This window comes from Kitasatospora sp. SC0581, assembly GCF_048159585.1.
Lineage (GTDB): Bacteria > Actinomycetota > Actinomycetes > Streptomycetales > Streptomycetaceae > Kitasatospora.
Genome location: NZ_JBLRWA010000025.1, coordinates 1 through 57,671, shown reverse-complemented (window position 1 = coordinate 57,671; position 57,671 = coordinate 1). Strand labels below are relative to the sequence as shown.

Annotated in this window: 28 protein-coding genes and 1 pseudogene (1 of these 29 running past the window's edge); 20 read left to right on the top strand and 9 right to left on the bottom strand. The window is 73.8% G+C overall.

Annotated features, from left to right (window positions below; all coding sequences use genetic code 11):
- From ACLWS4_RS28725 to ACLWS4_RS28710, 4 genes are all read left to right on the top strand, one after another.
- On the top strand, positions 1–1,400 hold the 3' portion of the coding sequence (locus ACLWS4_RS28725) for a beta-ketoacyl synthase N-terminal-like domain-containing protein (protein ID WP_416875641.1). 8,020 nt of this gene lie to the left of the window's left edge; 1,400 of the gene's 9,420 nt are visible here — the last part of the coding sequence; its start codon lies off the left edge, out of view; its stop codon occupies positions 1,398–1,400.
- A 21-nt stretch (positions 1,401–1,421) separates the two neighbouring features.
- A complete protein-coding gene (locus ACLWS4_RS28720) occupies positions 1,422–23,516 on the top strand; it encodes an amino acid adenylation domain-containing protein (RefSeq protein WP_416875640.1) in 22,095 nt (7,364 codons plus the stop codon).
- Between the two features lie 170 nt (positions 23,517–23,686).
- The gene (locus ACLWS4_RS28715) at positions 23,687–23,896 is read left to right on the top strand and encodes an MbtH family protein (RefSeq protein WP_416875639.1); all 210 of its coding nucleotides are present in this window, start codon (positions 23,687–23,689) and stop codon (positions 23,894–23,896) included.
- Positions 23,893–24,258, top strand: coding sequence for a nuclear transport factor 2 family protein (locus tag ACLWS4_RS28710; protein ID WP_117490361.1), 366 nt, complete (start codon positions 23,893–23,895; stop codon positions 24,256–24,258). Before ACLWS4_RS28715 ends, ACLWS4_RS28710 begins: the two co-directional genes overlap by 4 nt.
- A 27-nt stretch (positions 24,259–24,285) precedes the next feature.
- Here ACLWS4_RS28710 and ACLWS4_RS28705 read toward each other — a convergent pair whose 3' ends face one another.
- The 4 genes from ACLWS4_RS28705 to ACLWS4_RS28690 form a co-directional block, all read right to left on the bottom strand.
- Positions 24,286–27,195, bottom strand: coding sequence for an amino acid adenylation domain-containing protein (locus tag ACLWS4_RS28705; protein WP_416875638.1), 2,910 nt, complete (start codon positions 27,193–27,195; stop codon positions 24,286–24,288).
- A gap of 37 nt (positions 27,196–27,232) precedes the next feature.
- A complete protein-coding gene (locus tag ACLWS4_RS28700; protein ID WP_049649015.1) occupies positions 27,233–28,057 on the bottom strand; it encodes an SDR family oxidoreductase in 825 nt (274 codons plus the stop codon).
- Complete coding sequence (locus ACLWS4_RS28695) at positions 28,048–28,794, bottom strand: thioesterase II family protein (protein ID WP_416875637.1); 747 nt, start codon at positions 28,792–28,794, stop codon at positions 28,048–28,050. The genes ACLWS4_RS28700 and ACLWS4_RS28695 overlap by 10 nt, the downstream gene beginning before the upstream one ends.
- Before the next feature lie 174 nt (positions 28,795–28,968).
- Complete coding sequence (locus ACLWS4_RS28690; RefSeq protein WP_416875636.1) at positions 28,969–29,655, bottom strand: LuxR C-terminal-related transcriptional regulator; 687 nt, start codon at positions 29,653–29,655, stop codon at positions 28,969–28,971.
- Between the two features lie 537 nt (positions 29,656–30,192).
- Here ACLWS4_RS28690 and ACLWS4_RS28685 point away from each other — a divergent pair.
- The 4 genes from ACLWS4_RS28685 (at position 30,193) to ACLWS4_RS28670 (ending at position 33,950) form a co-directional block, all read left to right on the top strand.
- Entirely contained in the window at positions 30,193–31,326 is a 1,134-nt protein-coding gene (locus ACLWS4_RS28685; protein ID WP_416875635.1) for a sensor histidine kinase, read from the top strand.
- A gap of 121 nt (positions 31,327–31,447) precedes the next feature.
- Positions 31,448–32,350, top strand: coding sequence for an ABC transporter ATP-binding protein (locus tag ACLWS4_RS28680; RefSeq protein ID WP_049649023.1), 903 nt, complete (start codon positions 31,448–31,450; stop codon positions 32,348–32,350).
- Positions 32,343–33,095 (top strand): ABC transporter permease, encoded by a 753-nt coding sequence (locus ACLWS4_RS28675; RefSeq protein ID WP_063780012.1) that lies wholly within the window; start codon positions 32,343–32,345, stop codon positions 33,093–33,095. The genes ACLWS4_RS28680 and ACLWS4_RS28675 overlap by 8 nt, the downstream gene beginning before the upstream one ends.
- Positions 33,096–33,275: 180 nt before the next feature.
- Entirely contained in the window at positions 33,276–33,950 is a 675-nt protein-coding gene (locus ACLWS4_RS28670) for a response regulator (RefSeq protein WP_416875634.1), read from the top strand.
- 171 nt (positions 33,951–34,121) lie between these two features.
- Here ACLWS4_RS28670 and ACLWS4_RS28665 read toward each other — a convergent pair whose 3' ends face one another.
- The gene (locus ACLWS4_RS28665; RefSeq protein WP_416875633.1) at positions 34,122–35,387 is read right to left on the bottom strand and encodes a L,D-transpeptidase; all 1,266 of its coding nucleotides are present in this window, start codon (positions 35,385–35,387) and stop codon (positions 34,122–34,124) included.
- 293 nt (positions 35,388–35,680) lie between these two features.
- On the opposite strand from ACLWS4_RS28665, the gene ACLWS4_RS28660 reads away from it, so the two are divergent.
- The 3 genes from ACLWS4_RS28660 to ACLWS4_RS28650 all read left to right on the top strand — a co-directional run bounded on the left by ACLWS4_RS28660 (position 35,681) and on the right by ACLWS4_RS28650 (position 39,171).
- Entirely contained in the window at positions 35,681–36,922 is a 1,242-nt protein-coding gene (locus ACLWS4_RS28660; RefSeq protein WP_416875632.1) for a helix-turn-helix domain-containing protein, read from the top strand.
- 255 nt (positions 36,923–37,177) lie between these two features.
- Entirely contained in the window at positions 37,178–38,467 is a 1,290-nt protein-coding gene (locus tag ACLWS4_RS28655) for a sensor histidine kinase (protein ID WP_416875631.1), read from the top strand.
- Positions 38,464–39,171: a response regulator gene (locus ACLWS4_RS28650; protein WP_416875630.1), complete on the top strand. Its 708-nt coding sequence runs from the start codon at positions 38,464–38,466 to the stop codon at positions 39,169–39,171. The genes ACLWS4_RS28655 and ACLWS4_RS28650 overlap by 4 nt, the downstream gene beginning before the upstream one ends.
- Positions 39,172–39,284: 113 nt before the next feature.
- Here ACLWS4_RS28650 and ACLWS4_RS28645 read toward each other — a convergent pair whose 3' ends face one another.
- Positions 39,285–40,454, bottom strand: coding sequence for a serine hydrolase domain-containing protein (locus ACLWS4_RS28645; protein ID WP_416875629.1), 1,170 nt, complete (start codon positions 40,452–40,454; stop codon positions 39,285–39,287).
- A 166-nt stretch (positions 40,455–40,620) separates the two neighbouring features.
- Positions 40,621–41,781 (bottom strand): serine hydrolase domain-containing protein, encoded by a 1,161-nt coding sequence (locus ACLWS4_RS28640; protein WP_416875628.1) that lies wholly within the window; start codon positions 41,779–41,781, stop codon positions 40,621–40,623.
- A gap of 333 nt (positions 41,782–42,114) precedes the next feature.
- Between ACLWS4_RS28640 and ACLWS4_RS28635 the strand changes: the two genes are divergently transcribed.
- The 3 genes from ACLWS4_RS28635 (at position 42,115) to ACLWS4_RS28625 (ending at position 44,252) form a co-directional block, all read left to right on the top strand.
- Entirely contained in the window at positions 42,115–42,471 is a 357-nt protein-coding gene (locus ACLWS4_RS28635; protein WP_049657205.1) for a WXG100 family type VII secretion target, read from the top strand.
- A gap of 38 nt (positions 42,472–42,509) precedes the next feature.
- Positions 42,510–42,836, top strand: coding sequence for a WXG100 family type VII secretion target (locus tag ACLWS4_RS28630; RefSeq protein ID WP_049657206.1), 327 nt, complete (start codon positions 42,510–42,512; stop codon positions 42,834–42,836).
- A gap of 78 nt (positions 42,837–42,914) precedes the next feature.
- Positions 42,915–44,252, top strand: coding sequence for an EsaB/YukD family protein (locus ACLWS4_RS28625; protein ID WP_074004743.1), 1,338 nt, complete (start codon positions 42,915–42,917; stop codon positions 44,250–44,252).
- 59 nt (positions 44,253–44,311) lie between these two features.
- Here the strand turns inward: ACLWS4_RS28625 and ACLWS4_RS28620 are convergent, their stop codons facing one another.
- Positions 44,312–45,043 carry a LuxR C-terminal-related transcriptional regulator gene (locus ACLWS4_RS28620; protein WP_375874422.1) on the bottom strand — a complete coding sequence of 244 codons (732 nt, stop codon included), beginning with the start codon at positions 45,041–45,043 and terminating at the stop codon, positions 44,312–44,314.
- Positions 45,044–45,312: 269 nt separating this feature from the next.
- On the opposite strand from ACLWS4_RS28620, the gene ACLWS4_RS28615 reads away from it, so the two are divergent.
- Positions 45,313–46,386 (top strand): hypothetical protein, encoded by a 1,074-nt coding sequence (locus ACLWS4_RS28615; RefSeq protein WP_416875627.1) that lies wholly within the window; start codon positions 45,313–45,315, stop codon positions 46,384–46,386.
- A gap of 43 nt (positions 46,387–46,429) precedes the next feature.
- Positions 46,430–49,168: a right-handed parallel beta-helix repeat-containing protein gene (locus ACLWS4_RS28610; RefSeq protein ID WP_416875626.1), complete on the top strand. Its 2,739-nt coding sequence runs from the start codon at positions 46,430–46,432 to the stop codon at positions 49,166–49,168.
- Between the two features lie 80 nt (positions 49,169–49,248).
- On the opposite strand, the gene ACLWS4_RS28605 is transcribed toward ACLWS4_RS28610, so the two are convergent.
- The gene (locus ACLWS4_RS28605; RefSeq protein ID WP_049655550.1) at positions 49,249–49,884 is read right to left on the bottom strand and encodes a hypothetical protein; all 636 of its coding nucleotides are present in this window, start codon (positions 49,882–49,884) and stop codon (positions 49,249–49,251) included.
- Between the two features lie 240 nt (positions 49,885–50,124).
- Between ACLWS4_RS28605 and ACLWS4_RS28600 the strand changes: the two genes are divergently transcribed.
- The 4 genes and pseudogenes from ACLWS4_RS28600 to ACLWS4_RS28585 all read left to right on the top strand — a co-directional run.
- Positions 50,125–50,427: a WXG100 family type VII secretion target gene (locus ACLWS4_RS28600; protein WP_049655551.1), complete on the top strand. Its 303-nt coding sequence runs from the start codon at positions 50,125–50,127 to the stop codon at positions 50,425–50,427.
- Positions 50,427–50,924, top strand: coding sequence for a WXG100 family type VII secretion target (locus ACLWS4_RS28595; RefSeq protein WP_049655553.1), 498 nt, complete (start codon positions 50,427–50,429; stop codon positions 50,922–50,924). The genes ACLWS4_RS28600 and ACLWS4_RS28595 overlap by 1 nt, the downstream gene beginning before the upstream one ends.
- A 90-nt stretch (positions 50,925–51,014) precedes the next feature.
- Positions 51,015–55,043: a type VII secretion protein EccCa gene (gene eccCa / locus ACLWS4_RS28590; protein WP_375874427.1), complete on the top strand. Its 4,029-nt coding sequence runs from the start codon at positions 51,015–51,017 to the stop codon at positions 55,041–55,043.
- Between the two features lie 104 nt (positions 55,044–55,147).
- Positions 55,148–57,671, top strand: a pseudogene (locus tag ACLWS4_RS28585) (hypothetical protein); the annotation flags it as partial.

Below are 57,671 nucleotides of genomic sequence, written 5' to 3'. Positions count from 1 at the left end.
GCCACATCAGCCAGGGCCGCCACACCGGCAAGAACGTGCTCACCCTTCCGGCGTCGTTGGATCCGGAGGGGGCGGTGCTGGTGGTCGGTGGTACGGGGGTGTTGGGGGCGTTGCTGGCACGTCATCTGGTGGTGGCGTGCGGGGTGCGGCACCTGGTGCTGGTGAGTCGTCGGGGTGTGGAGGCGCCCGGGGCGGTGGGGTTGCGGGACGAACTGCTGGAGTTGGGCGCGCGCACTGTGGTGGTGCGGGCGTGTGACGCGGCCGACCGTACGGCACTGGGGGTGCTGGTCGACGAGGTGGTGGCCGAGCGGCCGCTGACGGGCGTGTTCCACGTGGCGGGTGTGCTGCGCGACGGGGTGCTGGTGTCGCTGGGTGCGGAGGCGCTGGGGGAGGTGTTGCGGTCGAAGGTGGACGGTGCGTGGGCGTTGCACGAGGTGACGCGGGAGCGGTGCCCCGGGCTGGCGGCCTTCGTGCTGTACTCCTCGGTGTCGGGCCTGGTGGGCACCGCGGGCCAGGCGAACTACGCGGCGGCGAACACGTTCCTGGACGCGCTGGCGCAGGAGCGGTCGGCCCGGGGGCTGCCGGGTCTCTCACTGGCGTGGGGGTTGTGGGAGCAGGAGTCCGGTATGACCGCCGGCCTCGACGACACGGCCTTCCAGCGCTTCGAGCGGTACGGCATCGGAAAGATCCCCTCCGAACAGGGCATGGCGCTGTTCGACGAGGCGCGGCAGGGAAGCGAGCCGGCCGTGGCACCGCTGGTGCTCGACCCGGCGCGACTGCACGCGAGGGCCGCCGTGGCCGACCTGCCACCGCTGCTGCGCGGCCTCGTCTCCGCCCCGGCCCGGCGTACGGCGGCCGCTGCCGCGGCACCGAGGACGGCGGGCGCCTCCACCTGGACCGACCGGATCGCGGGGGCGGCCGGAGGACGCGGCCTCGACGTCGTGACGGAGCTCCTGTGCCAGGAGATCGCCGACGTCCTCGGCCACTCGGGGCCCGGAGCCATCGACACCGGCGCGGAGTTCCGGGGGCTCGGCCTCGACTCCCTCACCCTCGTCGAACTGCGCAACCGGCTCAACGCGGCCACCGGGCTCAGGCTCCCCGTCAACGTGCTGTTCGACCAGCCCACACCGGACGAACTGGCCGCCCACCTCCTGGCGGCCCTCGAACCCGAGCAACCGGACCCGGTCTCGCGCATCCTCGCCGACGCCGACCGGATGGAGGAGGCGTTGAAGCTCTTCGCCGGCGAGCGCGAGGACCGCACCAGGGTCACCACCCGACTGACGCAGATCCTTCGCGCCTGGCAGCGGGAGCAGGACGAACCCGCCGAATCCGCCGACGACCTCGACCACGTGACCGACGACGAACTCTTCGACGCGCTCGACAACGAACTGTCGCGCTGAGGTAAGGGAAAGGTGAGCCCCATGTCCAACGAAGCCAAGCTCCGCGACTACCTCAAGCGCGCCACGGCGGACCTGCGCGAGGCACGACAGCAGGCCAGGGAACTGGAGGAGAAGGCCCACGAACCCATCGCGATCGTGGGCATGGGGTGCCGCTACCCGGGCGGGGTGAAGTCCCCGGAGGACCTGTGGCAGCTGCTGTCGGAGGGGCGCGACGCGATCTCCGGCTTCCCCGAGGGACGGGGATGGAACCTGGACGGCTCCGGCGCCCCGGCCCGGGACCAGGACGCGCGGGGACCCGGCTCGATCCCCACCCGGAGCGGCGGATTCCTGCACGACGCGGACCTGTTCGACGCGGGGTTCTTCGGCGTCTCGCCGCTCGAGGCGGAGGCGATGGATCCGCAGCAGCGGCTGCTGCTGGAGGTGTCCTGGGAGGCGTTGGAGCGGGCGGGGATCCGTCCCGACACCCTGAAGGGCAGTGCGACCGGGGTCTTCACCGGGCTGATCTCCGGGGAGTACGTCTCCCGGCTGTCCTCCGTCCCCGCCGAGGCCGAGGGCTACGCCGGTACGGGGAACACGGCCAGTGTCGCGTCCGGCCGGGTGGCCTATGTGCTGGGGCTGGAGGGCCCGGCCGTGTCGGTGGACACGGCGTGCTCGTCGTCGCTGGTGGCGCTGCACCTGGCAGTGCAGTCGCTGCGGCGGGGCGAGTGCGCGATGGCGCTGGCCGGCGGTGTCACCGTCATGGCGGGCCCGTCCACGCTCGTCGAACTCGGCAAACAGGGCGGTCTGTCCCCGGACGGCCGGTGCCGGGCCTTCGGTGAGGGGGCCGAGGGGACGGGGTTCGGTGAGGGTTGCGGCGTGCTGGTGCTGGAGCGGTTGTCGGATGCGCGGCGGGCTGGGCGCCGGGTGTTGGGGGTGGTGCGGGGTTCGGCGGTGAACCAGGACGGTGCGTCGAACGGGTTGACGGCGCCGAGTGGTCGGGCGCAGGTGCGGGTGGTGCGCGGGGCCTTGGCGGATGCCGGGTTGGCGGCGGGTGACGTCGATGCGGTGGAGGCGCACGGGACGGGGACGCGGTTGGGGGATCCGATCGAGGCGCAGGCCTTGCTGTCCGCCTATGGGGTGGAGCGTGAAGTGCCTTTGTGGCTGGGGTCGGTGAAGTCGAACATCGGTCATACGCAGGCCGCGGCGGGTGTGGCGGGTGTGATGAAGATGGTGCTGGCGATGCGGCACGGGGTGCTGCCGCGGACGTTGCACGCGGAGGTGCCGTCATCGCATGTGGACTGGTCCTCGGGCGGGGTGGAGCTGCTGGCCGAGGCGCGGGAGTGGCCTGAGCTGGGCCGGCCGCGGCGGGCGGGTGTGTCCTCGTTCGGGATCAGTGGGACGAACGCGCATGTGATCGTGGAAGGGGTCACCGAAGAGCCAACTGCCGTAGCTGGGCGCCCTGTTGAGGATCTGGACGTGGTGCCGTGGGTGGTGTCCGGGCGGTCGGTGGAGGCGTTGCGGGCGCAGGCCGGCCGGCTGGCGGAGCACCTGACGGAGCGCCCGGAGGTCGGAGCGGGCAGCGTCGGCTGGTCGCTGGTCGCGCAGCGCTCGCTGTTCGAGCAGCGTGCCGTCGTGACGGGTGCCGACCGTGAAGAACTGCTCGCGGGGCTGCGCGTCCTGGCCGAGGGCGGCACGGCGGACAACGTCACCGTCACGCCCTCCACCACGCCCCCCGACGGTCGGCGCGGCACCGTCTTCGTCTTCCCCGGCCAGGGCTCCCAGTGGGCCGGCATGGCACGGGAACTGCTCGCCGGGTCACCGGCGTTCGAGGAACAGCTCCGCGCCTGCGACCAGGCCCTGGCCCCGTACGTCGACTGGTCCCTGCTCGACGTGCTGAACGGCCGTGACGGCGCGCCCCCGCTGCACCGGGTCGACGTCGTCCAGCCGGCCCTCTGGGCCGTGATGATCGGACTGGCCGCGGTCTGGCGCTCCCTGGGCGTGCGTCCCGACGCGGTGGTGGGCCACTCCCAGGGCGAGATCGCCGCCGCCCATGTCGCGGGAGCGCTGTCCCTGGATGACTCGGCCAAGATCGTCGCCATCCGCAGCCGGGCCCTGCTGCGCCTGGCGGGCACCGGTGGCATGGTCTCCGTCGCCGCCCCGGTCGAGGACGTGCGCGCACTGCTGGCCACCGTCGACGGCCATGCCGAGATCGCCGCGGTCAACGGCCCCTCCTCGACCGTGGTCTCGGGCGGCCCCGAGGCCCTCGACCAGGTCACGGCCCGCTGCGAGGCGGGCGGGATCGTGAGCCGCCGCATCGACGTCGACTACGCCTCCCACTCCGCGAGCGTCGAGCCGCTGCGTGAGCAGCTCCTGGCGGAGCTGGCCGGCATCACCCCCACGACCTGCGACACCGCCTTCTACTCCAGCGTCACCGCGACCGCCCTCGACACCGAGCGGCTGGACGCCGACTACTGGTACGAGAACCTCCGGCGGCCGATCCGGTTCCAGGAGGCCGTCCAGGCCGCGGCCGACGGCGGCCACGGGTTCGTCGTGGAATCCAGCCCGCACCCCGTCCTGACCGCCGGCATCGAGGAGACCCTCGGCGGCGAGCGGGTCGTCGTGGGCTCCCTGCGCCGTGACTACGGGGCCGTCCGGCAGATCCTCACGAACGCGGCCCGCCTCCACACCGGCGGACTGCCCGTCGACTGGTCCCAGCTCTTTGTCGGGGCGCGGCCGGTGGAGCTGCCGACCTACGCCTTCCAGCGCCGGTCCTACTGGCTGAAGGAGGACACCGCCGTCGCGGACGTGGCCTCCGCGGGTCTCGAAACGGTGGGGCACCCGCTGCTGGGCGCGGCGGTCGAGCGGCCCGACGGGAACGGCTGGGTGCTCACCGGCCGCCTCTCGCCCACGACCCACCCCTGGGCCGCGGACGTTCCGCACGCCGTACTGCTCGAACTGGCGCTGGCCGCGGCCGACCGGGCCGGGTGCGACCGGCTGGAGCGGCTGACCGTCGAGACGCCCCTGAGTCTCGGACGGACCGCGACCGACGTGCAGGTCGTGGTCGAGGCGCTGGGCCGCGGCCGCTGCTCCCTCGCCGTCTTCTCGCGGGCTTCCGGAACCTGGATCCGGCACGCCACCGGGGAACTGACCGAGACCCCGGTCGACGCCGGGCCGGCGCCGGCCGCCACGGGCCCGGACCACGAGGTCCTCCGGGCGGATGTGGAACTCCCGGCCCACACCGACCCCGTGGGGTACGGCGTGCACCCGGCGCTGCTGGCCGCCGCACTGCGACCGTTCGCCGGAACCGGTGCGCCCCGCACCTGGTCCGGCGTCGAGCTGTACGCCACCGGGGCCACCGCGCTGCACGTGTCGCTGACGCCCACGGGAGCCGGCACCGCGCGGGTGTCGGCGGTGGACGCGATGGGCGAACCGGTGCTGAGCATCGCCGAAGTGACGATGAGTCAGAACACCGAGGACACGGCCGAGGTCGAGTCCGAGGTCCACGACGACCTGTTCCACCTGGACTGGACCGCACTCGGCGGCCACGCCGTCCGGCCCTCCTCCGAAGACTCCTTGGGCGTGCTCGGCTCCGCCGACGGGCTCGCTCTCCCCGGTGCCGTGGCGTACCCCGACCCGGCCGCCCTGGCCCGGGCCGCCGAGGTGCCCGGCACGGTGATCCTCCCCTGCCTGGACGCGGAGGGCGACGGGCGGGACGTGCCCGGCGCGGCCCGGGCCGTCGCCCAGCGCGCACTGGAGGTGCTGCAGGACTGGCTGGCCGAGGGGCGGTTGGCCCGCTCGCGCCTCGTCGTCCTCACCCGCGGGGCCGTCGCGACCGCCCCCGACGAGGGCGTGAGCGCGCTGCCGGCCTCGGTCCTGTGGGGTCTGCTGCGCTCCGCCCAGACCGAGCACCCGGACCGCTTCGTCCTCCTGGACGTCGACACCGACCCGGACCGCGGCGTCCTGGCCGCGGCCCTCGCGACCGGCGAACCGCAACTCGCCCTGCGCGACGGCACCCTGCTCGCCCCCCGGCTCACCCGGACGGCACCGGCCGAGCTCCGGGCCCCGGTGTCGTTGGATCCGGAGGGGGCGGTGCTGCTGGTGGGTGGTACGGGGGTGTTGGGGGCGTTGCTGGCGCGTCATCTGGTGGTGGCGTGCGGGGTCCGGCATCTGGTGCTGGTGGGCCGTCGGGGTGTGGAGGCGCCCGGGGCGGCGACACTGCGGGACGAGCTGCTGGGGTTGGGCGCGCGCACTGTGGTGGTGCGGGCGTGTGACGCGGCCGACCGGGTGGCGTTGGGGGTGCTGGTCGACGAGGTGGTGGCCCAGCGTCCGCTGACGGGCGTGTTCCACCTGGCGGGTGTGCTGCGCGACGGGGTGCTGGTGTCACTGGGTGCGGAGGCGCTGGGGGAGGTGCTGCGGTCGAAGGTGGACGGTGCGTGGGCGTTGCACGAGGTGACGCGGGAGCGGTGCCCCGGGCTGGCGGCCTTCGTCGTGTACTCCTCGGTGTCGGGCCTGATCGGCGGTGCCGGTCAGGCGAACTACGCGGCGGCGAACACGTTCCTGGACGCGCTGGCGCAGGAGCGGTCGGCCCGGGGGCTGCCGGGTCTCTCGCTGGCGTGGGGGCTGTGGGAGCAGGAGTCCGGCATGACCGCCGGCCTCGACAAGGGCGACCTCGGCCGCATCCGGCGCTCCGGCGTCCTGCCGCTGCCCACGCCGCGGGCCCTCGCCCTCCTCGACCTCGCGATCCGCGCCCGCCGGCCCGTGGTGGCTCCCGTCCGCCTGGACTCCGTCGGCCTGCGCGAGCGCTCCGCCGGGCCGGTGCCCTCCGTCCTGCGCCGACTGGTACGCCGCCCGCGCCGGATCGCGGCCACCGGTGCCGAGTCGTTCTCCCTGGCCGGCCTGCTGTCCGGCGGCCGGGAGGACGAGCGCGGCCGCCGTCTGCTCGACCGACTGCGCGACCAGCTGCTCGAACACCCCGAGGTCTCCCACGCGGTCCCCGTCCTGGTACGGGCCGAAGATCCCGCGGAGCAGGAGCAGGAGCAGGAGCAGGAGCAGGAACAGGAGCGGACGACGGCCCGGGCCGAGACCAGGCTCGTGGCCTACGTCCTGCCCGGCCCGTCCCCGAAGGTGCTCCAGGAGCTCCGCGACCGCCTGCCGGCCCACCTGGCCCCCGTCGAGATCCTCGGCGCCGACGAGCCGCGGGCCCGGGAGGCGGTCCTCTGCGGGCTCTTCGCCGAACTGCTCGGCCTCACCCGGGTGGCACCCGGCGACAGCTTCTTCGACATCGGCGGCCAGTCCCTGCTCGCCACCCGCCTGATCAGCCGCGTCCGCGGTGTCCTCGACGCCGAGATCCAGCCCGGCGAGCTGTTCGAGCACCCGAGCCCGGGCGCCCTGGCACTCCGTCTCGGTCACGGAAGCGGGGAGCGGCGCACCCGCCTCGCGCCCGTCTCCCGACCGGACGTCCTTCCCCTCTCCTTCGCGCAGCAACGCCTCTGGTTCCAGCACAAGTTGGAGGGCCCGTCGGCGACGTACAACGTGCCGCTCGCGCTGTGGATGTCGGGGGAGCCGGACCCGGCGGCGCTGGCGGCCGCGCTGAACGACGTGGTGGGCCGGCACGAGTCGCTGCGGACGGTGTTCGAGGAGGTGGACGGCGAGCCGTGCCAGCGGGTGCTGTCCGAGTTCGAGGTGCCGTTGGAGGCACGGCGGCTCGAGACCGCCGACCTGCGCGGGGAGTTGGACGAGGCCGCCCGGTACGCCTTTGACCTGGCGACCGAAGTGCCCATCCGGTCCTGGCTGTTCAGCACCGGCCCGACCGAACACGTCCTGCTCGTCGTGCTGCACCACATCGCGGGTGACGGGTGGTCCATGGTGCCGCTGGCCCGTGACCTGGCGGAGGCCTACGCGGCCCGGCTGGAGGGTGCGGCGCCGGGGAGGGAGCCGCTGCCGGTGCAGTACGCGGACTACACCCTCTGGCAGCGGGACCTCCTGGGTGGGGCGGACGACCCCGACAGCCTCTTCGGCCGCCAAGTGGACTACTGGCGACAGGAGTTGGCCGACCTCCCGACGGAGGTGAGCGCCCCCGCCGACCGGGCGCGGCCCGCCGTGGCCTCGTACGCCGGAGACGTGACCCCCTTCGCGCTCGACCCGGACCTGCACCGCGCGCTGAGCGACCTGGCCCGCGCCCACGACGCCACCGTCTTCATGGTCCTGCAAGCCGCTCTCGCCGCCCTGCTGACCCGGCTCGGCGCCGGCACCGACATCCCGCTCGGCAGCGGCATCGCCGGCCGGACCGACGAGGCGCTCGACCGGCTGGTGGGCTTCTTCGTCAACATGCTGGTCCTGCGCACGGACACCTCGGGCGACCCGTCGTTCGCCGAACTCGTCGGCCGGGTACGGGAGACCAGCCTCGCCGCCTACGCCCACCAGGACGTCCCCTTCGAGTCCCTGGTGGAGGAGATCAACCCGCACCGTTCGACCGCCCACCACCCGCTGTTCCAGGTGGCCCTGACCCTGCAGAACAACGAGCAGGCCCGGTTCCGGATGCCCGGACTCGACGTCCGCCCGGAACTCGTCGGCACCGGGACCTCCCGCTTCGACCTCTTCTTCAGCCTGACGGAGAGCCACGGCGCGAACGGCGAACCCGCCGGCATCGACGCGTACGTCGAGTACGCCACGGAGCTCTTCGACGCCTCCACCGTCGACGCCCTGATCCACCGGTGGACCGCGTTCATGCGCGCCCTGGTCCGCGACCCAGCGGCCCCCATCGGCGCGGCGGACATCCTCACCCCGCGGGAGCACGCGCGGATCACCGGGTGGAACACCGGCCCCACCCGCGACACCACCGGGTCGAGCCTGCCGGCGCTGTTCGCCGCCCAGGCCGCCCGCACCCCCGACGCGACGGCCCTGGTCTGCGAGGACGTCGAACTGACCTACCGGGAACTGGACGCCCGCGCCAACCGGATCGCCCACTGGCTGCGCGCCCGGGGCATCGGCGCCGAGCAGCACGTGGCCGTCCTCTACGAGCGCTCGCCCGAGCAGATCGCGGCCGTCCTCGGCGTCCTCAAGGCGGGCGCCGCCTACGTCCCCCTCGACCCCGAGTACCTCGCCGAGCGGGTCGGCCACATCCTGGCCGACGCCGCCCCGGAGCTGATCCTGACCACCCGGGCGCTCGCCGACACGGTCGGCACCCTGCACGACGGCACCGAGACCGTGGCCACCGACGACCCAGGGACGGCCGCCGCCCTGGCCGGCTGCCCCGACCACGACCCGGAGCCCGCCGCACCGCCGCACCCCGGCCACCCGGCCTACGTCATCCACACCTCCGGCTCCACCGGCGTGCCCAAGGGCGTCGTCGTCACCCACCAGGGCCTCGGGAGCCTGGCGAGCACCCTGCTGCGACAGTGCGAGGTCACCCCCGACTCCCGGGTGCTCCAGCTGTCGTCGCCCGGCTTCGACGCGGCCGTCCTCGAACTGACCATGGCCTTCGCGGCCGGCGCCGCCCTCGTCCTGGGCGGCCGGGACCGCCTCGTCGGCGCCGAACTGGCCGACGTCCTGGCCGACCGCCGGATCACCCACGCGCTCATCCCGCCGTCCGTGCTCGGCACCCTGCCGGCCGGATCCGCCGAGGCGCTCACCGGGTTCCGCACCCTGATCGTGGGAGCCGAGGCGTGCGGCGCCGACCTGGTGCGGACCTGGTCGCCGGGACGCCGCATGGTCAACGCCTACGGCCCGACCGAGTCCACGGTCGTCGCGGCCATCAGCGAGCCGCTCACCGGCGGTGACGTACCGATCGGACGCCCCGTCGACAACACCCGGGTCCGGGTCCTGGACGAACGCCTGCGGCCGGTGCCGCCGGGCGTCCCCGGCGAGCTGTACCTGGCGGGCGCGGGCCTGGCCCGCGGCTACCTCGACCGGCCCGGGCTCAGCGCCCAGCGCTTCGTGGCCGATCCGTTCGGCCCGGCCGGCACCCGCATGTACCGCACGGGCGACGTCGTGCGCTGGACGGCGGAGGGGCAACTCGAGTACCTGGGCCGGGCCGACCAGCAGGTCAAGGTCCGCGGCTTCCGGATCGAACCCGGCGAGATCGAGGCCGTCCTGCGCGAGCAGTCCGGTGTCGCCCAGGCCGTGGTGGTGGTCCGCGAGGACCGCGAGGGCGACCCGCGGCTCGTCGCGTACATCGTGCCCGAGGGCGAGGGCGCCGAGGACGACCAGGTGGACGAGTGGCGCGAGATCTACGACGACGTCTACGGCGGTGCCGGGACGGAGACACCCGGGTTCGGCCAGGACTTCACCGGCTGGAACAGCTCCTACACCGGTGAGCCGATCCCGCTCGACGAGATGCGCGACTGGCGCGATGCCGCGGTGCGGCGCATCACGGAACGCCCGCCCCGGCGCGTCCTGGAGATCGGCGTGGGCTCCGGCCTGCTCTTCGGCCCGCTGGCCCCCCGGGCCGAGACCTACTGGGCGACGGACTTCTCCGCGCCCGTGATCGAACGCCTCACCGCCCAGTGCGAGACCGCCGGACTCGCCGACCGGGTACGGCTGCTGTGCCGGCCCGCCGACGTCGTGGAGGACATCCCGGCCGAGTACTTCGACACCGTCGTCCTCAACTCGATCATCCAGTACTTCCCCGACGCCGACTACCTGGCCCGGGTCCTGGACGGCGCGCTCGGCCGGCTCGCCCCCGGCGGGCGCATCGTCGTGGGCGACGTCCGCCACCGCGGCTCGCTGCGCGCCTTCCAGACCGGGATCCACCTCGGCCACGCGGCGGAGGACAGCACCGGCGAGCAGCTCAGGGCGGCCGTGGAACACGCGGTGATCATGGAGAAGGAGCTGGTCATCGACCCGGACTTCTTCACCGTCTGGGCGCGGCGCCACCCCGCGGCGGTGGCCGGCGTTGACATCCGGCTCAAGCGCGGCGCCCACCACAACGAGCTGACCAGGCACCGCTACGAGGTCGTCCTGCACAAGGCGGACGGGACCGCCCGGGCCGAGTCCCTCGCGAACGTGCCGGAACTCGTCTGGGGCCGCGATCTGACGAGCCTCCAGGACCTGGCAGGCCTGGACGCCCTCACCTCCGGGGCCGGGCCGGTCCGGGTCACCGGCCTCGTCAACAGTCGGCTGACCGGAGAGGTCGCGGCGGCGGAGGAACTCGCGCACGAGGCGTCGCCGCAGCGGCTCCGCGCCCGGCTGAGCACGGGGCGGGCCGACGGGAACACGCCCGAGGCCGTCGACCCGGAGGCCCTGCACGAGTGGGGCGAGCGGCACGGCTGCCAGGTGCTGACCACCTGGGCGCCCGGGGCGCCGGACGCCCTCGACGCCGTACTCGTTCCCGGCGGGCGCGCGGACGCCGTCTACACGGACGTGCACCGACCGGCGTACACCCAGGACAAGCCCCTGTCGGCCCTGGTGAACAACCCCCTGGGCTCCCGGACGACCGGCCGGGTCCTGGCCGGGCTGCGGGACGCCCTGCGGCAGCGGCTGCCCGAGTACATGGTGCCGTCCGCCGTCATCGCCCTCGACGCGCTGCCGCTCACCTCCAGCGGCAAACTCGACCGGCGGGCCCTCCCGGCTCCCGACTACGCGTCGCGGTCGGCGCGCGGGCCCCGTACACCGCGGGAGGAGATCCTCTGCGGCCTGTTCGCGGAGGTGCTGGGAGTCGACCGGGTCGGGATCGACGACGACTTCTTCGACCTGGGCGGGCATTCGCTGCTGGCGACGCGGCTGGTGAGTCGTGTGCGGTCGGTGCTGGGCGTGGAACTGCCGTTGCGTGCGGTGTTCGAGTCGCCGACGGTGGCGGGGCTGGTCGAGCGGCTGGCTTCGGGTGCGGTGGTGCGGCCGGAGCTGGTGGCGGGGGTGCGGCCGGAGCGTTTGCCGTTGTCGTTCGCGCAGCAGCGGTTGTGGTTCCTGCACCGGTTGGAGGGTCCGTCGGCGACGTACAACATGCCGTTGGCGATGCGGTTGTCGGGTGCGCTGGACCGGGGTGCGTTGGCGGCCGCGTTGGATGACGTGGTGGGCCGGCACGAGTCGCTGCGGACGGTGTTCGCGGAGGTGGACGGCGAGCCGTGCCAGCGGGTGCTGAACGGCGTGCGGGTGCCGTTCGAGGTGTCCGAGGTCGAACCGGCAGTTTTGCGCCGGGAGTTGGGCGAGGCCGCGCGGTACGCCTTCGACCTTTCGACTGAACTGCCCATCCGTTCCTGGCTGTTCGGTACCGGTCCGTCGGAGCACGTCCTGCTCGTGGTGCTGCACCACATCGCGGGCGACGGGTGGTCCATGGCGCCGCTGGCCCGTGACCTGGCGGAGGCCTATGCGGCCCGGCTGGAGGGTGTGGCGCCGGGGTGGGAGCCGCTGCCGGTGCAGTACGCGGACTACACGCTGTGGCAGCGCGAGCTGCTGGACGGTGTAAGGGAGGATGAACTCGCCTATTGGCGTGGTCAGTTGGCTGGCCTGCCGGGGGAGGTGAGCCCGCCCGCCGACCGGGCTCGGCCGGCCCTGGCCTCGTACGCGGGAGAGACGGCGTCGTTCGGGCTGAGCCCGGCCCTGCACCGTGCCGTCGGCGAGGTGGCGCGTGCCCATGACGCCACCGTGTTCATGGTGCTCCAGGCGGCCTTGGCCGTGCTGTTGTCCCGTCTGGGTGCGGGGGAGGACGTTCCCATCGGTTCGCCGGTGGCGGGGCGTTCGGACGAGGCGCTGGACGATCTGGTCGGGTTCTTCGTGAACACGCTGGTGCTGCGGACGGACGTGTCGGGTGATCCGTCGTTCGCCGAGCTGGTGGGTCGGGTGCGTGAGGCGGGTCTGGGTGCGTTGGCGCATCAGGACGTGCCGTTCGAGTACCTGGTGGAGGAGTTGAACCCCCGGCGGTCGGCGGCTCGGCATCCGCTGTTCCAGGTGATGCTGGCCTTGCAGAACACCGAGCAGGCGCGGTTCGAACTGCCCGGCCTGGAGGTGGCGGCGGAGCCGGTGGGCACGGGCGTGTCCCGGGTCGACCTCACCCTCAGCCTCGCCGAGGACCCTGACGGCGGGATGCGCGGGGTCGCGGAGTTCGCGACGGACCTCTTCGACCGCTCCACCGTCGAGGTGCTCCTCGACCGGTGGGTGCGCTTGCTGGAGGGGCTGACCGCGCGGCCGGAACTGCCGGTGGCCCAGGCCGACATCCTCACCCCCGAGGAGCGCCGGCAGCTGCTGCCGGGCCGGAACGACACGGACCTGCCCGCGCGCAGCCTGGTCACGGCGTTCCGGGCGCAGGTCGAGCGGGTCCCCGACGCCGTCGCGGTCGTCGCCGACGGCACCCGGCTCACGTACGCCCAGCTCGACGAGCGGGCCGACCGCCTCGCCCGTGAGCTGACCGGCCGTGGTGTCGGCGCGGAACGCCTGGTGGCCATCGCCATGCCGCGGTCGATCGGCTTCGTGGTCGCGGTGCTGGCCGTGGTCAAGGCCGGCGGCATGTACCTGTCGCTCGACGCGCGCTACCCGGAGAGCCAGGTCCGCAGGATGTGGGCGGACAACGACGTCAACCTGCTGCTGACCGACTCGCCGACCCGCGTCCCGGCCTTCGTGCCCGGGGACCAGGTGCTGCTCGTCCAGGACGACGCCGCACACGTCCCGTCCACGTCCACGTCCCCGTCCGCCCCGTCCACCCCGTCCGCCGGCGACCGCGGCGCGGCCCCCGACCCCGACCAGCTGGCCTGCGTCATCTACACGTCCGGATCCACCGGCACCCCGAAGGGCATCGGGCTCACCCACGCCGACATCACGTCCCTGGCCGACGACCCCGTGGTCGGCGGGTACCCCGCACGGGTGCTCCTCCACTCGCCGACCGCCTGGGACGCCCTGCCGTTCGAGCTGTGGATGCCCCTCCTGCTCGGCGGCCGGGTCGTCATCGCCCCCGACGTGCCGCTCGACGGACCGCATCTGCGCGACATCGTCCGCGACCACGGCATCACCTCCATGTGGATCACCGCGGGACTGTTCAAGGCGATGGCCGAGGACCACCCCGACTGCTTCGCGTCCATGCGGCAGGTCTTCACCGGCGGCGAGGTCGTCCCGCAGGGCCCGGTGCGACGCGTCATGGCGGCCTGCCCGGACCTCACCGTGGTCAACGGCTACGGACCGGGTGAGACCACCACCTTCGCCACCCTGCACGCGATGGCGCCCGGCCACGACCCCGAGCCGTCCCTGCCGATCGGCCGGCCGGTCACCGGCAAGCAGGTGTACGTCCTCGACGAGCGCCTCGGCCTGGTGCCGCCCGGCGTGGTGGGCGAGCTGTACGTCGCCGGCGCCGGTATGGCGCGCGGGTACCTGGGGCAGCCGGGGCTCAGCGCCCAGCGCTTCGTGGCGGACCCGTACGGCCCGGCCGGCACCCGCATGTACCGCACGGGCGACCTCGCCCGCTGGAACCGGGACGGCCTGCTGGAGTTCGCCGGCCGGGCCGACCACCAGGTCAAGATCCGGGGCTTCCGGATCGAACCGGGCGAGGTCGAGTCGGGGCTGCGGCGCTGCGCCGGAGTGGCGCACGCCACCGTCGTCGTCCACACCGTCCGGGAGGGCGATGTCCGTCTGGTCGCCTACGTGGTGACCGAGCCCGGCACCGGGTTCGACCCGTCCGCGATCGCCGGGGAACTGCGCGGGCGGCTCCCGGAGTACATGGTCCCCGCCCTGATCACGACCGTCCCCGCCATACCCCTGACGCCGAACGGGAAGGTGGACCGGGCCGCGTTGCCGGCGCCCGACTTCGGCGCCCTGGTGTCGGAGGGCGGCCGGGGGCCCCGTTCGGCGCGTGAGGCGGCGCTGTGCGAGGTGTTCGCGGAGGTGCTGGGAGTCGAACGGGTCGGGATCGACGACGACTTCTTCGACCTGGGCGGTCATTCGCTCCTGGTGATGCGGTTGATGGGCCGTGTCCGTGAACGGCTGGCTGCGGAGCTGCCGCTGCGTGCGGTGTTCGAGTCGCCGACGGTGGCGGGGCTGGTCGAGCGGCTGGCTTCGGGTGCGGTGGTGCGGCCGGAGCTGGTGGTGGGGGTGCGGCCGGAGCGGTTGCCGTTGTCGTTCGCTCAGCAGCGGTTGTGGTTCCTGCACCGCTTGGAGGGTCCGTCGGCGACGTACAACATGCCCTTGGGGCTGCGGTTGTCGGGTGTGCTGGACCGGGGTGCGTTGGCGGCCGCGTTGGATGACGTGGTGGGCCGGCACGAGTCGCTGCGGACGGTGTTCGCGGAGGTGGACGGCGAGCCGTGCCAGCGGGTGCTGGCCGGGGTCCGGGCGGCGTTCGAGGTGTGCGAGGTCGAACCGGCAGTTTTGCGCCGGGAGTTGGACGAGGCCGCGCGGTACGCCTTCGACCTTTCGACTGAACTGCCCATTCGGTCCTGGCTGTTCAGTACCGGTCCGTCGGAGCACGTCCTGCTCGTCGTGCTGCACCACATCGCGGGCGACGGCTGGTCCATGGCGCCGCTGGCCCGTGACCTGGCCGAGGCGTACACGGCCCGGCTGGAGGGTGCGGCGCCCGGGTGGGAGCCGCTGCCGGTGCAGTACGCGGACTACACGCTGTGGCAGCGCGAGGTCCTGGACGAGGTGCGCGACGGCCAGATCGCCTACTGGCGCGGCCAGTTGGAGGAGCTCCCGCAGGAGGTGAGCCTGGCCGCCGACCGCGTGCGGCCGGCAGTCGCCTCGTACACGGGTGACGTGACCACCTTCGCCCTCGACCCGGACCTGCACCGCGCACTGGGCGAGCTCGCGCGGTCGTCGAACGCCACGTTGTTCATGGTGCTGCAGGCTGGCCTCGCCGTGCTGCTGTCCCGTCTGGGTGCGGGGGAGGACGTCCCCATCGGTTCGCCGGTGGCGGGGCGTTCGGACGAGGCGCTGGACGATCTGGTCGGGTTCTTCGTGAACACGCTGGTGTTGCGGACGGACGTGTCGGGTGATCCGTCGTTCGCCGAGCTGGTGGGCCGGGTGCGTGAGGCGGGTCTGGGTGCGTTGGCGCATCAGGACGTGCCGTTCGAGTACCTGGTGGAGGAGTTGAACCCCCGGCGGTCGGCGGCTCGGCATCCGTTGTTCCAGGTGATGCTGGCCTTGCAGAACACCGAGCAGGCCCGGTTCGAACTGCCGGGTCTGGAGGTGGCGGAGGAACCGGTGGGCACGGGTGTGTCCCGGATGGACCTGACGCTCAGCCTCGCCGAGGAGCCCGGCGGCGGGATGCGGGGAATCGCCGAGTTCGCGACGGACCTGTTCGAGCGGTCCACCGTCGAGCTGTTCCTCGACCGGTGGGTGCGCTTGTTGCAAGGGCTGGCGGCGCGGCCGGAACTGCCGGTCGGCCAGGCCGACATCCTCACCCCCGAGGAGCGGCACCAGCTGCTGTCGGGCTGGAACGACACCGGCCGGGACGTGCCGATGACGACCGTGCCGGAGCTGTTCGCCGCGCAGGCGGCCCGGACGCCCGAGGCCACGGCCCTGGTCGCCGGGGCCGCACGGCTCACCTACGCCCAGCTGAACGCCCGGGCCAACCGGATCGCCCACTGGCTCATCGCCCAGGGCGTCCGGCCGGGCGACACGGTGGCCGTGGCGCTGCCCAGGTCGGTCGAACTGGTCGCCGTGCTCCTGGCCACGCACAAGGCCGGTGCCGCGTACCTGCCGCTGGACCTGGACTACCCGGCGGAGCGCACCGCGTTCATGTGCCGTGACGCGGAGCCCGCGTACGTGGTCGACGACCTCGACCTGATCAGCGGGCTGCTCGACGGGGACGGCGGTGACGCCACCGGGCCGGCCGTCGAACAGCACCCCGGCCTTCCCGCCTACGTGATCTACACCTCGGGCTCCACCGGGCGCCCCAAGGGCGTTGTCGTCCCGCAGCGGGCCATCGTCAACCGGCTCCTGTGGATGCAGGACGAGTACGGGCTCGGCCCCGACGACCGGGTCCTCCAGAAGACCCCGTCGAGCTTCGACGTCTCCGTCTGGGAGTTCTTCTGGCCGCTCGTCACCGGCGCCACGCTCGTGGTCGCGGAACCCGGAGGCCACCGGGACCCGGCGTACCTGAGCCGGCTGATCCAGACGGAGGCCGTCACCACCGTCCACTTCGTGCCGTCCATGCTGGAAGCGTTCCTCGCCGACGAGTCCACCGCCCGCTGCACCGGCCTGACCCGGGTGATGTGCAGCGGGGAGGCGCTCCCGGCGGACCTGGCCGCGCGGTTCCACGACACGCTGCCCCACGCGGAACTGCACAACCTCTACGGCCCGACCGAGGCCGCGGTGGACGTCAGCTCCTGGCACAGCGTCGCCGACCCGGGGGTCGTACCCATCGGCCGGCCGGTCTGGAACACCCGCCTGTACGTGCTCGACGCGGCGCTGCGACCGGTGGCTCCCGGCGCCCCCGGCGAGTTGTACATCGCCGGAGTCCAGCTGGCCGACGGCTACCTGCGGCGGCCGGGGGTGACGGCCGAGCGGTTCGTGGCCAACCCCTTCGGCGCACCCGGCGACCGCATGTACCGCACGGGAGACCTCGCCCGCTGGACGGCCGACGGCGTCCTCCAGTTCCTCGGCCGGGCCGACCAGCAGGTCAAGATCCGGGGCTTCCGGATCGAGCCGGCCGAGATCGAGGCGGCTCTCACCACCCATCCGGCGGTTCGCCAGGCCCTGGTCGTCGCCCGGGAGAACGCCCTGGTGGCTTACGCGGTGCCGGAGGAGGGCACCGGGATCGACACCCGGCAGCTCCGGGAACACCTGCGGGCCACCCTGCCGGACCACATGATCCCGGCAGCCGTCGTCCCCCTGGACCGGCTTCCCCTCACCCCGAGCGGGAAGGTGGACCGGGCCGCGTTGCCGGTGCCCGACTTCGGCGGGTCGGTGTCGGAGGGTGGCCGGGGGCCCCGTTCGGCGCGTGAGGCCGCTTTGTGCGAGGTGTTCGCGGAGGTGCTGGGGGTCGACCGGGCCGGGATCGACGACGACTTCTTCGACCTGGGCGGGCATTCGCTGCTGGCGACGCGGCTGGTGAGCCGTGTTCGGTCGGTGCTGGGCGTGGAACTGCCGTTGCGCGCGGTGTTCGAGTCGCCGACGGTGGCCGGGCTGGTCGAGCGGCTGGCTTCGGGTGCGGTGGTGCGGCCGGAGCTGGTGGCGGGGGTGCGGCCGGAGCGGTTGCCGCTGTCCTTCGCGCAGCAGCGGTTGTGGTTCCTGCACCGCTTGGAGGGGCCGTCGGCGACGTACAACATGCCGTTGGCGATGCGGTTGTCGGGCGCGTTGGACCGGGGTGCGTTGGCGGCCGCGTTGGATGACGTGGTGGGTCGGCACGAGTCGCTGCGGACGGTGTTCGCGGAGGTGGACGGCGAGCCGTGCCAGCGGGTGCTGGCCGGAGTTCAGGTGCCGTTCGAGGTGTCCGAGGTCGAACCGGCAGTTTTGCGCCGGGAGTTGGACGAGGTCGCGCGGTACGCCTTCGACCTTTCGACCGAACTGCCCATTCGGGCATGGCTGTTCGGTACCGGTCCGTCGGAGCACGTCCTGCTCGTCGTACTGCACCACATCGCTGGTGACGGCTGGTCCATGGCGCCGCTGGCCCGTGACCTGGCCGAGGCGTACACGGCCCGGCTGGAGGGTGCGGCGCCGGGGTGGGAGCCGCTGCCGGTGCAGTACGCGGACTACACGCTGTGGCAGCGTGAGGTCCTGGACGACGTTCTCGACGGCCAGATCGCCTACTGGAGTGGCCAGTTGGCAGGCCTTCCCGAGGAGGTAAGCCCGCCCGCCGACCGGGTCAGGCCGGCCGTGGCCTCCTATGCCGGCGACATGACGTCCTTCGTCCTCGATCCGGACCTGCACCGTGCCGTCGGCGAGGTGGCGCGTGCCCATGACGCCACGGTGTTCATGGTGCTCCAGGCGGCCTTGGCGGTGCTGCTGTCCCGGTTGGGGGCGGGGGAGGACGTCCCCATCGGTTCTCCCGTCGCGGGGCGTTCGGACGAGGCGCTGGACGATCTGGTCGGGTTCTTCGTGAACACGCTGGTGCTGCGGACGGACGTGTCGGGTGATCCGTCGTTCGCCGAGCTGGTCGGCCGGGTGCGTGAGGCGGGTCTGGGCGCGCTGGCGCATCAGGACGTACCGTTCGAGTACCTGGTGGAGGAGTTGAACCCCCGGCGGTCGGCGGCTCGGCATCCGCTGTTCCAGGTGATGCTGGCCTTGCAGAACACCGAGCAGGCGCGATTCGAACTGCCCGGCCTGGAGGTGGCGGAGGAACCGGTGGGCACGGGCGTGTCCCGGATGGACCTCACGCTCAGCCTCGCCGAGGAGCCCGGCGGCGGGATGCGGGGTGTCGCGGAGTTCGCGACGGACCTGTTCGACCGGTCCACCGTCGAGGGGTTCCTCGACCGGTGGGTGCGGCTGCTGGAGGCGTTGACCGCGCGGCCGGAGCTGCCGGTCGGTCAGGCCGACATCCTCGCCCCCGACGAACACCGCGAACTGTCGCGGCTGGACTACGTCCTGGACCGGAACCTCCGACTCGTGCCACGGGGTGTCGTGGGCGAGCTGTACGCCAGGGGCGCGGAGAGCGACCTGGCCGGCAGTAACCCGGAGCGCTGGGTGCCGGATCCGTTCGGTGCGCCGGACGCGCGGATGTACCGCACGGGTGACCTGGCCCGCCGCCGGACCGACGACGGGCACCTGGAACTCGTCGGCCCCGCCGACCCGTTGGCCGCCGCCCTGGAGATCGAAGCCGTCCTGCGGACACTGCCCGGCGTCGCCGAGGCCGCCGTGGTGGTGGACGGCGAGGCGACGCGGTCGGTGGCCTATGTGGTGCCGCTCGTCATGAACCAGTTCTCCGTGTCGCGCCTGCACGAGGACCTGAAGCACCGGCTGCCGGAACACCGGCTGCCCGCGGTGGTCATGCCCGTCCCCGCCCTCCCGCTGACGGCGGACGGTGCGCTCGACCGGGCCGCCCTGCCCGACCCCGACCCCGACCACGCGCCGCGGGCGGTGCGGACGACGCGCTCGCCGCAGGAGGAGATCCTCTGCGGTCTGTTCGCGGAGGTGCTGGGGGTCGACCGGGTCGGGATCGACGACGGGTTCTTCGGTCTGGGCGGTCACTCGTTGATGGCGGCCCGGCTGGTGAGCCGGGTGCGGTCGGTGCTGGGTGTGGAGCTGCCGTTGCGTGCGGTGTTCGAGTCGTCGACGGTGGCCGGGTTGGCGGAGCGGTTGTCTTCCGGTGGTGTGGTGCGCCCGGAGTTGGTGGCGGGGGTGCGGCCGGAGCGGTTGCCGTTGTCGTTCGCTCAGCAGCGGCTGTGGTTCCTGCACCGCTTGGAGGGTCCGTCGGCGACGTACAACATGCCCTTGGGGCTGCGGTTGTCGGGCGCGTTGGACCGGGGTGCGCTGGCGGCCGCGTTGGACGACGTGGTGGGCCGGCACGAGTCGCTGCGGACGGTGTTCGCGGAGGTGGACGGCGAGTCGTGCCAGCGGGTGCTGGCCGAGGCGCCGGTCCCGCTGGTGACGGTGGAGGTCGACGCCGGCGGACTGCGCGACGCGATGGCCGAGGCCGCCCGGTACGCCTTCGACCTGGCGGCGGAGATCCCGCTCCGGGCGTGGTTGTTCGCCTCGGGCCCGTCGGAGCACGTCCTGCTCGTCGTGCTGCACCACATCGCGGGTGACGGTTGGTCGTTGGCGCCGCTGGCGCGTGATCTGGCGGAGGCGTACACGGCCCGGTTGGAGGGTTCGGCGCCCGGGTGGGAGCCGCTGCCGGTGCAGTACGCGGACTACACGCTGTGGCAGCGCGAGGTCCTGGACGAGGTGCGCGACGGTCAGATCGCCTACTGGCGCGGCCAGTTGGCGGAACTTCCGGAGGAGGTGAGCCTGCCGGCCGACCGTGCTCGGCCGGCGGTGGCCTCGTACGCGGGAGGGACGGCGTCGTTCGAGCTGGGCCCGGACCTGCACCGCGCACTGGGCGAGCTCGCGCGGTCGTCGAACGCGACGTTGTTCATGGTGTTGCAGGCGGGTCTCGCCGTGCTGCTGTCCCGCCTGGGTGCGGGGGAGGACGTCCCCATCGGCTCTCCGGTGGCCGGTCGCTCCGACGGGTCCCTGGACGACCTGGTCGGGTTCTTCGTGAACACGCTGGTGCTGCGGACGGACGTGTCGGGTGATCCGTCGTTCGCCGAGCTGGTGGGTCGGGTGCGCGAGGCGGGTCTGGGTGCGTTCGCGCATCAGGACGTGCCGTTCGAGTACCTGGTGGAGGAGTTGAACCCCCGGCGGTCGGCGGCTCGGCATCCGCTGTTCCAGGTGATGCTGGCCTTGCAGAACACCGAGCAGGCCCGCTTCGAACTGCCCGGCCTGGAGGTGGCGGAGGAACCGGTGGGCACGGGCGTGTCCCGGGTCGACCTCACCCTCAGCCTGGTCGAGGAGCCGGGTGGCGGGGTGCGCGGGGTCGCGGAGTTCGCGACGGACCTCTTCGACCGGTCCACCGTCGAGGGGTTCCTGGGCCGGTGGGTGCGCTTGCTGGAGGGGCTGGCCGCGCGGCCGGAACTTCCGGTGGCCCAGGTCGACGTCCTCACGCCCGAGGAGCGGCACCATCTCCTGTCGGGCTGGAACGACACCGGCCGGGACGTGCCGGCGACGACCGTGCCGGAGCTGTTCGCCGCGCAGGCGGCCCGGACGCCCGAGGCCGAGGCCCTGGTCGCCGGGGCCGCGCGGCTCAGCTACGCGCAGCTGAACGCCCGGGCCAACCGGATCGCCCACTGGCTGCTCGCCCGGGGCATCCGACCGGGCGACACGGTGGCGCTGATGTACGAGCGGTCGGCGGACCTGGTGGCCGCACTCCTCGGCGTCCTCAAGACGGGCGCGGCCTACCTGCCGGTCGACCCGGAGTTCCCGAGCGCCCGGGTGGCGCACATCCTCACCGAGGCCGCCCCCGCCCTCCTGCTCACCAGCGACGCCGTCGCCACGGGCGCCGGAGCGGACGCCCTCGCGGAGCGTCCGTCCTCGGCGACGGTCGTCACCGACGCCCCCGGCACCGCGGCCGCCCTGGCACTGTGCCCGGACACCGACCCGGCGCCGGTCGCCGGCGCCGCGGACCCGGCCTACGTCCTCTACACCTCCGGATCCACGGGCGCGCCCAAGGGCGTGGTCGTGGAGCACGGGGCGCTGTCGAACTTCCTCGCCGACATGGCCGCGCGCTTCCCGCTGACCACCGGGGACCGCTGGCTGGGTGTGACGACCGTCGGGTTCGACATCTCCGTGCTGGAGCTCTGCCTGCCGCTGACCAGCGGCGCCACGCTGGTGCTCGCCGACCGTGACACGGCCCGCACGCCCGCCGCGCTCGCCGGTCTGCTCCGGGCCACCGGAGCCACCGTCATGCAGGCGACCCCCACGCTGTGGCGGGCCCTCGCCGACGAGCAACCCGAGTGCCTCGACGGGCTCCGGGTCCTGGTGGGCGGCGAGGCGCTCCCGCCCGACCTCGCGCGGACCCTCGCCGCCCGCGCCGCCGAGGTCGTCAACCTGTACGGACCGACCGAGACCACCATCTGGTCCACGGCGGCCGGCATCGCCCCCGGGGCGGCACCGGAGCGCACGCCCATCGGAACGCCGATCGCCAACACGCGGGTGCACGTCCTCGACGAGCGCCTCGGCCTGGTGCCGCCCGGCGTGGTGGGCGAGCTGTACATCGCCGGCGCCGGCGTGGCGCGCGGGTACCTGGGGCAGCCCGGGCTGACCGCCCAGCGCTTCGTGGCGGACCCGTACGGCCCGGCGGGCACCCGCATGTACCGCACTGGCGACCTGGTGCGCTGGAACCGGGACGGCCTGCTGGAGTTCGCCGGCCGGGCCGACCAGCAGGTCAAGATCCGGGGCTTCCGGATCGAACCGGGCGAGATCGAGGTCCTGCTCCGGGAACAGCCCGGCGTGGCGCACGCCGTGGCGGTGGTACGGGAGGACCGGCCGGGAGACCAGCGGCTGGTCGCCTACGTGGTGCCCGACGAGCCGGCCGACGCGCCGCACCTCGCCGAACGCCGCGACCTCCGGGACGCCCTGCGCCTGCGGCTGCCCGAGTACATGGTGCCGTCGGCCGTGCTCACCCTGCCCGCCCTGCCGCTGACCCCGAACGGCAAGCTCGACCGCCGAGCCCTGCCGGCCCCGGACCGGGGCACCGCCGGCCGCGGGCCCGCCTCCCCCCAGGAGGCGGTGCTGGCCGGGCTGTTCGCCGAGGTCCTCGGGGTGGAGCGGGTCGGCGTGGACGACGGGTTCTTCGACCTGGGCGGCCACTCCCTGCTCGCCACCCGGCTGATCGACCGCGTCCGGGACGTGCTGGGCGTGGAGCTGCCGCTGCGCGCCCTGTTCGAGACCTCCGACGTGGCCGGGCTCGCCCGCCGCCTCGACGCGGACCACGACGGCTCGGCCGACGCCTTCGGTGTCGTCCTGCCCCTGCGGCCCCGCGCCGAGGGCGTGCCGCTGTTCTGCGTCCACCCGGGCGGCGGCCTGAGCTGGTCGTACGCCGGACTGCTGCGGCACCTGCCCGCGGAGGTGCCCGTCTACGGCATCCAGGCCCGTGGACTGTCCGAGCCGGACGACCTGCCGGGCAGCGTCGAGGAGATCGCCGACGACTACATCGCCGAGCTCCTCCGGCTGCGTCCCGAGGGCCCCTTCCCGTTGCTGGGCTGGTCGTTCGGCGGGGTGGTCGCCCACGCCATGGCGGCCCGGCTGCGGGAGCGCGGGTTCGACGTCCCGTTCCTGGTCCTCCTCGACGCGCAGCCCGCGCGGCCCAGGACCGCCGAGGAACTCGCCGAGGAGGCGACCCTCGACACGTCCATGGTGTACCGGACGCTGCTGACGGCGTTCGGAGTGCCCGTCGGCGACGGGGAACCGCTTACGTACGCGCGGTTCACGGAGCTGGCCCGTGAGCACCACGCGGCCGTGGCCGACTTCACCGAGGACCGGATCGCCGACGTCCTGCGGGTCATGGCCAACGACCTCCGGATCACCCCCGCCCACCGGCACACGCCGGTGGCGACGGAGGCCGTCGTGTTCGCGGCCACCCGGAAGGACCCGTCCGACCTGGTCACCCCGGAGATGTGGGCCCCGTACATCGACGGGCCGCTCGACCACCGCACGGTCGACTGCGGCCACGCCGCGATGGCCGGCCCGGAGGCGCTGCGGGTGATCGGGCCGATCCTCGCCGAGAGGATGCGCCGGCTCTCCTGAGCGGCGTGCCGGGGAACCGCGTGCCGGGAAACCGAGTGCCGGGGAACCGTGGGCCCGGGCAACCGCGGCCACGGTTCCCCGGGCCCGCGGGGAGAGACCGGAGACCAGCTCCAGAAGTCCGTAGATCCGTAGACGCAGAGATTCCGTAGACGCAGAGATGAGGACATCCCATGACGAACCCGTTCGAGGACCCGGACGCCGGCTACCTCGTGCTCGTCAACGACGAGGGGCAGCACTCCCTGTGGCCGGCCTCCCTCGCGGTGCCCGACGGCTGGGCGGTCGCCCACACCGAGGGCACCCGCGACACCTGCCTGGAGTACATCGACCGGCGGTGGACCGACATGCGGCCGCGCGGCCTGGCGGGGAGCATGCAGTCATGACCGGAGCCTCCCCGATCCAGGACGCGGTCCGCCGCTACTACACGCTGGTCGACGCCAACCGCTTCGACGAACTGGTGGAACTCTTCACCGCCGACGCGACCTACGAACGGCCGGGCTACCAGCCCCTGGTCGGCCGGGGCGAACTGACCGCCTTCTACCAGGGGGAGCGGGTCATCGCCGACGGCCGGCACACGGTCGACCAGCTGCTGCTGTCCGGGCGGGAGGCCGCGGTGCGCGGCAGTTTCACCGGAACGCTCAAGGGGGGTGACGCGGTGAGCCTGCGGTTCGCCGACTTCTTCCGGACGGACGGCACCGGCCTCTTCGCCCACCGCGTCACGTACTTCTTCGCTCCCTTGGTGTGAACACCGCTGGTCTGAGTGCGAGGACGGCTACGGGGTCTCCCCGACGCGGCCGAGGACCAGCTCCACGAAGGACCGCGCCGTCGAGTTCCCGTAGAACTCGCGCGGCGTCACCTTGGGCAGCCCCCGTTGCCGCAGGTCCGACAGCATGCGGACCACCAGGAGGGAGTTGCCGCCGAGTTCGAAGAAGTTGCCGTCGGGTTCCACGTCGACACCCAGCAGACCGGACCACACGGCGAGGATCTCGGTCCCGAGGTCGCCGCCCTTCGCCTCCGGATCCGCCGTGGCGCCGTCCCGGTCCGTGACCGGTGCCGGTGCCGGTGCCGGTGCCGGTGCCGCGGTCGGAGCCGGGGCCGGGGCAGGGCCGGCGGACGGGGCCGGGAGCCGGGAGAGGTCCGGCTTGCCGTTGAGGGTCAGCGGGATGCCGGACACCCCGGTGAGGCCGGCCGGCAGCATGTGGTCCGGCAGCACGCGCCGGGCCGTCCGCCAGACCTGGTCCACCGAACCGCCGTCCCGGAGCACCACGTAGGCGTCGATGCGGGCGCCGGCCGGGTCCCCCGCCTCGCCCTCCCGGAAGACGACCGCCGCGTCGGCGACCCCGGGGTCCGAGGCCAGGACGGAGGTGATCTCGTCCAGCTCGATCCGGTGGCCCCGCACCTTCACCTGGTTGTCCAGCCGGCCGAGGTGGTCGAGCCGGCCGTCCGGCCTCAGCCGGCCCCGGTCGCCGCTGCGGTACACCCGCTCCCCGGTCACCGGGTCGTCGACGAAACGGTCCGCCGTCAGCTCGGGACGGCCGAGGTAGCCGTCGGCCACCCCGGCACCACCCACGTAGATCTCACCGGCGGGCCCCGGCGGCAGGACGTGGCCGTGCTCGTCCCGGACCGACACCCACCAGCCGGGCAGCGCCCGGCCCACGGACCGGGACCGCTCCAGGACCTCGCGCGAGGTCACCTCCTGCGCGGTGACGTGGACGGTCGTCTCCGTGATGCCGTACATGTTGACCAGCCGGCACCGGGCGGGGGAGTGACGGGCGAACCACCGCCCCAGCATCGCCGTGTTCAGCGGTTCGCCGCCGAAGACGACCAGCCGCAGGGTGAGCGGTGCGGCGCCCGGTGCCGACCGGGTGTCGGCCTCGATGAGCTGGGAGAACGCGGACGGGGTCTGGCTGAGGACGGTCACCCGCCGCCGGGCCAGCAGCTCGTGGAACTCGTCCGGGTCACGGGCCGCCCAGTGCGGTACGACGACCAGCCGGCCCCCGGTGAGCAGGCAGCCCCAGATCTCCCACACGGAGAAGTCGAAGGCGCTGGAGTGGAAGAACGTCCACACGTCGTCCGGCCCGAGCCCGAGGTCCGCGGACGTGGCACCGACCAGGGCCAGCACGTTGCGGTGGGGGACCACGACCCCCTTGGGGCGGCCGGTGGATCCCGAGGTGTAGATGACGTAGGCGGCCGTGTCGGTGTTGCCGGTCTTCCCGGCCTCCAGGGGTTCCTGGGCGTCCATCAGTTCCTGGGGCGAGACCACGGTCACCCCCTCGATCCGGGGGAAGCGCGCCGGGTCCCCGATGACGACCGGCACCTGAGCGTCGGTCGCGGTGTAGCGCAGCCGCTCCTCGGGGTACCGGGCGTCCATCGGGACGTAGGCGCAGCCCGCCTTCAGCACGCCCAGCAGGGTGGCGACGAGCGTGGTGTCCCGCTCCAGGCACACCCCCACCCGTGCGCCGCCCACCCCGAGGGCGCGCAGCCCGGCGGCCACCCGCTCCGCCCGGTCGTCCAGCTGGCCGTACGTCAGGCTGCTCGCGTCGTCGGTCACCGCGACGGCGTCCGGCCGCTGCCGGGCCAGCTCCGCGATCCGCCCGTCGATGGTCTCCGGCGGCGTCCGCCGCTCCGGCCCGGGCCCGGCGGGCGCGGGCTCGCCGGGGTCGGCCGCGGGACGGAAGCCGCCCAGCCGGGTCACGGCCTCGGCCGCGGCGTGGTCCAGCAGGCCCAGCCGCGCCGTCGGAGTCGTCCCGGGCAGGGCGCGCAGCCGCCGGGCCAGGTGCAGGACGCTCCGTCCGAACCACTCCGCGGTCGGCGGGGCCACCGTGCGCGGATCGTGGTGGAGGCGGGCGACGCAGGTGCCGTCGGGCTGCCGCTCCAGATGGAGGACCAGGGAGAGCCCCGACCCCGGGAACGGGGTGTAGGACGTGCCAGAGGCGGCGTCACCGAGGACCACGCCCACGCTCGCGACCGCAGCGCCGGGCAGCGGAGTGCCGGTACCGGCCGCGAGGAGGTCCGCGACCGTGCCGTCCGCGTCGACCCGGACGGAGCGCACCGCGGGACCGCCCGCCCGGAACGCGCGGTCGAACACCGCGATGCGCGCCTCCGGCCCGCCCTGGTAGCGCGCCAGCGCCAGCGCCGCCGCGGCCACCAGGGCCTCCTCCCCGGGCCACTCCGGACGGTCCGTCAGCTGGACCGTCCCGGCGGCGGCGGTGAGGTCCGGCGCCTGGCGGTCCCCCAGGCCCCAGGGCACCGTGAGCGGCGTGGTGTCCCCGTCCGACCCGTCTTGCGCGTCCTGCGCGTCCGGTGTGTCGAGGGAGGGCAGCGGGTCGCCGTCGAGGGGCTCACCGTCCAGGAGGAGCGCCGCCAGCCGCACGAGGACGCCGTAGGGCACCGAACGCCGCGCCACCAGGACCGCGTCGACGACCCCGTCGGCGTACTCCACGAGCACGGCGCGCAACGGGGGTCCGCAGGGGTGCAGGGGCCGCTCGGCCTCCTGGCGGACGCGGGCGTGCCCGGGGCCGGTCGAGGAGTCCACCGCGAGCGGCAGGGTCCACAGCCTCGACCCCGCCAGCTCCGGCCGTTCCCTGCTCTCTTGTTCGAACAACGTCCGGCTCTGTTCCCGGTCGACCGGGTACCGGGCGCGTACCACCAGGCTGTGGCAGGCAGGAGTGCGTACGGTCATCAGATCTCCGTCTCCGAAGGGGGGCGGGCGGGCACGGTCACCGGGCGCTGAAGCCGCCGTCGACCGTGAGCACACTGCCGGTCACCTGGCGCGAGTCGTCGCCCGCCAGCCAGAGGGCCGCACCGGCGACGTCCGGGGGCTCGATGAGGGCGTTCATCGGCTGGGCCTGGACGAACACCTCCTCGTGTTCGTCGACGCGGACGTCGAGCGAGCGCGCTATCTCGGAGAGCATCCGGCCCTCGACCAGGGGGTCGTCCCGGACGGAGCCGGGGCAGAGCGCGTTCACCCGGACGCGGTGCGGCGCGTAGTCCAGCGCCGCCGCCTTGGTCAGGCCGATCATGCCGTGCTTGGCGGCCACGTAGCCGGCGAAGTGCCGGTAGCCCACGAGACCGGCCGTCGAGGCGATGTTGATGATGCTTCCCGAGCGCTGCTCGATCATCGCCGGGACCACGGCCTTGGTCATCCGCCAGGCGCCCGACAGGTCGACGTCCAGCATGAGCGACCACTCGTCCTCGGTGATCTCGTGGACCCTGCGGCCGGAGGGCGCGGCGATCCCCGCGCCGTTGACCAGGACGTCCAGCCGTCCGAACCGGTCGAGGCACTCCGCCACGACCGAGGTGACCCTTCGGAGGTCGCGCACGTCGCAGTGGGCCGGGAGCACCGTGACGCCGTGCCGCGCGCACAGGTCGGCCGTGTGCGCGAGCTGGGCGGCCGAGCCCATGGGGTACCCCACGCCGGGGAGGTCGTCGGCGATGTCGAGCAGCAGCAGGTCGGCGCCCTCCGCCGCGAAGCGGACGGCACAGGCGCGGCCGAGCCCGCGCGCCGCCCCCGTGATCACGGCCGTCTTGCCCTTCAGCTGCACGGCGACCCTCCGCGGTCGGCGTCGGCCGGGGCGGCGCCGCCGTCGGAGAGTACCTGCGCGACCGTGGCCAGCAGCACCTCCGGGGAGTCGACCAGGTACATGTGACTGCCGGGCAGTTCCCGGTAGTCGAAGGACGCCCCGGTGGTGCTCCGCCACTCCTCGGCCTGCGTCCGGGAGACGAGCCCGTCGTCGGCGCCGCGCAGCGAGGTGACCGGGAGCGGCAGCGGGGTGTCGGAGGCGGGGACGTAGTCCTCGTGCATCGCCACGTCGGCGCGCAGCAGGGGCAGGAGCAGATCCCGTAGGTCGGGGTCGTCGAAGGCCGCGTGCCGGTAGCCGGCGAACTCGCCGACGCGGGCCAGGAACTCCTCGTCGTCCAGCCCGGTCGCCCGCCGCTCGCGCCCGCTGCCGGGGCCGGGGGACCCGCTCACGAAGAGGTGGCGGAGTCCGGAGCGTCCGCCCAGCTCGCGGGCCAGCTCGTACGCGAGGACGGCACCCAGGCTGTGGCCGAAGAGCGCGAACGGGGCCTCATTGCCCACGAGTTCCAGTATTCGCGGGGCGAGGGCGGCGGCGGCCTCCGACGCGTCGGTGAACGGCTCCTCCAGGAACAGCTCCTCGCGGCCGGGAAGTTGGAGGGGTACGACCTTGAGGCCGGGCGGTGCGACGTTCCAGGCGCGGTAGAACCCGGCTCCGCTGCCCGCGAAGGGAAGGCAGACGAGGGGCAACTCGGTGGGGGACACGACTCGTTCACTCCTTGTGTTCCGATGGGGCCGGAATGCTCATTTCGGGCATGGCACGCCGAAGCCCCGGCTCGGCGGGGCCGTCGTCGGCCACCCGCTCCAACCGGAGCTTCTTCCTGCGGGTCAGGCGCGTTCGGCAGAGCTATGTCATGCCACGCCTGAGGTGAACTCGTGCTACGCGGTGCGGACTTCCCGTGTCTCCTTTCCGAGACCGGCGTCGCGGGCCAGCACGGCGGCGGAGGCCCGGTCGTGCACCTCCAGTTTCGCGAAGATTCGCGAGACGTAATTGCGTACGGTCTTTTCCGCCAGGAAGATCCGACGGGCGATCTGGTGGTTGCTCAGTCCGCCGGCGACCAGTTCCAGGATCTCGAGTTCCCTGCTGGTCAGTTCGGACAGCCCGGTCGTCTCCGGCAGGATCTGCACGGTGGAGAAATGCAGGCTGAGCCGGGAGGCGATGGTCCGGCTGAAGACGGCGCCCCCCTTGGCCACGATCTCGATGGAGTGGAGGAGTTCCTCGGAGGACCTCATGTGCGAGAGGTATCCGCTGACCCCGACGCGCAGGGCGGTGAAGACGGCGTCGTCGTCGTCGTTCTGCGACACCACCATCATTTTGGGCCTGGTCTTGTGGCGGCGGTATGTCGAGACGATCTGCTGGGCGTTCTCGTAGATGGACCTCTTCGAGGACGGCTCGCCCAGGATGACCACGTGCGGCTGTAATTCGGTGTTCTCGAGACATCGCATGCCGTCGAGGACGCCCACGGCCCGGCCGATGAGCGTGAATCTGTCATCCTGTTCGATGATTGTCTCCAGTCCGGCGAGTGAAACCGGATTGTCGCTGATGATGAACAGGTTGATCCCCATATTGCACGTCCCCCGTTTGGCACGTCGTACGGCTCGTCTTTCTTCGGTGCGTCATTCTTTGCAGGAGAAAGGCCGGTCCGGTGCTCAAGCGAGTATGGGTAGGCGAATGATCGGAACGCAAGTTCCGCTGTCAAGTGAAAGAGGCCGTTCCGCTTCATGAGTGACTATCCGGTCATCGGTATGTCTTCGCCGGAGGGGTGCGGCGCGCGGACGCCGGCGGCCCCCCGGACCGGCGGGTGAGCCCGTGGCCCCAGCGGCCCCGGGCCCGGCGCGCCCCCGCCGCCGGACGCTCTCCCTCCGTTCCGGGCGCCGCGCGGCCGCGACGGACGGTGGCCGAAACGGAGAGGTGACGGCTGTTTCCCGAGGAACGGATGTTTATCCAGTGACAGGGGGGAATTGTCGACAGGCCTATGGTGCGGACCAATTGGCCCGGCAGTCGGCGGGCGACAGCACACCCGCGGGGCGATCGCCGTACATACGGGCCTTGGCCCACGCCCGTACTGGACGTGCCTCGAACCGGCCCCCTACGTTCGGCACATGGGTAATGCTCCTCGTCGGCGCCTGATCACACTGGACGTGCTGGCCGCGCTCGGGTTCGTGATCCTCCCGCAGGTGTCGGTGCTGCGTCCGGCCGACGGCGGCGAGGTGAGCGCCACCGCCGTGTGGCTGCTGTCCCTGGGCACCGCGCTGCCGCTGGTCGTACGGAGGCTGTGGCCGGTCCCGGTGTTCGCGGTCGCGTTCACCGCCGCCTGGGTGGCGCTGGTCGCCGGGGTCGGGCCGACCCCCTTCCTCGCCGCCGCCTACGCCCTGTACCTGGTGGCCACCACCAGGAGGGGACGACCGGGGCTTTCCGTGGCCCTCGTCGCCGGGCTGTGCACGGCCGGCGCGGTCCTGATGACGGTGTCGGGAGGGCAGGGGTACCAGGGCGGGAGCAGGGCCGTACAGGTCGTGCTCGGAGTGCTCGTCCTCGGCGCCACCTGGGCGACGGGGGCCGCGGTCAGGGAACGGCGGGAGAGCCTGCGGCGCGCCATCGAGCACGCGGCCGAGCAGGCGAAGGCCGAGGAACGCCTGCGCATCGCCCGTGACATCCACGACGTCGTCACCCACAGCGTGGGCGTGATCGCGATCAAGGCGAGCGTCGCCAACCACGTGGCCACCACCCGCCCCGAGGAGGCGCGGGAAGCCCTGGCGGTGATCGAGGACATCAGCCGCCGGGCGCTGCGTGACATGCGGGCCACCCTCAAGGTGCTGCGCCGCGAGCAGGACGGCGGCGCCGGCGACCTGCGGCCGGTCCAGGGGCTGACGGACCTGCCGGCCCTGGTGCGCACGGCCGAGGCCGCCGGAGTCCGCGTCGACCTGCGGAGCGAGTACGAGGAGGAGCCCCCGAACGGTGTCGCGCTGTCCGTGTTCCGGATCGTCCAGGAGGCCCTGACCAACGTCGTCAAGCATGCCGCGCCCACCCGCTGCCGGGTCCGGATCGCGGCCGTCCAGGGCACGTTGACGATCGACATCACCGACGAGGGCCCCGGGCCCGGGCACCGGCCCACCGTGCCCGTCGGGGGGATGGGCCTGGTCGGGATGAAGGAGCGGGTCGCCGCGCACAGCGGCACCTTCGGCGCCGGGCCGCGGCCGGGCGGCGGCTTTCGGATCGTGGTGACACTGCCGTACTGAGCCCGACCCGTTCCCGGGTGCCGGACTCATCCGCAGGTATGGGTTCGGCCCGCGCGGGCCGCCGCGGAATCCCGACCCCGGACCGATGCGGCCGGCCGGCCCGCCCGACGAGACTCGTCCCGTGATCGAAGTCCAGAACCTGACCAAGCGGTACGGGGAGACCACCGTCGTGGCAGGCCTCACCTTCACGGTGCGGCCGGGCGCCGTCACCGGATTCCTGGGCCCCAACGGGGCCGGGAAGTCCACGACGATGCGCATGATCCTCGGCCTCACCCGCCCGGATGCCGGAACCGCCCTCATCGGCGGCCGCCCCTATCACGAACTGACGTACCCCGCCCGGCAGGTCGGCGCCCTGCTGGAGACGGCGGTCGCGCACCGCAGCCTGACCGCCGCCGACCATCTGCGCTGGATCGCGCAGAGCAACCGGATCGACCGGCGACGGGTCGCGGAGGTCCTGGAGGCGGTCGGCCTGACCGGAGCGGCCCGGCGGCGGGTCGGCACGTTCTCCCTCGGCATGGGACAGCGGCTCGGCCTGGCCGCGGCCCTGCTCGGCGACCCGCCCGTCCTGGTGCTCGACGAGCCGGTCAACGGCCTGGACGCCGAGGGCATCCGATGGCTGCGCGACCTGCTGCGCTCGATGGCCGCCGAGGGCCGGACCGTCCTCGTCTCCAGCCACCTGATGGCCGAGATGTCCGTGGTCGCGGACGACCTGGTCGTCATCGGCCGCGGACGACTGCTTACCCAGACCGGCACGGAGGAGTTCATCCGGCGCCACGCACGGACCTACGTGCGGGTGCGGACCTCCGAACCCCTGCGCCTGCACCGGGAACTGGAACGGAACGGCGCCTCGCTGAGCCTCGCGCACGACGGCAGCCTGGAGGTCGACGGCATGACGGCGGCCGAGATCAACCGGCTGGCCGCGGCGGGCGACCTCCCGCTCGAAGAGCTGAGCACCCACACGGGATCGCTCGAGGACACCTTCCTCAAGCTCACCGGCCCCGAAGGGAGCAGCACCCGTGTCTGAGACGGCCGCGGCCATGCGGGCCGAGTTCACCAAACTGCGCGGCGTCCGCGGCACGTTCGTCGCGCTGCTGCTGTTCGCCCCCGCCAGCCTCTTCCTCTCCGCCCTGGGCGGCTGGTCCGCGAGGAAGGCGATCGAGTCGGACAACCCCCTGCTCCGCTCCGACTTCACCCCCGAGCAGACCGGCATGGACGGAGTCCTCTACGGCCAGCTGGCGCTGATCGTGTTCGCCGTGCTCCTCGTCTCGAGCGAGTACTCGTCCGGCATGATGCGGGTCTCGCTGCTCGCCGTGCCCCGGCGCGGGCGGCTCTACCTGGCGAAGGCGGCCGTCACCGCCGCCGCCGCGGTGGCCGTCGCGATCCCCGTCACCGTCCTCGGCTACCTGCTCACGCAGTTCGCCCTCGGTCCCCACGGCGCCGGCATCGACACGAGTGGTGTCCCCCGCGCCCTCGCCGGCGCCGTGGTCTATCTGACGATGATGAGCCTGTTCGCGGCGGGCGTGGCCTCGACGGCCCGCGGCGCCGTCGTCCCGCTGGCCGTCCTGCTCCCGATGGTGCTCGCCGGCTCCCAGATCCTGTCCACCATCGGCGCGACCAAGGAGATGGTCCGGTACCTCCCCGACCGGGCCGGCATGCGGATGCTCACGGTCGGCTCGGACGACGCGCTCACCGGGTTCGCCGTCCTCCTCGCGTGGACCGTCGTGGCACTGGCGGCCGGCTGGCTGCGCCACCGGCGTTGGGACGGTTGACGGGACGGGCGGGGAGGGGCTCGACGTCGCGTGACGGGCGCGGCCGGCCGGGGTGCTCCGGCCTCGGCCGACCGCCCTCAACAGGGCTTATGCCCAAAGGCAGTTGAGGGGACGGAACAGGCGCTGCTGCTAGAATCGCGGACTTCGAGGGCTCGATGAGCAGTTTGCGGGGAATGCGGGATGGCCGAGGCGGTCCGGGTGCTGATCGCGGACGATCAGGCGCTGTTGCGCGGGAGCTTCCGCGTCCTCGTCGACTCGACACCGGGGATGGAGACCGTCGGCGAGGCCGGTGACGGCGCCCGGGCGGTGGAACTCGCCCGGGAGCTCAGGCCCGACGTCGTCCTGATGGACCTGCGGATGCCCGTCATGGACGGCATCGCGGCCACCCGGGAGATCTGCTCCGACGAGACCATGGCCGGCGTACGGGTGCTGGCCCTGACGATGTTCGACATGGACGAGTACGTCTACCCGGCCCTCCAGGCGGGCGCGAGCGGATTCATGCTGAAGGACGCCTCGCCCTCGGACCTGGTCGCCGGCATCCGCGTCATCGCCACCGGCGAGGCCGTCCTGGCGCCCACGGTCACACGCCGCATGATCGAGACCGTCTCCCGCACCCGGCCGACGGCGCGGCCGGCCCCTCGGCTCGTCGGGCTCACCAGGCGGGAGCAGGAGGTGCTCGTGCTGATCGCGAACGGGCTGTCGAACGCCGAGATCGCCCAGCGGCTGGTGATCAGCCTGCCCACCGTGAAGACGCATGTGAGCAGCCTTCTGGCCAAGCTGAACGTCCGGGACCGGGCCCAACTGGTCATCATCGCCTACGAGAGCGGTCTCGCCGAGCCGGGCATGCCCGCCTGACGCCTGACGCCTGACGCCTGACGCCTGACGCCTGCCCGAGGCCGCGCCCGGGCGTGGCGGAGCCGCCGTGGTGAGGAGGGGCCCGGGGGCCTCTTGCACGGCGGCTCCGCTGTCGCTGTCGCGGTCGGTGGCAGTCCGTCGGCTTCTGGAGCCGGCCGGGGCGGGTGGGGGTTACCAGTTCGCCCAGGGGAGGTTCCAGCCGCCCAGGCCGTTGTCGGGGGCGACGGTCTTCTCCTTGGTGTTCACGATCGTGACGACGTCGCCGATCAGCGAGCTGTTGAAGAACGCCCCCGCGCTGGAGGTGTCGCTGCCGCCCTCGGTGTCCTTGAGCGCGACGCAGCCGTGGCTGGTGTTCGCCTTGCCGAAGGGGTCGCCCTCGTACCAGTAGTTGCCGTGGAGGTAGGTGCCGCTCCTGGTCAGCCGCATCGCGTGCGGGACGGCGGGGATGTCGTACTCGTTGCCGAGGCCGACGGTCTGGGAGTTCATGTGGGTGACCTTCTCCTTGGACATGATCACCATGGTGCCGCCCCACGACGGGTGCTTCGCGTCACCGAGCGTGGCGGGCACGGTGGTGCTCTTGCCGTCCCGGACGACCGTCATCTGGTGCGTGGCGGCGTCCGCGGTGGAGACCTGGGAGCGGCCGATGCTGAACGGCTCGTCCTTGTCGACGTCGCCCCACACGCCCGGGGCGACCTCGACGTTCTTCAGCCGGTAGTGGATGGTCACCCTGGTGCCCGGCTTCCAGTATTCGGCCGGGCGGAAGTCCAGCCGGTTGTCGTCGAACCAGTGGCCCTTCACCTCGGTGCCGTTGTCCGTCTCGAAGGTGATCGCCTTGGCGACGGCGTCCTTGTTCACGACCTTCGTGCTGAAGTCCACCTTGACGATCATGCCCACGCCGTACGTCTGGCCGTCGCCGATGTTGTCGTTGGTGGACACCTGCTTCTCGGGCGTGAGCGTGGTGAAGGCGGAGGTGGACGCGGCCACCAGGCCGTCGGCGTCCGCCGCCTGGGCGTTCACCGTGTACGCCGTGCCGGGGGTGAGCGCGGCGGCGGGCTTCCAGCCGGTGCCGTCCGGGGTGATCGAGCCCTGGACGGGCTTGCCGTCCTTGTCGGTCACGTCGACGGTGGTGAGCCTGCCCTTGGAGACGGACACCCGCAGGGCGTTCGGCGCGACGCCGCGGGCGCCGTCCTTCGGCTCGACGTCCAGCACGGCGGCGGACGTCTTCGAGGTGGTCGTGTTCGCGTTCCCGTCCCCGGTGGCGCCGGGGGCGGCGGTGGCGGAGGCACCCGCCGGGCCGGCCGCTTCACCGCCCTTGCCCTGCTCGTCACCGCAGGCCGCGGTCATCAGCAGGACCCCGCCCATCGTCAGTGCCACCGCGCCGCGGTTGAAACGGTCGGTGGTGCGTATGGCGGAACGGGCCGCCCGAACAGTGCTCACAGGTGCTCCTTCTCGGTGTTGGTCGCCAGCTTGTCCGCCCGCTCGTCCCGGCCACAACGGTGAGCCGGCGATCAGGGACCCGGGGACGCCCGTACCCGCTCTGAGCTGGGAAGACGTAAGCTTCCTGGGACGCGTTCGCGGGATGGCGGAACCGTGGGACGGCGTGCCGCGTGCTTGTCTGCCGGAGCCCGCGCCACAGCCGCCGGGGGCGGGGGCGGGGGCGGGGGACGTGACGGTGCCGAGCCCGACTGCCGGGGGCGGGTGAAGGAACAGTGCCGAAGGGAATCGGGAAGTTGAGGGAGACGGACGAGGTCGCCCGGCTGCTGCAGGAGCTGAAGAGCCGGTCGGGGCTCAGTTACGGAGCGCTGGCGAAGCGGCTGCACCTGAGCACGTCGGCCCTGCACCGCTACTGCAACGGCGATGTGATGCCGACGGAGTTCGCCCCGCTGGACCACTTCTCGCGGGTGTGCGAGGCGACGCCGCAGGAACGCGTCGAGCTGTACCGGCTGTGGGTCGTCGTCCGTGCGACGCGTGGGAACAGGCCGACCGCCGCCCCTGAGCCGGTGGCACCCGCACCGCCCGCGACCCCGGTACCGCCCGCGACTCCGGCACCGGAGGCGGCCCCGGCACCGGAGCCCGTCCCGGACCGCGCCCCCGCGGTGCCGCCCCGGCGGCGCACCCGCCGCCGGGGCGTCCTCGCCGCGGTGACGGCCATCGCGCTGCTGGTCGCCGTCGGGGTCGTCGTCACCGGTCTGAGGCTCCGTCCGGACGGGGAGACCGACCCCGCCCGGGCCGCCGACGCCGGGTCGTCCACCGGATCCCCGGCCCCGTCCGTGCCCCCGTCCCTGTCCCCGCAGCTGTCCGCGGCCGCCGCCGTCGCCGCTGCCGGGGCGAGCCCGCCCGGGGCGACCGGCGGGGCGGACCCGAGCACCAGCGCACCGATCAGCGTCGCCGTCCACCCGTCCGGCTGGGACGCCAAGTGCGACCAGTACGTCGTCAACCGCCCGCCGTCCGAGGTCCCCCGACCGCCCGCCGTGCCGGAGGCGGCGGGCTGGGCCTCCCAGGTCGGCGCGGTGCCGGGCCACTCCCGGTCGGTCAAGCTCACCGTGCAGGGCACCGGCTGGGACACCGTGCTGCTGACGGGTCTCAACGTCCGGGTCACCCGGGTCGCGGCCCCGCTCGCCTGGAACGCCTACTCCATGGGCGAGGGCTGCGCCGGTGGAGTCGGCGCCCGCTCCTACCGCATCGACCTGGACGCGGCCCGCCCCGTCCCGGTCGTGGCCGACGGCAGCGGCAGCCTGCCGGTGGTCGTGACCCAGAGCGAACCGGCGGTCATCGAGGTCACCGCCGAGACCACCACCCACGACGTCAGCTGGTACCTGGAACTGGAGTGGACCAGCGGCAACCGGAAGGGGATGCTGCCCGTCGACCTCGGCCACGGCACCCCGTTCCGCACCAGCGCGGTGAAGGACCGGCCGCTGTACGCCTACCCGGCGGGCGGGCAGGCCTGGGAGCAGGCCCCGGCCCGGCAGTAACGGCGCCGGCGCCGGGGGCGGGAACGCGATCAGGACCGGGGCCCCGGGGTACGGCCCCGGCCAGGACCAGGGGCCCGGTCCGGGATCGGTCCCGGGAGCCTGCCCGGGGCCGGGGGCCGCTGGGAGGATCGACCGGGGACGCCGGAGCGCTCCCCGGGCCGCGGGCCGCCGCGAGGGGACGGCTCACGGGCGGCGGTCTCGGTGGACCGGCGGGGCCCGGGGCGGCCGACCGGCCGTAGAGAGGAGCGCCACAGCATGTCGACGCACCACGGGCCACTGCTGCCACTGCCACTTCGGCCGTCGCCGGAGCCGAGCGGCGCCGGCCTGCCCTGGACGGCCGGTGACGCGCTGGTGGCCGTCGGGGTGGCCGTCCTGGACCTCCTCGGCTACACGATCGGCGGCTCGGACGGAAGACCGCCGATCGCCGCGACCGCGCTGGTCCTGCTGGTACTGGCGGCCGTGCCGCTGCTCACCAGGCGCCGCCACCCGCTGGCCTCGCTGGCGGGGGTGCTGGTCCTCGGCCTGGCGCTGAACCTGAGCGTGTCGATGCCGCCGCACTTCACCGGCACGCTCTGCGTCGCGCTGTTCGCCGTGGCCCGGTCCCGCGGCGTCGCGGTGGCCGTGCCGGCCGGCCTCGTGGCGGCCGCCGTACCGCTGGTGGGCCGGGGGTATCCGCTGCCGCCCGCGGTGGGGGACGTGGCGGGCAACGTGGTCGCCGCGGCGCTGGTCGTCGTCACGGCCGAGGGGCTGACGTGGTGGCAGCGCGAGGTGGAGGTCAGGCGCGGGCTGCTGGCCGACCGCGCGGTGGCGCAGGAACGGCGGCGCATCGCGCGGGAGCTGCACGACATCGTCGCCCACCACATCACCACCATGCAGCTGATGGCCGCCGGTGCCAGGGCCAACCTCGGCGGTGACGCCGAGGTGGTGCGCGAGGCCCTGGTCACCTTGGAGGGCTCCGGCCGGATGGCGCTGCGCGAGATGCGCCACCTGCTCGACGTGCTGCGGGCCGACGACGAGCCGGACGGGTCGGACCGGGCGCCGGGCACGGCTCCGGGCGGGGCGTCGGGCGGGGCGCCGTCCGCGCCGCAACCCGGGGTCGGGCAGCTCGGACAGCTCGTCGAGGAGTCCCGCAGGGCCGGCCTGCCCACCGACTTCGCCGTCCTGGGGGAGGAGCGCCCGTTGCCGCCGAGCGCCGGCCTGGCGGTGTTCCGGATCGTCCAGGAGGCCCTCACCAACACCCGCAAGCACGCGGGCCGGGCCGCCCGGGCGAGGGTCCGGCTGACCTACCACCCGGACCGCGTCACCGTCGAGGTGTCCGACAACGGCACCGCCGCGCCGCCCGACTCCCCGGTGGACGCCCCGGTGGGCGCGGGCGGTGTGCCCGGACCGCGGGCCGGCCGCACCGGGTACGGTCTGATGGGCATGCGCGAGCGCGTCGCGCTGCAGGGCGGCAGCATGGTGGCCGGGGGCATCGACGGTGGTGGCTTCCGGGTGGTGGCCAGTCTGCCGGTGGCGCCGGCGGACGGAGAGGAACGGCTCGGATGACGGGAACCGCGGAACGGATCAGGGTGCTGATCGCGGACGACCAGCCGCTGGTGCGGCGAGGCCTGGCGCTGATCCTGGCCCCCGACCCGGCGTTCGAGGTGGTGGCCGAGGCGGACAACGGGCAGCGGGCGGTGGACCTCGCGCACCAGCACCGGCCCGACGTCGTGGTGATGGACATCCGGATGCCGGTCCTCGACGGGGTCCAGGCGACCGAGCGGCTCTCCCAGGAGCTGCCCGCGTGCCGGGTCCTGGCGTTGAGCACCTTCGACATGGACGAGTACGTGGTCGCCGCCCTGCGCGCCGGCGCCTCCGGGTTCCTGCCCAAGGACGTCTCCCCGGAGGAGCTTTCGGCGGCCGTGCGGACGGTGCACGGCGGGGAGGCGGTGGTGGCGCCGCGCCTGCTCACCCGGCTGATCTCCACCTACGTCACCTCGCCCCGGCTGCCGCGGCCGCCGGTGTCGGCGCCGGTGCCGGTGTCCGCTCCGGGTGAACTGACGCCCCGTGAGATCGAGGTGTGGCACCTGCTGGCCACCGGCCTCGACAACGCCGAGATCGCCTCGGCGATGGGCATCAGCGTCTCCACGGTCAAGAACTACATCACCAGCGTCTTCGCCAAGCTGAGTGTCCGCGACCGTGCCCAGGCGGTCATCGCGGCCTACGAGTCCGGTCTGGTCGAGGCCCGGTCCGCGAACTCGGCCGGCTGAAGCGGGCCGAAGCGGGCTGGAGCCGGGCCGAGTCGGGCTGAAGCGGGCCGAGTCGGACCGAGCCGGGTCGGGCCGGCCCCCGGCGTGGGCAGGGGGCCGGCCCGGGGCCCGGGTCAGCGGCAGAGGGCCGCGTCCAGGGCGTCCGTCATGTGCTGCGCGCCGGCCTCGCCCGGAACGGTGGTGACGGTGATGGTGGCGGCGCGACCGTCCTCGGTGACGCCGCCGCGGGACCGGTAGCCGGGGGCGGTGCCGCCGTGGCCCCAGACGAGGCCGCCGCAGGAGAGCGGCCTGCTCTGCAGGCCCAGTCCGTAGCGGATCCCCTGGCCGATCAGATCGGCGGGGACGGTGGTGCGCATCTCGGCGAGCTGCGCCGCGGGCAGGAGCCGCCCGCCGAGGAGCGCGGCGAAGAACGTGTTGAGGTCGGTGTTGGTCGAGACGATCGCCCCCGTCGCCCAGGCCATCGAGGAGTCCATCTCGGTGTAGTCGAACCGGGGCGCGCCCGGTGTGCCGGGGAGGTAGCCGTGGGGGTGGGCCTCGTGGACGGTGGTGTCACCGACGGCGGGGAAGTAGGTGTGGCGCAGGCCGATGCGGTCGATGACGCGCTTGGTGATCTCCTCGCCGACGGGCCGTCCGGTGATCTTCTGGACGAGGAGCCCGGCGACGATGTAGTTGGTGTTGCTGTACGCCCAGCCGGTACCCGCGGGGAAGAGGGCCTTCTGGGCGAGGGCGCCGTCGAGGAGGTCGCGGGGCTCGAAGTAGCGGTACTGCACCGTGGTGAAGTCCGAGAGTTCGGGGGAGTCCATGTAGTCGGGCAGGCCGCTGGTGTGCTGGAGCAGTTGGCGGACGGTGATCTCGCGTCCGTCGATGCCGTCGCCGCGCAGCAGGCCCGGCAGGTAGGTCTCGATGGGGGAGTCCAGGCCCACCTTTCCTTCGGCGACGAGTTGGAGGACGACGACGGCGGTGAAGGTCTTGGTGTTGCTGCCGGCGCGGATCTGCCCGTCCACGGGGACCTTGGCCCCGGTGGCGAGGTCGCCGACGCCGGCGGTGTAGTTGCGGGTGCGGCCGTCGCGGCCCTTGACGGCGGCCAGGGCGGCGGGCAGGCCGTCGTCCTTGACCAGGGCGTCCAGGCTCTGTTGGACGACGTCGGGCCTGCCGCCGGCGAACGCCGTGGTGGGCGCCAGGACGCCGGCGGCCACGGCGGTGACGGTCGCCACGGCCGCCACCATCCGGTGCCGGCCACGGCGTCCGCGATGGGTTCGGGTGTGCTGTACGCGCTCGTTCATGGAGGAACTCCTCTGCTGGAGGCGGGAATTGGCGGGGCGGGCGGGGGGGGGGCCCCCGGGGCGCCGCGGCACCCCCGGGGGGGGGGGGTCGGGGGGGGGGGCCCCCCCGCCGCGCCGCGCCGAACCCGCTGGTCGTGGTCGTGCCGGTGCGGACGCTCGGACCGGGTCAGCGGCAGAGGGCCGTGTCCACCGCGGCCTTGACGTGCTGCTCGGCCGCGTCGCCCGGGATCATGGTCACCGCGACGCCGGCGGCGCGGCCGTCGTCGGTGGCGCCCCCGGAGCTGAAGTAGCCCGGGATGGTCCCGAGGTGGCCCCAGTACAGGCCGCCGCAGGACAGCGGGTTGCTCATCAGGCCCAGCCCGTAGCGGACGCCGGGACCCACCGAGTCGGCGGGGACGGTGGTGCGCATCTCGGCGAGCTGCGCCGCGGGCAGGAGCCGGCCGCCGAGGAGCGCGGCGTAGAAGCGGCTGAGGTCGCTCGTGGTGGAGACGACGGCGCCCGCCGCCCAGCCCCAGGACGGGTCCAGGTCCGTGTATTCGCGGAACGAGCCGTCGGCTTCCTGGTGGTAGCCCTTGGGGTGGGCCTCGCGGACGGTGGTGTCGCCGGGGGTGGGGAAGTAGGTGTGGCGCAGGCCGATGCGGTCGACGACGCGCCGGTTGATCTCCTCGCCGAGCGGCCGCCCGGTGACCTTCTGGATGATCAGGCCGGCCACCAGGTAGTTGGTGTTGTTGTACTCCCACCGCGTACCCGGGGCGAAGTGGGCCTTCTGGGCCAGGGCCGCGTCGAGGAGCTCGCGCGGTTCGTAGTACCGGTTCGGGTTGGCGAGGATGGCGCCCTTGTCCACGTACTCGGGCAGGCCGCTGGTGTGCTGGAGCAGCTGGCGGACGGTGATGCCGCGTCCGTCGATGCCGTCGCCGCGCAGCAGGCCCGGCAGGTAGGTCTCGACGGGCGAGTCCAGGCCCACCTTTCCTTCGGCGACGAGTTGGAGGACGACGACCGCGGTGAAGGGCTTGGTGTTGCTGCCGATCCGTATCTGGCCGTCCGTGGGGACCTTGGCCCCGGTGGCGAGGTCGCCGACGCCGGCGGTGTAGGTGCGGGTGCGGCCGTCGCGGCCCTTGACGGCGGCCAGCGCGGCGGGCACGCCGTCGTCCTTGGCCAGGGTGTCCAGGCTCGACTGGACGCTGTCGGGCCTGCCGCCCGCGAACGCCGCGGTCGGTGCCAGGACGCCGGCGGCCACGGTGGCGGCCGCCGCCACGGCTACCGCCACCCGGTGCCGGCCGTTGCGGCGGCGGAGCGGAAGGCGGTGGTGCGGTGCGTGCTCGTACACGGGGGTCCCCTCTGGTGGTTGGCGCCGGGGATTCCCGGCCTGCGGCAAGAAGACCATTCAGGGGCACGGGAGTTCATCGGTTCCCAGGACGAGAGCGCACCCGGGAGCGGGCTCCCGGGACCCGCCCCGGCCGGGACCGGGCTCCCGGCCGGGACCGCGGCGGGGCGGGGGCGGGGCGGGGGCGAGGGACATCCGAAACGGTGACTGGAGGCGTCCCGGGGTGGTGGGGGAGGCTGGCGGCGACAATCCGGGCGTGGTGCTCGCGGCCGCGCCCCGACGGGTGGCGGCCGGCCGCCGCTCGCTCTCCGTCAGCAGACGTCGAAGGGGCCAGGGATGACGACGCCGGGCAACACCACGGGCAGTGGCGGTCCGTCGATGGGCGGCTACAAGGTCACGCCCGACGACGTCTCCGCGGCGTCCGTCTACGTGACCAACCAGGCCGGCGAGATCGACACCAAGATCGCCACGCTCCGGACGTACGTCGCGGGGCTGAGCGGCTGCTGGCAGGGCTCGGCGCACGGCGCCTTCGAGGTGCTGATGGCCGACTACGACATCTACGCGCGCATGATGCACGACGCGCTCACCGACATCGCCTCCGGCCTGCGCGGCAACTACGTCAACTATGTCGAGTCGGAGCAGGCGAACCTCGCCAACCTCCGCAAGGTGACGCTGCCCGCCGCCAAGTTCTGACGCCGCGTCCCTCCCCACCCCCTCCCAGGAGCACCGCGATGAGTTTCTCCGACGCCGTCCCGATCAGCGTCCAGCAGGACCTGGAGCACGCCGGCCCCTACCTCAACGCGCAGGCGGCCGACATCGCCCAGCAGCTGCACGAGCTGGCCATGTACCTGAACCAGCTGCCGGAGCTCTGGCAGGGCGCGGCCTCCGGCTACTACCAGGGGCTCCAGGCCGAGTGGAACATCGCGGCCGAGGGGCTGTTCGGCCCCGACGGCGTGCTCGGCCAGATCGCGCACGCCATGAACGTCAACTGGGCGAACTACAGCAGCGCCGAGTGGGCCAACTCGCAGACCTGGAACAACACCGCCGGCCGGCGCTGAGGCCGGGGCCGCCGCCGTCGTCGTGGGCGGCCGCCATCCGTACGACATTCCGCATGAACGAGGGCAAGAGAGCTACGCATGGCTGACGGGCACTGCCGAGTGACAGTGGTCGGCGAACACAAGCGGGTGGACCTCGCGGTCCCCGCCGCCGCCCCGATCGCGGAATACGTCACGACGCTGGCCCGGCTGGTCGGCCAGGAGGAGCTGGAGGCGCTGCCGGCGGCGTGGTCGCTGGCGGTGCCGGGCGGGCCGACGCTCCACCCCGTCTCCTCGCTGCGCGAGGCCGGGGTGCAGGACGGCCAGCTGCTGTACCTGCGGGACGCCGCCGAGGGCGAGTTCGAGGAACCGCTGATCCGCGACGTCGACGAGCTGGTCGCCGACGTCGCCGACTCCTTCGGCGACCTGCGCTGGACCTCACGTGCCCGCGCGGTCTGCGCGACGGTCCTGGGCGCGCTCGGCCTGGCCGCCGCCTGCGTGACGGCCGCCTCGCGCGGCGGCTGGTCCGGGGCGGTGGCCGGCCCGGTGGCGGTCGGCGCCGCGTTCGTCCTGGTCATCACCGGCTGGCTGCTGGGCCGTTCCACCCTGGACCTGCCGTCCCGGCTGGGCCTGCCGATCGCGCTGGCCGCCGTGCCCTGCGCGGCGGTGGCCGGCTGGTTCCTGCCCGACCCCGTGGACGGCAACGCCACCGCGGCGGCGCTGGGGGCGATGGTCGGCGCCGGGGCCGCGCTCTGGGCGGCGCCCTCGGTGGTCGCCGCCGCCGTGCTGCTGTTCGGCGTGGCCGGGGCGGCCGTGGTGGGACTGCTGGAGGCGGTGCACGCGGACCTCGCCCAGGGCGCGGCCGCGGTGGCCGTGGTCGGCTACGGGATGCTGCTGATCGCGCCATGGCTGGCCGGCCAGCTGGCCGCGCTGTGGCCCACCGAGCGCGGGTCGGAGGACGGCGCGGTCCGCGTGATGGTGCACCGGGCGCGGACCCTGCTGCTCTGCTGGACCGCCGCGGTCTCCCTGCTGCTGGCCGTCGCGCTGGCCGTGCTCGGCTCGGCGCACGGCGGCTACCCGCCGGCGCTGGCGGGCTGCCTGGCGGTCGCCGCGCTGCTGCGGGCGGGAACCTTCCGGCTGCTGGCCGAGGCGGCCCCCGTGGTGGTGGCCGGCGCCGTCGGCCTGGCCACCACCCTGCTGTTCGCGCCCGAGGCGATGGCGGCTCCCGGCTGGGTCGGCCCGGTGGCGCTCTGCGTGGTCGGGGTGCTGATGGCGGGCACCGGGGTGGCGCTGTCCTTCCGCCGTACGGCGGCCCGCGAGGCCGCGAGGCCGCCGGCGCTGAACGTGCTGGGCACGCTCTGCGGGGTGGCCGCGGTGCCGCTGGCGCTCGGGGTGTTCGGCGTGTTCCAGAACCTCGCCGCGTTCGGACACCACCTGTGAGCCGGACGGCCTGCCGCCCGGTCCTGCCCCGGCCGGTCCCAAGCGGCCGGTCGGACGGCCTAGCGCCCGCTGAGCTGGTGGACCCTCAACTGCTCCGGGACGCCGAACCGGAGGGGGTCCGCCACCGCGGCGGGAGCCGTCGGGCCGGGGGAGGCCGCCGGCTCGGGGCCGGTCTCGTCGACGTAGCCCAGTTCGATCGCCTTGCGGGTCAGCTCCGCCTTGTTGCCGGCGTTGAGCTTGGCCCGGATCCGCTTCACGTAGGTGTTGACGGTGGCTTCGCTGAGCGCCATCAGCCGGGCGATCTGGCCGTGGGTGTAGCCCTGGGCGATCAGCCGCAGCGTCTCCACCTCGCGGCGGGCCAGGCCCTGGCTCTCGCCGGGGCTGCGACGGCTCAGCTCGGAGTGGAGGTGGCCGCCCAGGCCCGCCGCGAGGTAGAAGCTGCCGCGGGCGACCGCCTCGACGGCGGACAGGAACTCGGTGTCGTCGGCGTGCTTGGTGACGAAGCCGTACGCGCCGGCCTTGAGCGCGGTCAGCAGGTCCCTGGGCTCGGCCGACGGCGAGAGGACCAGGACCGCGCTGCTGGCGCTCAGGGCGCCGATCACGTGCAGGACGGACGTGCCGGAGTAGGGAGTGGGGTCCAGCACCACCACGTCGGGGCGGAGCCCGCTCTCGGCCAGGTCGTGCACGGTGTCCACCGAGGCGATCACTTCCAGCCGGGGGCTGCGGGCCAGGACCTGCTCGATCCCCATGCGTGTCATGCGGTGGTCCTCGACGATGCCTATGGTCGGCATAACCGGCCTTCCCTCTCTCCGTCTCCCGTGCGGTCGCGCCAGCTGAGCCGCGTCGGGAGGTCTGCGTCACGTGCCGTCACTCCGTTCTACGCAGCCGGGGCCTGAGATGTTCGGATCGGTTGCGAGACGGCGACGGCGCCCGCTCGCGCACGCTCCGTCGAACCATCAGTGTGCGGAGCGGCACGGGCTGTTCGTCCGGGCGCCCGCACCGGAACATGTCGTATTCGGTCGGGGGGCCGCGCGCCCGCCCGCGCCCGTGGAGGTTGATCATGGCTGAGGCCGAGCAGGACGGTACGGACCGGCGGAACATGGTGGCGGCCTTCGTCAAGGAGGTCCGGGGCGGGGACGGCGGCCCTTCGAAGGTGGTGCCGCGCGCCTGGGCGGTGGGCCTCACCGTGCTCGTCGTCGGTGCGGGCGCGGTCGGCGTCGGCATGCTGGCCAAGGGCGGTCAGCACGGGCCGGCGAAGGCGGCCGCCGAGCACCCGGTGACGGCCTCCCCCTCGCCGAGCGCCTCGACCGGCTCCGGCCAGCCGGCGCCCGGCACCCCGGGCAACGCGGCCCCGCCCCTGGCGAACACCGACACCGGTGCCGGCGGTTCGGGCGGCGGTTCGGGCGGCGGCAACCCGCAGGGCCGGCCGGCCCCCGCGCCCGGCGACGACGCGCCCGCGCCCTCGAACAACAACGCGCCCGCCCCGGCCGGCGGCGCGCCGCTCGCGCCCCAGAACAACCAGGCGGCTCCCGCCCCGGCCGCTCCCGCCCCGGCGGCCCCGGCCCCGGCGGTCCCGGCGCCCAACCTGGCGGCGGCCAAGTCCGCCGCCTACACGGCGGTGGCCGGCTACGGCTGCCCGTCCAACAGCCTCCAGGGCTTCTCCGAGGCAGGCCGGTACTCCAACGGCAGCGCCGGCTGGGTCAGCGTGGGCAGCGCCGGCTGGGCGCAGGACGGCTGCAAGGGCCAGTTCGACGCGATGCCGATGTCGGGCGACGCGAAGGAGGACGACCGGAGCAACTACGCCCTGTGGACCTTCTCCCCGGGCGCGGCGGGCCTGCGCACGGCCACCTGCCAGGTCCAGGTGTACACGCCCAAGGACGGCGACATCACGCACGTCGGCGGGGAGCCGGCGCACTTCGAGGCCTACGGGTCGTCCAGCCTCTCCTCCGGGATGCTGAACGCCTTCGACGTCGACCAGCGGGGCCACCTCGGCGAGTGGAAGGACGTCGGCACGTTCAAGACCACGACCGGGGTGCTGATGATCAAGCTGGACAGCCGGGGCCTGGACTGGCACGGGAAGACGAAGACCAACGCCCACCTGGCGGTCGCCCAGATGCGGGCGACCTGCAATTGAGCCCTGTGGTCGCCGTGGTACCAGGCCCCGAAGGGGTGCGCGCATGAGCAAGACGTGGGTCAAGGTCGCCCAGCGGGGCTGGGGCGTCCAGCGCAGCATCGGCGCGGCGGTGCGCACGGCCGCCGACGGCGGGGTCGTCTCGGTGATGCCGGGCGAGTACGCGGAGAGCGTGCTGCTGGAGCGCGGGGTCAGCCTGGAGGCGGCCGAGGGGCCGGGGACGGTCACGATCGCCCCGGCGCGCGGGCCCGCGCTCACCGTGGCCGGCGGCAGCCCCACCGTGCGGGGGCTGCTGCTGCGCGGCGCCGACCCGCAGGAGCCGGCCGTGCTGATCGGCGGCGGCGCACCCGTGCTGGAGCACTGCGAGGTGGTCGGCGGCCGGGTCGAGGTGGCCGGGCGGGCCGCGCCGGTGCTGCGCGACTGCGCCGTCCGCGGGGCGGTCGGCGTCGGCCTGCGCCTGGGCGGGGACAGCCGGGCCGTGGTCGAGGGCTGCGCGGTGGCCGACACCGAGGGCGTCGGGCTGCTGGTCGCCGAGGGCGCCGTCCCCGAGGTGCGGAGCACCAGGATCGGCCCGAGCAGCGCCCAGGGCCTGTACGTCGGCGGCACCGGCGGCGGCTCGTTCGAGGGCTGCGAGGTGACCGGCAGCGGTGGCGCGGCCGTCCGGGTGGCCGACGCGGCGGCCCCGGTGCTGCGCGCCTGCCGTCTGCACGGCAACCACGCGGCGGGCCTGCACGTCTCGGCCGACACCCCCGAGCCGCTCGCGGCCGGGTCGGCCGAGCCGGCCGAGGGCGGCACCGTGCTGACGGACTGCGAGATCACGGGCGCCGCCACCGTGGGCGTCCTCGCCGACGAGGACGCCCGGGTGCTGCTGCGGGACTGCCGGGTCTCGCGGACCGGCGGCGCCGGGATCGTGGCCGTGGACCGCAGCCGCCTGCGCCTGTACGACACCGTCACCACCGACACCGGCGACACCGGGCTGGCCCTGGGCCAGAGCGCCTCGGCGCGGGTCGAGGGCGGCGGCTTCCTGCGCGCCACCGGCAACGGCGTGTACGTGGCGGGCGAGGCCGAACTGGCGCTGAGCGGCAGCGAGGTGGCGGACGCGGGCTTCAGCTGCCTGCACCTGGGCGAGGGCGGCTCCGCCGACCTGGCCGACTGCCGCCTGCACGGCACGCCGGAGCACGGCATCAGGGTCACCGGCAACTCCCTGCTGAGCGCCGAGGGCACCACCGTCGAGCAGGCCCGGATGGCCGGGGTCTCGGTGGAGGAGCGGGCCGACGCGGTGCTGCGCGGCTGCACCGTACGGGCCACCGGCGTCGGCGTACGCCTGGACACCCGCCACCGCCCGCTGCTGGAGGACTGCGAGATCGCCGCCACGGCGGGCGCGGGCGTGGAGGTCGGCGAGCGCACCGGCGTGCTGCTGAACCGCACCAGGATCCACGACACCGGCGGCTCCGGCCTGCTCGCGGCCGAGCGGAGCACCCCCGTGCTGGACGGCTGCGAGATCACCGACACGGCGGGCAGCGGCATCGTGGTGCGGGCGGGCGCCGACCCGCGGGTGCGGGCGAGCACGATCGCGCGCACCGCCAAGAACGGCCTGTACCTGGACGAGGGCGCGCACGGCCTGCTGGAGGACTGCGCGCTGTCCGAGACCGGCTACCCGGCCCTGTACGTCGGCGCGGGCGCCGATCCGGTGCTGCGCCGCTGCCTCGTCCACGACACCGCCGAGGACGTCGCGCTGGCCGAGCGGGCCGCCGCCGTGCTGGAGGACTGCCGGACGGAGCGGGTCGAGCAGGCCACCCTGCCGGCCGTCGGCGAGCCGGTCGCCCCGGGCACCCCGGCCGGGATCGCCCGGCCCTGGTCGCTGCCGGGAACGACGGCCGGAGCGACGGCCGGGGCGACGGCGGGGGCCGGCGCGCCGGCGGGCGACGGCGAGGCGGACGGGACGGAGGAGCGGGACCGCGCCGAGGCCGAACTGGCGGCCCTGCTCGGGGAGTTGCACCGGCTGGTCGGCCTGGAGCGGGTCAAGCGCGACGTCGAGACCATGGTCAAGCTGATGCAACTGGTCCGGCGCCGCAAGGAGCTGGGCCTGCCGCCGCCGCCCACCAGCCGCCACGTGGTCTTCGCGGGCAACCCGGGCACCGGCAAGACCACCGTGGCCCGGCTGTACGGGCGGATCCTGCACGCGCTGGGCATGCTCTCCAGCGGCCACCTGGTCGAGGCGGACCGCGGCGACCTGGTCGGCGAGTACGTCGGGCACACCGCGCCCAAGACCACGGCGGTGTTCCGCCGGGCGCTGGGCGGGGTGCTCTTCATCGACGAGGCCTACGCGCTGGTGCCGCACGGCCAGGGCGGCGACTTCGGCCAGGAGGCCATCTCGACGCTGGTCAAGCTGATGGAGGACCACCGCGACGAGGTCGTGGTGATCGTGGCCGGCTACCCCGGGGACATGCAGCGCTTCATCGACGCCAACCCGGGCCTGGCCTCCCGGTTCACCCGTACGCTGACCTTCGACGACTACCTCGGCCCGGAGCTGGTCGACATCGTCGCCCACCAGGCCGAGCAGCACCGCTACGACCTGCCGGAGCCGACCCTGGCCGCGCTGGCCGGGTACTTCACGGAGCTGCCGCGCGACGAGGGCTTCGGCAACGGCCGCACCGCCCGCCAGGTCTTCCAGTGGATCACGGAGCGGCACGCCCAGCGGATCGCCGACCTCGACGCCCCGACGGCCGAGGACCTGACCACCGTCCTGCCGCAGGACCTGCCGGAGTTGAGCGCGGCGGTCTGACGTACGGCGGTCCGGGGCACGGCGGTCCGACGCACGGCGCCCCGGGGCTCCCCGCCCCGGGGCACGGCGCCGGCGACCGGTCAGGCCGTCGGCCTCGGCGCGACCTCCGGGAGGATCGACCCGTGGTCGGCGGACGCGTAGGCCTGGCCCGCCAGGTCCAGCCGGGCCAGGTAGACGCCGTAGATCTCGACGGCGTCGGCCACCTGGCGCAGCGCCGTCTGCAGCTCGGGGTTGATGATCGGCGCGAACTTCTGGGCGGCCTTCTGGACGCCCTTGTCCGGGATGGGCCCCGTCCGCGCGATCGGGCCCATCCCGCCGGCCATCCCCGAGTTGTCGTACCAGGTCCCGACGGGGGCGAACTCCTGGCCCCAGAAGGTGCCGCTGGCGACCACGGCGTCCACCTTGGCCTTGAGGGCGTTGTAGGCGTCCACCACCCCGGAGGTGGTGGACGCCCCGCTGACGATGACGGAGTAGACCGTCGACAGGTCCACCGAGAAGGACGCGTGGCTGGGCGGCGCGGGGGCGGTCCCGGACGGGCCGGTCCCGGACGGGGCGTTGGCGGGGTTCGTGAAGCCCTCGTTGAAGCCCGGGACGTAGCCGTTCTCCCACAGCATCTTCAGGGTCGGGTCGGCCGCGCCCCCGCCCGGCTTGGGGTCTCCGCCGCCGCCGTCCTCGGGCGACGGGACGTAGATCGGGGAGTTGATCGGGGCGACCACGCGGACCTCCGGAGCAGGGAGCGGGCAGTGAACAGGGCCATCCTCGCCCACCGGCCGCCCGGGGCGGGAGGTCCCCGTTCGGGGACGCCGGGGGGACAGAAAGCGGGTCTGTCCCGCGCGTCCGGCCGCTGCCTAGACTCCGCAGGGCCGACGTGCGTACGTGGACCAGCCGTACGCGGATCGGGCCGGGCCGGACCGGTGCGGACCGGCCGAACGACGAGCCCCCGGGGAGCGCCTGCCGTGGCCTACACCTTGCAGGAATTCAAGGTCGACCTGCAGCAACTGCTCGAAGCGTCCGGCACGCTGGGCGCCGAGAGCGAGAACATCAAGGGGGAGATCGACGCGATCGCGACGGCCCTGGCGCCCCTGGAGACCGGCTGGATCGGCCCGGCCGGCACCTCCTTCGCCGCCATCACCAAGGTCTACAAGGACGACATGGTCGACCTGCAGAACCTGCTCGACGAGATGACCAGGCGGATGCGGTCGGCCTACCGGATGTACCACGACATGGAACTGGCCAACTACAACAACGTCCGCGCCTGATGAGCGTCGAACCCAACCCCGGCACCCCCGCTCCGGTCACGCCCGACTACGACACGGTCAAGCTCACCATCCCGCTGCACGAGATGGCGGCCGCCAAGGCCACCGTCGAGGCCTCCCTGAACAGCATCCTGGACAGCCTGGTCACGATCGAGCAGACCCTCGCCGACCTCAAGCTGGGCTGGGCGGGACAGACCGCGGACCAGGCCAAAGCGATCTTCGACCAGTGGAACGCCTGCATGGCGGAACTGGTCGGGACCAAGACCAAGGCCAAGCCCGACGGCGCGGACGGGGTCTTCCAGCGGCTGATGATCGCCGTGGGCAGCGCGGCCGCCAACTACGACCACGCCGAGGACTTCATCGTCACCAAGCTCTTCGCGCCGCTCACCGCCGCCATCGGCGCCCCCTCGACGGGCACCGGCGACCCGAACGCCTACAACCCGCCGCCGAAGGACCTCGTCAACGACAAGAGCAACACCGTGGTCGCCGAGATCTTCTGACCCGCCCGACCCCCGCCCCGGCCCCGGCGCGCCCCCGCGCCAGGGCCCGCCGCACCACCGCCGCAGTCGAGCACCGAGAGGCACAACCAGGTGAGCAGGATCCCCTTCCACCGGCCCACCCGCGCCCTGCCGCCGGCCCTGCCCGACCAGCGCGTGGTGCTGCCCGCCCCGCCGCAGACCCCGCAGGGCGCCAACTCCTCGGCCAGCACCTGGCTCTCCCTGCTGCTGCCGCTGATGAGCAGCATCAGCATGGCCGCCTACATGGTGATGTACCGCAACCCGCTGCTGATCGCGCTGGGCGTCGGCTTCGTGCTGATCTCGATCGCCGCCACCCTCGCCGTCCGCCACCAGATGCGCAGCGCGACCCGGCAGACCAAGGACCGCCAGCGCGAGCGCTACCTGCGCTACCTGACCGACGTCAAGAAGACGGCCCGCCAGGTCGCCGACAGCCAGCGGCTGGCGGCCGGCTGGCTGCACCCCTCGCCGGAGCGGCTCTGGGCGCTCGCCGAGCGCCGCCGCCGGGTCTGGGAACGGCGCGCCACCGACAAGGACTTCCTGCAGCTGCGCCTGGGCCAGGGGCAGGGCCCGCTGGCCACCCCGATCCAGCTCGGCACCCGCAACGACCCGCTCGCGGAGTACGACGAGCAGACCCACGCCGCCGCGCAGCGGGTGGTCGACCAGGCCGGTACGGTCGGCCGCCAGCCCGCCCTGGTCGACCTGGTCAGGACCGGCGTGCTCAGCCTGCTCGGCCCCGCCGACCGGACCAGGGCGCTGGCCCGCTCGCTGCTCTGCCAGCTCGCGGTGCTGCACGCCCCCGACGACGTCACCGTCGTGGTCTGCACCGGCGGCGACCCCGACTGGGAGTGGGCCAAGTGGCTCCCGCACACCCACGAGGCCGGCGCCCCGAGCCCGGCCGGTGTGGTCCCGCTGGTCGCGGCCGAGTTCGAGGCGCTCGCCGACGCCCTGGAGGGCGCGATCACCCGCGCCCAGGCCGAACGGACCACCCGCCGGCCCGTCCTGGCGGGCGCCCCCGCCCCGGTGATGCGCCGGCTCGTCGTCCTGCTCGACCCGTACGACCCGGCCGCCGCCTGGGCCCGCGGCCCGGTGGCCACCTCCCTGCTCGAATCGGCCGGGCCCGACCTGGGCATCACCGTGATCTGCCTGGTCGGCGCCGAGCGCGACGAGCCCACCCGCACCGAGGTGCGCGCCCGGGTGGGCGAGGACGGCTCGCTGGTCCTGGAGGGCCGCAACACCGAGCTGTACAGCCGGGTCGAGGGGGCCGTCGCGGACGCCCCCGCCCCGGAGCTCTGCGAGCTCACCGCGCGGGCGCTGGCCCCGCTGAGCCTGTCCGAGGAGCCCGAGCAGCTGCTGGCCCGCACCATCACCCTGCCCGAGATGCTCGGCACCCCCGACGTGGCCGCCTTCGACCCGTCCGTCAGCTGGATCCCGGCCGGCGACGAGCGGCTGCTGCGCCTGCCGATCGGCCTGTCCGGCGAGGGCGACCCGGTGCTGCTCGACCTCAAGGAGTCCGCCCAGGGCGGCATGGGCCCGCACGGCCTGATCGTCGGGGCCACCGGCTCCGGCAAGAGCGAACTGCTGCGCACCATGGTCACCGGGCTGGCGATGACCCACTCCCCGGAGCTGCTCAGCCTGGTGCTGGTCGACTTCAAGGGCGGCGCCACCTTCGCCGGCGTCACCGGACTGCCGCACGTGGCCGGCCTGATCACCAATCTCGCCGACGACCTCTCCCTGGTGGACCGGGTCCGCGCCGCCCTCCAGGGCGAACAGCAGCGCCGGCAGCGGCTGCTGCGCGCGGCCGGGAACGTCGACTCGCTGCGCGAGTACCAGCTGCGCCAGGCGGCCGGGCAGTGCGACGTGGACGGCAAGCCGCTGGAGCCGCTGCCCTACCTGCTGATCGTGGTGGACGAGTTCGGCGAACTGCTCTCCCAGCGCTCCGACTTCATCGACCTGTTCGTCCAGATCGGCCGGGTCGGCCGCAGCCTGGGCATGCACCTGCTGCTGGCCACCCAGCGGCTGGAGGAGGGCCGGCTGCGCGGCCTGGAGTCGCACCTGTCCTACCGCGTCTGCCTGCGCACCTTCAGCGCCGCCGAGAGCCGCGCGGTGATCGGCACCCCCGACGCCTACCAGCTGCCCCCGATCCCCGGCTCCGCCTACCTCAAGGTGGACGAGTCGGTCTACCAGCGCTTCCGGGTCGCCCACATCTCCGGCCCGTACCAGGAGCCCGGCGCGGGCGAGGACGGCGCCGCGGCCGGCCTCCCGGTCGTGCCCTTCGAGCTGCGCACCGCGCCGCAGGAGGAGCCCGAGGAGCCCGCCGAGTCCCAGCCGCCGGCCCTGCCCGCCGGCCCCACCGAGATGGAGGTGGCGGTCGACCAGGTCTGCCGGTTCGGGCAGTCCGTGCACCAGGTCTGGCTCGCCCCGCTGCCCGCCGCGATCCCGCTGGACAGCCTGATCGGCCCGGTCTCCGAGCAGCCGGGGCGCGGCCGCCAGGCCGGCCTGTGGCCCGGCACCGGCAGGCTCGCCTTCCCCGTCGGCGTGCTCGACCTGCCCCTCCAGCAGCAGCAGCTGCCGCTCCAGTTCGACTTCGAACGCGTCCACGGCAACCTCGCCCTGGTGGGCGCGCCGCAGACCGGCAAGAGCACCCTGCTGCGCACCACGGTGCTGTCCGCGATGCTCACCCACACCCCCGACGAGGTGCAGTTCTACGGACTGGACTACGGCGGCGGCAGCCTCGGCCCGCTGGAGGCCGCCCCGCACGTGGGCGCCGTGGCCGGGCGCCGCGACGAGCAGCGGGCCCGCCGGGTGCTGGCCGAGCTCGGCCTCCTGGTCGCCGCCCGCGAGCAGCTCTTCGGGGAGCTGGGCGTCGACTCGGTGGCGGCCTTCCGGGCGCTGCGCAAGGCCGACCGGCTGCCGGCCGGGACCCGGGCCGCCGACGTCTTCCTGCTGCTGGACAACTGGGGCGCGATCCGCACCGAACTGGAGGGCGCCGAGGCCTCGGTGCTGGACATCGCCTCCCGGGGCCTGGGCGTGGGCGTGCACGTGATCGTCACCGCCAACCGCTGGGCCGACATCCGGCCGAACCTGCGCGACAGCTTCTCCGGGCGCCTGGAGCTGCGGCTGAACGAGCCCACCGAGTCGGAGGTCAGCCGCCAGGCGAGCCGGCAGGTCCCCAACATCCAGGGCCGCGGCATCGTGTCGCCCGGCGTGCTGTACCAGGCCGTGCTGCCCCGGCTGGACGGCCGCGAGGGCACCGACGGCCTGGCCGAGGCCCAGGAGGACGCGCTCGGCAAGATCGCCGCCTCCTGGCCGGGCGCCGGCGCCCCGCCGGTGCTGATGCTGCCCGACCGGGTGCTGCTCGAGGACCTCGACCCCGCGGGGACGGCCGGCTTCGCCGCGGACGAGGTGCCGATCGGCGTCGGCGAGCGCGACCTGGCGCCGGTCGGCCTGGCGATGGGGCCGGGCGACCCGCACTTCCTGGTGTTCGGCGACGCCGGCAGCGGCAAGTCCGCCTTCCTGCGCACCTGGATGGCCGCCACGGCCGCCCGGAGCACCGCCTGGGAGTCCCGGTTCATGGTGATCGACTACCGGCGCAGCCTGCTGGACGCGGTGCCAGAGGACTACATCGGCGCCTACGCTGGCGACGCGGCCGCCGCCGAGGCCTACGTCGACCAGCTGGTCGCCAAGCTGGCCGAGCGGATGCCGCCGCCCGGCATCACGGCCGCCCAGCTCCGCGCCCGGGACTGGTGGGACGGTCCCGAGCTGTACGTGGTGGTGGACGACTACGACCTGGTCGCGGTCGGCCACCAGTCCCCGCTGGCCAGGCTCGCCGACTACGTCACCCAGGCCCGTGAGATCGGCCTGCACGTGGTGCTGGCCCGCCGGGTGGCCGGTGTCGGACGCCCGCTGATGTCCGACCCGCTGCTCTCCCGGCTCAAGGACCTCGGCACCGGCGGCCTGATCCTCTCCGGCGACCCGCGCGAGGGCGTCCTGCTGGGCGACCAGCGCGCGGCCCAGCGCCCCCCGGGCCGCGGCGTCCTCGTCCGGCGCTCCGGACCGGCCAGGCTGCTCCAGGTCGCGCTCCGCGAGGAGGAGCCGGCCTGACCAGCCGGGCTCCTCCCACCGGGCCGGGGGCTCTCGCAGCCCCCGGCCCGTTCGTACCTTCCCGCCCGCGCTCTCCGCGGCAGTTGCTTCGAGGTGGATCCCCGATGGCCGACAACGGCTTCAGCATCAGCGACATCTACGCCCTGGGCAACCAGTGGATCGAGCTGGGCAACACGGTGTACGCGGCCCGGTACGGCACCAGCATGGCCATGGACAAGTTCCAGTGGACCGGTGACGGCATGGTGGCCGCGCACGACGCCTGGAACCTCGTCGGCAACAGCGTGCTCGACCCGGCGGTCACCACCTGCTGGAAGATCGGCGACGCCATCAACGACTACGGCCGGGCGCTGGAGAAGATCATGGCCGCCGAGCAGAAGGCCGCCAACGCGGCCGGGCTGGCCAGCATCATCGCCACCATCCTCGGGTTCGTCCTCCCCTTCGGCCTGGGCCTGCTGGCCAGGCTGATCGCGCCGCTCCTCGAAGGCCTCATCACCCTCATCACCAACATCCTGAGGACGATCGGCGAGAGCCTGCAGACCATCCTCAACATCGGCGCCTTCATCGGCGGCGCCGTGGCCGGCGGCCTGCTCCAGCTGGGCACCGACCTGCTGGCCCAGCTGATCGCCGACAAGATCTACGACGTCCCGTTCGAGATCGACTGGGCCGCCGAGGGCATGAGCATGGGCTTCGGGGCCGTCTTCGGCGGCCTCGGGGGCCTGGCCGGTCTGCGCGGACCCAAGGAGGTCGGGATCGGCGGCGGCCCCAAGGGGGTCGGGGGCAAGGGCGTGACCCCGCCGAAGGTCGACCCGCCGGGTGTGAAGCCCCCGGTCACCGAGCACGTCCCGCTGCCGGGGCGCGGCTCCGTGCCGCTTCCGGAAGGGCCGGGGTCCATCGGCGGAGTCACCCCGGGCGGCATCGGCAAGGTCCCGCCGCCGGAGCTGTTCCCGGGCGGCGGCAAGCCGCTGGGCGCCGAACCGGGCAGCGTGCCGCCGGGACGCTCGCCCGTCGCCCCCGGCGGGGTGGAGCCCCCCAAGACCGGGATCCCCCACGAGGCCCCCGGCAGCACCCCGCCCGGCCCGCCCAGGACCACGACGCCCGGCCGGGGCCCCGAGCCGGTGACCCGGGAGCCCGGCCAGCTCGACCCGTCGGGAACCCACCAGCCGACCCCCGGCGGTCAGGTGAAGCCCGGGACCGGAGTGCACGAGCCCGGGGCGGGCGGGATCGGCAACGTCGCCCCGCCGAAGAGCACCGGCGGCCAGATCGGCGGCCAGGAGACGCACGGGCCGCTGGGCGGCAAGGACGGCTCGCTGCCCGATGCCACCTCGCGCTCCGTCAACGAGACGGGCGGGAACGGCGGTTCGCGCGGCACCGGCAACGGCAACGGCACCGGCAACGTCACGCGCCCCGGCCCGAACGAGCAGACCCCCGGCCACTCGCAGTCCGAGACGCCCGTCGACAACCAGACCTACAAGGCCTCCTTCGACCGGCAGCCCGGCGGAACGCGGCCCGGCAGCGACGTCGGCGCCAACGGCCGGCCGTCCTCGGCCTCCGCCCGCGTCGAGGGCGACAACGCCGTTGTGGCCACGGACCGCAACTCGCTCTCCGCGAAGACCCCCGGAAACCACGACGGCCTCCCCGGCGGCAACAACAACCGGCCCGAGGGCGTGAAGCAGCCCCTCAAGGAGGGCGCGGAGGCGCCCACGAACAACCAGCGGACCGCCACCGGAGGCGGCACCACCCCCCGCGACACCCCGCTGGAGCCGATGCGGGACAACGGAAAGTCCGGCGGCTCCTCCGGTTCCGTGCCCAAGGGCAACGAGCGGACCAACCAGTCGACCGGGGGGCAGAAGCCCCTGCCGAGGGAACTGGAGCCCCAGGCACCGGAGAACAGCAACCGGCAGTCGACCGCCTCCTCGGCGCGGGAGCACGAGGGCAGCACCAACGGGACGAAGCAGACCACCTCCGAGAGCACGGCCCCGGGCAAGGGGGACCGGCCGACCTCGGAGCAGACCCGGCAGAACGGCCAGCAGGAGGGGACGACCGGGAAGTCGGAGGGTGTGGCGTCGAAGAAGCCCTCGACGCGGCCGTTCGGTGCCAAGAAGGTGATGACCATCGCCGACCTCCCCCCGGAGGGGGCGGGGCCGAAGAGCGGCGCCCCGGAACCGGGGATGCGACCCGGCAGTTCCAACGTGAGGACCCTCAACGACCTCCCGAGCGAACACGGGGCGGGCGGCTCGGCGAAGGGCGGATCGTCGGGGGAGAAGCCGCTGGTCGACCGGGGTTCCGGGTCCACGTTGGACGGGAAGCCCGGTGAGAGGTGGGTGTCCCGGGACTCGGGTGACCGCAGGTCGATGACCATGGACGACCTGCCGGCGGATGGTCCGGTGAAGGGCGGATCGTCGGGGGAGAAGCCGCTGGTCGACCGGGGTTCCGGGTCCACGTTGGACGGGAAGCCCGGTGAGAGGTGGGTGTCCCGGGACTCGGGTGACCGCAGGTCGATGACCGTGAACGACCTGCCGGCGGATGGTCCGGTGAAGGGCGGGTCGCCGAAGGAGAAGCCGCTGGTCGACCGGGGTTCCGGGTCCACGTTGGACGGGAAGCCCGGTGAGAGGTGGGTGTCCCGGGACT

Excerpts from the sequence above, each read along its gene's own strand:
- ACLWS4_RS28720 (WP_416875640.1), top strand. The coding sequence starts at position 1,422 with ATGTCCAACGAAGCCAAGCTCCGCGACTACCTCAAGCGCGCCACGGCG.
- ACLWS4_RS28715 (WP_416875639.1), top strand. The coding sequence starts at position 23,687 with ATGACGAACCCGTTCGAGGACCCGGACGCCGGCTACCTCGTGCTCGTC.
- ACLWS4_RS28710 (WP_117490361.1), top strand. The coding sequence starts at position 23,893 with ATGACCGGAGCCTCCCCGATCCAGGACGCGGTCCGCCGCTACTACACG.
- ACLWS4_RS28705 (WP_416875638.1), bottom strand. The coding sequence starts at position 27,195 with ATGACCGTACGCACTCCTGCCTGCCACAGCCTGGTGGTACGCGCCCGG.
- ACLWS4_RS28690 (WP_416875636.1), bottom strand. The coding sequence starts at position 29,655 with ATGGGGATCAACCTGTTCATCATCAGCGACAATCCGGTTTCACTCGCC.
- ACLWS4_RS28685 (WP_416875635.1), top strand. The coding sequence starts at position 30,193 with ATGGGTAATGCTCCTCGTCGGCGCCTGATCACACTGGACGTGCTGGCC.
- ACLWS4_RS28670 (WP_416875634.1), top strand. The coding sequence starts at position 33,276 with ATGGCCGAGGCGGTCCGGGTGCTGATCGCGGACGATCAGGCGCTGTTG.
- ACLWS4_RS28655 (WP_416875631.1), top strand. The coding sequence starts at position 37,178 with ATGTCGACGCACCACGGGCCACTGCTGCCACTGCCACTTCGGCCGTCG.
- ACLWS4_RS28650 (WP_416875630.1), top strand. The coding sequence starts at position 38,464 with ATGACGGGAACCGCGGAACGGATCAGGGTGCTGATCGCGGACGACCAG.
- ACLWS4_RS28645 (WP_416875629.1), bottom strand. The coding sequence starts at position 40,454 with ATGAACGAGCGCGTACAGCACACCCGAACCCATCGCGGACGCCGTGGC.
- ACLWS4_RS28635 (WP_049657205.1), top strand. The coding sequence starts at position 42,115 with ATGACGACGCCGGGCAACACCACGGGCAGTGGCGGTCCGTCGATGGGC.
- ACLWS4_RS28630 (WP_049657206.1), top strand. The coding sequence starts at position 42,510 with ATGAGTTTCTCCGACGCCGTCCCGATCAGCGTCCAGCAGGACCTGGAG.
- ACLWS4_RS28625 (WP_074004743.1), top strand. The coding sequence starts at position 42,915 with ATGGCTGACGGGCACTGCCGAGTGACAGTGGTCGGCGAACACAAGCGG.
- ACLWS4_RS28620 (WP_375874422.1), bottom strand. The coding sequence starts at position 45,043 with ATGCCGACCATAGGCATCGTCGAGGACCACCGCATGACACGCATGGGG.
- ACLWS4_RS28615 (WP_416875627.1), top strand. The coding sequence starts at position 45,313 with ATGGCTGAGGCCGAGCAGGACGGTACGGACCGGCGGAACATGGTGGCG.
- ACLWS4_RS28610 (WP_416875626.1), top strand. The coding sequence starts at position 46,430 with ATGAGCAAGACGTGGGTCAAGGTCGCCCAGCGGGGCTGGGGCGTCCAG.
- ACLWS4_RS28595 (WP_049655553.1), top strand. The coding sequence starts at position 50,427 with ATGAGCGTCGAACCCAACCCCGGCACCCCCGCTCCGGTCACGCCCGAC.